The following is a 56,647-nucleotide window of genomic DNA, read 5'->3' on the forward strand; positions in this document are numbered from 1 at the left end:
AGTCTTCACCTGGCAAGTGCTCCGGTTCTCTGGACGATCTCGACTTCGCAATCAAGATCATCCCAGGTGGCGGAGCACTTCCTCGTTTCGGGGGTCAGCCTTCGATGTTCTTGGTGAACGCGCGAGGCTAGCGCTTCGTGACGACCTCCACACCGCCGATATGCCGGATGACACAAATTCAGTCTTGGCCCAATTGCGCTCGCAGCGTCGAACAGCGCATGACCGATGGGACAAGCTTCACGAAGCAAGAAGCTCTGCCCACCGGGACTAGCGCAGGAGGACAGCTACGGGGCCGCTCTGAATGATCGGTTATCCGGCGGGCCCCGAATCCGCGAAGGCGGACCCAGGGTCCTGTGTCACTAGTCCTACTGAGCTTCGGGCTTGCTCCGTTGGATATCAACCCTCTGCGTCCAGTAGGCGACGTTGGATCTAGCCGTCCGGGTGTTGGGATGTTCGGGCCCCGAGACGGACTCTAGTACTGGAATCAACTCGCGAAACATGTCGCGGGCGGTCGCGGCATCGCCTGCTTCCCCGGTCCAATAGGCGAGGTTCGCGCGGGTGTTCAAAGAGTCGGGGTGCTCGGGTCCGGATATATGTTCACGCATCGGAAGCAGCTCCCCCAGCAGGTCACGCGCAGTTGCCGGATCGCCTGCCTCACCAGTCCACCGAGCGAGACTGGAGCGGATGTGCAAAGTCCTGGGGTGTTCGACCCCCAGCACACGCTCGAGCATCGGCGCCAGCTTCGAATAGAGATCACGTGCCGCCACCGCATCGCCGGCCAGCCCGGTGTAGAAGGCAAGTCTGCCCATAGCGGTGAGCGTGTCGGGGTGTTCGGGCCCGGAGACGCGTTCAAGCACGGGCAGCAGGTCTCGTAACTGATCACGCGCCTCCACCACTCCGCCGACCTCCCCGGTCCAAAGGGCGAAGTTGGACCTCATGTGCAGCGTCTTGGGGTGTTCGGCGCCCAAGACGCGCTCCCGTACCGGAAGCACCTGCCGGAAGAGATCGCGTGCGGCCACGGCGTCACCGGCCTTTCCAGTGTAGGCAGCGAGTCTGGCCTGAGCTGTCAAGGTGTCGGGGTGTTCGGGCCCCAAGACGCGGCCAAACAGTGGCACCAGTTCCCGCAGCAGATCACGCGCATCGAGCACACCACCTGCCTCCCCCGTCCAATGGGCGAAGTTGGACCGGGCCGTCAGTGTGTCGGGGTGTTCGATCCCGCGCTGGCTCTCGTGGGCCTTCGCAAGGCTTTGCCACCAAGTGCGGGCGGTCGTGTAGTCGCCGCTCTCTCCCAGGGCAGAGGCCAGGCGCCAGACTGGCGCCCCAAACGGGTCACCGACCAGCTGAGCGTGCGTGAACAGCAGCCGGCACACGCGCCACATCATAGGCGTCGCAATATCCTGCGGAACTGCGGATTCGACCAACGCCGTGGCCACCGCCCGCCACGCCCGTAGATCCTGTGGACGGAGCTGGTCGCGAGTAACGGCCTGCACCAGCCGGTGCACGCTGAACGTCGCCCCCGGCGGCCCGATCAAGCTGTACCGTCGCAGCCCAGCCACCGCGTCGTCCAGCGTCAAAGGCCCACTGCAGAGCGCCCGCACCTGCGTGAGAATCTCATCGAGATCTCCGTCCGGGCCACCAAGACGCAGCTCAAGACCTTCCGGAAGCAACAGCCGGAACGGAATGTCCTCCGGCGCGAGGAAGGCGATAATCCGCAGGAGCGTCAGCGACTCCGAACTGGTGGCCTCCAGCTCCGTCAGGGCCAGCGACCACGTGGCCACCACAGGTGCTGCGTGCGAGGCCGGGGCTGAGCGTGCAAGCACGGCAGCACGGTTCGCGCTCAACAAGCCTAGATATTCGTCCAGGCTGCGCCCCGTGGTCTCGATGAACGCTGCCGCCTGTTCCAAGGCCAGCGGCAGCAGTCCCAACTCGTCCGCGATCGCGCGCGCCGACTCCCGGTCCGTGGACATCGTGCGGTCCAGCAGCAATCCGGCCGCGTCTTCGGCATCGAGTGCGGTGACCTCCACCGCCTGCTCGCTGGGCCAGTGCCCATCCTGAGTCGTCACTAGCACGTGCCCGGCGCCCTTGGCAGGCAGCCAGCGCCGCGCTGCCGCATGGTCTTTCACGTTGTCGAGGACCAGGAGCCAGCGCCCTGGGTGAGCGGCCAGCGCCGCGTGCACTGCTGCCACCGGATCGCCTTCTCCGGCGTCGAGCACCTGCGCCAGCTCATGGAATTGCGCCAACAAACCGGTGGCCTGCTCGGCGTGGAAGAACCACACCACCTGGTAATGCTGCAGCTGCCGGTAGGCGTATTCAAGAGCCGCGGTTGTCTTGCCGACCCCGCCCAGCCCGCACAGGGCCACAGTCCCGACCTCTTGAGCGGCTCCCAGGTGAGCATGTATCTGCGATATCAGCTGCTCGCGCCCGGCCACCCGACCCGGTCGTGGGTCCAACCGCACAGCCTGCCCGGTTGCCACCCGACGCTGAAACACCACCTGCACCGAGCCGGCCGCGCCGATCGCGAACCCCTCCGGGCCCGCTGACACCCGGACGTCGCCCTGCACGGCGACCCCGCCAGCGGCCACAATCGTCACGCCCTGAGCCGTCTGCAACCGGCGCACGAGTTCCTCGACCGCCTCGCCGAAGCTCACATCCGACTCCAAGGCGTCCTCGATTGCCAAAGCCACGCGCGCTCGTGTGCGCGCCGAGGGCTCTATGGCGCCCTGACCGGCCTCCTCGTCCAGCCGCGCCAGCGCAGTGTCGCCGACGAGCTTGCCCGCCACGAGCTCGTGCAGCTTCCCCCCGAGCCGGTCAACCGCGGCGTCCAGGGCCTTATCCACCTGCGCGTCGGCCTGCCGCGCCGCCCGCTTCCCCTTCCCAACCAGCCAGGCGAATAGGTACCCCACTACCAGCTCCGCACCGACCACCACACACACCCCCAGGCAAGCAGGCTGAATCACACCCCTGTGATGCTAACGCGCCGGCCAGCCCACTACACCAAAACGCATCAAAGCGTATCAACACGTTGAAGGCGTTGAGCCATGGAAACCGGGGAAGGGGCGGAAGTCTTCATTTAGTGCGAGCCGCGCCTGCACGCGAATTCGCGGCGGTGGTCAGGCAAGTCGCAGCGCGCTCTACGACGTATGTGCTCTCCGAAAGGCTCTGGCGGTGCCGCGATAGCTCACGTAGCGAGTCAGACCCGTCGCTGAACCCCGAAAGGTGGTTCGGAATGCTCTGGCACACGACAAGCTCACATATCGTGAGTCAGGAACAGCCGTCGCACCCCCTCCCGACACCGCCTCCACAACGGTGAACTACTCCCTCGGCTCCAACCCCCGCAACCCCACCGACAAGATCGCCATCGTCGGCAACATGCACGACAGCACCGATTCGGCAGAGAAGATGCCGCCTCCCGTCCCGCAGCCACGCCTGCCCGATCCGGAAGACGTGAGCATCGCCGACCCGGACGACTTCCGCATCATCGAGGGCGCGATCGAGCACATGCCCGAGAACTAGGCGAAGGCCTTGGAGGAGAACTTCTTCTCCACGGTGGAGTTGGTGTGGACGCTCACGTAATTCGGCTCTGTCAACGGTTACGTGACGATGCCACGGGCCGCAGATACTGTGCCGCTGGTCGATGTGAGGTCGCCGTAGATATGGCGATCGCAATCCCCACGACGTCACGTGATCGTCGCCAGAGCCGAAAAACGTGAACGCCGACACGTCACGACGGTCCCCGGAACGGATTCATGATCAGCCATTGCTGATTGGTGCGGCCGTCCGGACGCCGCATGGTCGGCGAGGTGCGGCTCTCCGCCATCGCAGCGGTCGGCTTGTGCAGCACTTCACGCGTCCGGATGGACTCGATCACCCACGCTGCCCGCTCCTTGACGGGGAGCAGCCGCCAGCGCTGGTGCGCCTCGCCATGGCAAGCCCGCATCTTCGGCCAGCGGCCATCGTCACCTCCCCGCCGGGCGTCCAGTGCCAATCCGTTTTCCTCCGAGACGATCAGGAACTGGCCGGGGTGGGTCGTCCGCCGGAAGCGCCACAGCTGATGCGGCTCGCCGTGGACCGGCCACAGGATCGGATGTTCGTCGTCGTGGCGCCACGCCGTGTCGAGGGCGAGCCCGCTGTCGCGGCCGACTATCACGAACGGGCCCTTGGTCGAGGCCAGGAACCGGGTCATTACCATCAGGCTGCGGAGATCGATGCTGACGTTCGGCGGCATGATCCCGATCCGTATCGGACCCTGTGACGACTCAGGCACCTACATCCCCAATCGGTCGTCGCCGGGTATTCCCGGCGCCTGCCCCGAGATATGTGCGGCATTTCGCAGGCGTCAGCATTCCACATCCCGGCGGGACCTACCTTCGTCAATATCCTGATGGTGCCGGCCAGGGTCGTGGACGGTCCCGCGAGTGAAGTCGGATCCTGGGTGTGCCTGATCCGCAACTTCGGTCGCTTCTTCGACATTCGGCCAGCGCCTGCAGGTTGCAGCCCTGCATGATGCCGCCGGTCCTGGCGGGCATGCTCCGTGAGCAGGGACCGGTGCTGTTGTCCTTGGGAACCGCACCCTTGTTCGGATCGCCTCGGGCCCGATGCAGGACATGCTCGACCGCCTGAAGCGCACGGCGGGCGGCGATCACCTTCCGGGCCCTGTCCGGGGGCAGCGGTGGCCTGCCGGCGCCAGGACTTCTCACCGGTGATTTACGGGCTCTGTCAACGGTTACGTGACGATGCCACGGGCCGCAGATACTGTGCCGCTGGTCGATGTGAGGTCGCCGTAGACATGGCGATCGCAATCCCCACGACGTCACGTGATCGTCGCCAGAGCCGAATTACGTGAGCGCTGACAGTTGGACACGGTCTCCGACTCGCACGCCGCGCAGCTGCGCCCGGCCAACACCGCGCGCGGGTACGCGGGGGACTGGAAGGTGTTTACGGCCGCACATGAAGTTCCGCTCATCAATGCCAGCCGCGGCATCCTGCGCGCGTTCATCGCCTGGCTGTGGAGGGCCGGTGCCGCGCCGTCCATGATCGACCGCCGACTGACCGGGCGTCACCGTCATCCTGCGCCGTGAGCACGGCGTCGACGTAGACCCGAGCACGTCCGCCTGGCCCGGGAGATGCTCAAGGACTACCTCCGCACGGTCGCTGAGTACCGGCAGCCGTCCCGCGACCGCGGCCAGGCCGCCCCGCTGCCGCCGCCGACCTTCGGGCGATGTGCACCACCTGCGGGACGGACCTCGCAGGCCTGCGCGACCGGGCCCTGATCCTCCTGGCCGTCGCCGTCGCCGCCCGCCGCTCCGAACTCGCCAGCCTCGGCGACGCCGACATCGCCGAGGACCCCAACGGCCTAGTGGTCGAGCTGCGGGTGTCCAAGGCCAAGCCACGCACCGTCGCCGTGTCCTACGGCTCCAACCCGCCCACCTGCCCGGTCCGCGCCTGGAAGGCGTGGAAGGCCACGAAGACCGCCGCGCTGCTGGTCGGCCCCGGTGAGAACGCCGGCGTCGTGGACGTCGGCGAGGACCTAGCCGTCACCTTTCAAGGTCGAATCGCACAACCACCCCCCTATGTCGAGCCGTATCAGGGCGCGGCGACCGGGGTCGGCGGCATCGAATACGGCGCGGCGTTCCTGCGCATCGACCGGCACGGCCGCGTCTTCGGGCCGATGTCCGGCCAGGCAGTCAGAGGCGTCATCACCCGCGCCGCCGAACGTGCCGGCGTCGCCACCCGGCTCACCAGCCACTCCGCCCGCGCGAGCCTGGCCACCGAGGCCCGCTGCGCAGGCAATCCACACCGACTGCGACTCCTCGGGACCGACCCGCTGAACGCGGCGTCGGCGTTCTCCGAGGCAACCGATCTCGCTGGTGCGGCCTGACGTAGCAGGGGACTTGCTTACTCCGCAGTTTCCATGTCACAGTTACTCGCAACTTCACTAGACGCAAACAGTAGGGAGAATCTATATGGAGAGTGACGGCAGCACGGAAGGGAGGTGTCAGTTCCCCGATGATCCGTGCACGCAGCCTGCAACTACCCGCGGCTTCTGCCACCGGCACTACAAGCTGCTGCGCCGACACGGCCGGTTGGAGGCGTTGCGTCCTTGGGGGGACCCGGATTCGACATGCATGCACTGCGACAGGCCGGCGCGGTCCGGCGGCATGTGCCAGGAGCACTACGACCGCCAGCGCCGCACCGGGCGCATGGAGCGGCAGCGTTCTCCGGCCGGTGGCCCCTGCCAGGCTCCCAGCTGTCCCGAGGATGCCGCGACGCTAGGCCTATGCCGACGCCACTACGACAACAACCGCCGGCACGGGGAGTTCGAGCCGGAGGGGCAGCGTCGCCAGGCGGACGGGCCCTGCGAATTCGGCGAGTGCTTCGAGCCTCTCTACGCCCGGGGCCTATGCAACGCGCACTATCAGCAGAGCCGACGGGGCATTGAGCTACATCCGATCAACAGCCGTCTCATCCCAGACAACGCAGCGTGTACTGCCGTAGCCGGATGCCCTCGGCCGGTTTGGGCGTTGATGATGTGTCGCACCCACTACTACCAGGTGAAGGAGCAGCGCGCCGTGACCGTTCTGGCTCCGCTGCCCGCTGGCGATGGGATGTGTTCATTCCAGGGTGGATGCCGCAAGGCGGCCGAGGACGAGGGTCTGTGTGCCTCGCACCTGCTGGTGGACCTAGATGGACGCCCGCTGGCTCCGCTGGTCCTGCAAGTGAGTACGGCCAGAGCCGCTGAAATGCGCGCACGTGGTGTGAGCTGGTGCAGCCTGTGCCAGCAGGAACTGCCGCTGGCGAACTTCACGATCGACGGAAGCGGCAAGCGCGAGGGAATGCCACGGTCGCGGTGCCGTCTGTGCTCGGGGATGGTGACCCGTGCCAAGAAGTTCAATCGCACGCTCGGGGACATCGCTCGCCTGTTCGTCTTCCAGGAGTACCGGTGCGCCATCTGCAAAGACGAACACCGAGGCGACGTCGGTCTTCACCTCGACCACGACCACGCCTGCAAGCAGTGCCCCAGCGAAGACGAGATGTGCGGCAAATGCATCCGGGGTTTGCTGTGCTGGTCCTGCAACAGCTTCCTCATCGGCTGGTATGAGACCAAGGGCAACAAGCTCGGGAAATACGAGCCTGCCGAAGAGTACCTGAGGAACTTCCCGGTCCGGCGCATGGGTTTGACCTGAGCTAGAATTCGCGACAGGTCGACGCCCGTAACGGTGGTCCCCGGCGTCGATATGTCGGCCTTCTCCTCGTTTGGCTGACCCGGGCTGTCGCAGGGGCGTGACCCGACCCGTGCGGGCCTTCATCCGCAATGCGCCAGCCCTCTGTGCGAGCCGCTGCTGCGAAGCAGATCGGCCACACTTGCCGATCGTGACGAACCCTGGTGGATCCACGTGAACCCACTGGGTTCCGGCCGAAGAACCTTCGGTAGTCCCTAAGCCCAAGCAGGTCCGAGGGCTTAGATCTCGACGTCGCTCATTTCATGGAAGTACGAGACTGGCGATGTGCGAGAGCAATAGGACGGTCTCGTTGTACGCAAGCGCTGCATCCTGCCGATCCACTGGAAAGTCGCCACCAGTCGCTCCAGTCGTCGGTTCCACGTGGCGCCCCGAGTGAAGGTACGTGCCGAGGCTCAAGGTGAGAGCGTCGATGGCTTCGCGCTTCTTGCCGACTGCCATGTTGTCGAAGATATTCTTCTTGGCTCCCGGCAGCGCGTCGATCGCGGCGCGGCAGTAGCCGAACACTGCCGGTGCATCGCCTGTCGTCAACGCGCGACGAGCACTTTCCAGGTGATCAAGCGCGGCGGTCCAGGCCGGCACCTCGGTGGGGTCCGGCAGGTTAAGGGACGCGATGAGGTAGCCGCCCAGCTTGAGCGGGGCCACAACCAGTTCGTACCAGTCGCTGCGGGCGATGGAGACGGTGAGCTCGTGAACCAAATTGTTGCTGATGGGCCATTGGTGCCAGACGCCTGCCGCCTCAAGACCTTCAGCCCTGGCGCCGGTGAACTCATGCTGATAGCGCAAGAGCCCGGAGAAGCGGAGCTTGAGTTCAACCCGTCCCGGCGGCGGGTCAAGAAACAGAGGCAGAGCGGAGCGTGGGCACGTGAAGGCCGCCTCGACTTGCTGCCCATCGGTGGTCAAGTACGTCACGGGCCCGACCGCACCCTGGCCAACGAGAACGTCACCGAGGTAGGCATCAAAGCTAAGTTGGATGATCTCGGTTTTGAACTGGGCGTCCTTGAGCCGTGCCTCGACGAATAGGGAGATCCGCGGTAGCGGCCCACCCTTCGCGGACGGCAAGTTCGAACCCGGACGAAGTGTGATGGCGTGGCGATTAGCCGGCCCGATGAATTGGACGTCTGTAGGCATCTTGTCACTGTGGCACAATCCGATGGGGTCGAGGGCTGCTTTCTCCACCTGTCTGGGTGCGGTGGACACGTTCCGCCTCACGGTCGTTCCAAGGCCACGCCGCGAGTCCGACAAACCGGTACAGCCGGTCAGATAGATGGGCACGGCCCAGCGCCTGCGACGCAAACTATCAATTGATCACCCGCGTGCTCCGCGCCAGAACGCCCTCACATGGATCCCGGAATGGCCGCAACCCATGCGATTAGCGGAATTATGCGACGAACGAAACAGGATGCCGCACGGGATCTCGACGAGGCTAGTGAAGCGCCTCGGCTGCAGCGTAGAGGAAATAAAAGGGCTTCATCCGAATTTCGTTGCCCACTTTGTTCCGGTCATAGATGGCTTGCATGATGGGGGCAGCTAGGGCGGCTGCGCCACCTACTGCGGCAATAGACGCGTGGTGACTTAGGAGTGCTGGGCCGAAAACCGCAAGCCCCGGTATTGCCTTGTTCGTCGCCCCGACGATCCCGGTAGCGCGCGACAAAAGAGATGAGTTGTCGGTAACCGATGCCTTGATGGCCTCGATGCTCGGGAGAACGGTCTCTACCCACTCATTGTGCACGCCGTCCGCAAAGTCATGTTCCCACGGGGCACTACCGATGGACTTCGAAGCTCTTGCCATGGCACTCCGGAATTGCGTGAGCGATGGAGCAAGCTCGGAGCGGATGTCGATGATCTCATCAACTGTGGCAGTCGGAAAGGTGGGCAATCGACTCATGAGTCCTGACGCGGCCATTGCCTGGGCGCACATTCCAGCGGGGCCCTTGGCAGGCACGAAGACTCCTTCCCGAACGGCGGCCTCAGTCAGTTCTGCAATGGGCTCATCAAATATGAGATATTCCCGACCCGAAGAAAGATATTTCGATAGCTTGTCCACGAACGTCTCGACGATCCTGTCCGTGTGTCCGTCCTCATTGCGAATGCCGGACTGAGCGAGCTTCGCCGAAGCTATGCACGACACGAGCAAGTCCATAACGTCGCCGGGGTCCACATTTTCGATCTGGATAAGTCCTTGCTTCCGAGCGCGGGAAAGCTGGCCGATGCCTGCTTCGTCCGTAATCTTTTGCACAGCCTCCGATAGCGTTCGCCGAATGGGGGCGAATCGCTGAAGGATCTCTGCCTAAAGAATCGCTGGGATCGGAGGGCTGTCTCGACCTGGACAAGTCCTTCCTGAAAGTCTGGAACGTTTTCTGCGGACATAAGGATAGGCGCAAGACGGCGCATGAGCTCGACCTGCTCGCGCGGGGAGAACTTCCGTAGCCCCTCGACCCGCAGGAACATCGTCGTCACAGGGCTAAGAACGGCGACCTTGTCGCCGTATAGCAGCGCTGCCTTCAAAAGTTCCAGCTCTGGTACGACATTGGCTGAGGAGCCAGGATTAGCAGCGACAACCATTCGGAGCGGCTCGACCTTGCCGCCGTTGTAAGTCGTGGCTCCCTGCTTGTGCCGGCCCTTCGTCCTTTTCGCCACCGGTCACCGATCCAGGTCAGAGGACTCGATAGGAAGAGGAACGCGCCCCGTGTCTCTCGGTTGCAACAGGTCAGAGGGGGTTGTTCCAACAAACAACACTCTACTACCGCCGACCAGGGCGGAAGCGTTGAAATTTGCTCGCCGCGCACATGGCCGGACAGCACGCGGAAGGCCTGCCGTAACGCCATCCCGGCCTGGCGGTCGACCGCCAGGCCGTTGCCGGAACTATGCCGCCCACGCCAACACGGTCTTTGCGGTACCCCGGTAGGGACCGATCCGTGGTAGCCACGCCTCTGCTTCGTCGGTGAGCTCGGCAATCCAGCTGGCGTCGTCGGGATGGCCGATCACGAGATCGATACCCTGGTGGTTCCACGTGGCGCTGTGGAAGGCCTTGGCGCCATCCGCAGTCAGCATCAGCTCGGCGAACGGGGCGGTCGCGTAGTCATCCTCAGGCCCGGCCGCCTCGTAGACCATCATCACTGCCACGTTGCCGGTCAGGGGGAACAGCACCCCGCTCTGCGCGGCCACCTCGTCGTAGAGCGGTACGAACCCGCGGTTGTCGATGATGAACCTCGGGGCCATCTCGCTCTTGCGGATCACTGCGAATCGCGCGCTGGCGAGTACGTGGGGAAGCTGCTCGTACGCGGTCTTGCGTGCTTGCTGGACCTGGTCGTTGCTCAGCGAGGCACCGGGCACTGTCAGGTGAGTCACGGCATCGGTATCGAAACCAGGGTTGCGGATCCATGCGGCCCTGATGTGTTTGAGGACCGTCGCCCAGTCATCGGGGCTGAAGCCCGGCTGTTCCAGGGCTTTGGCCGCATCGGGCAGGGCGTCCTCATACAGCTGCCAGATTTGCTCAGCCCAGTCAGCAGGCAGGTCGTCGGTGGGGTTGTCGACATCGTACTGGCCGCGGTCCCAGGCAACGCTGTCCGCCTTGATCTCGGGAGTGAGCTTGTTCTCCGGCGGCCGCGTACGGATGCAGACCTTGGCGCGGCGCCGGCGAGGGCTGTTGTCGTGGGGGCGGCCGAAGCCGCCGATGAGCCCTGCTGGAAGGTAGTGGTCCCGTCTCGGCATGTTGTCATTGTTGCCGCTCCGGCTCGCAAACTGCCGTCGGCAACGCACTGGTGGGCATCGCCAGCTTTGTGTCGTGCGCGTGGCGCGGACTGGCCGCACGCTACGACCGTCTGGCTATCAGAGACGCGGTTGGCGTCCACCACCTCCCGCCCCGCACAAGATCGAAAATGTCAGTGGCGGTCGCTACGGTGCTCACCCGTGAAGATCAACGAGCGCGCCCGGATAGGCCCTGGCCCCGCTTCCGGTCTCCGGCCTCCACAGCGATCAAGTGCCATTGATACGCCAGGACCAGTCCGACCGTGCCACCGACGCCCGCCAATCGGCCCGTCGTGCGTCAGAAGCTTCGCTGTTCGTGCTGCCTGCCGAAGCGGGCATAGTAGCGTCCGTGCTCACCAGACTTGCGGAGATCGACTGGTCGTCCATGTCCCATGCCTACGGCACCGCCGAGGAGGTGCCGGATCTGCTTGTCGCGATGGCGTCGGACGATGAAGAGGTGCGGGACAAGGCATTCAGCCGGTTCTACAGTGTTGTCCACCATCAAGGCGACGTATACGCCCGCACCATAGCCGCGGTGCCGTTCCTGGTCGAGCTCGCTGAGGCGGAGCGCTCTGCTGCCCGGGCTCAGCTCGTCCGGGTACTAGCCAGCATCTCTGAGGCCTGCCTCGACCACAGCGGCGTCTACTACACGGTGGGCGGCGAACTCTTCGATTTCGGCGACGCGGCCGCAACGATGGCCGGCCACGCCCTACTGTTCGAGCGGTTCGCGACCCATCCGGATCCACAGGTGCGGCTGGCGGCGATACCGGCCGTCGCCCACTTCCCGACCAAACCTGCCCGTACCGCAGCGCTCCTGCAGGACTGGCTCGGTGCAGAAGTCGGGGTGCTGCAGCGGCTCGCGGTGGTGAACGCCCCGGTAGCGCTGGCCCTTCGGCGCCCGGACACGGCCGAGATGGTCATGGCTTGGTTGGAGGGGCTGGCCGCGAACACCGGTGTCGACGTCACCATTCGGCTAGCAGCACTTTCCGGGCGGGCGCGCTGCACCCCCGACGACGTCCCGGCAGGACTGGTGGCCTCGGCGGTGGACCTGATCCGCGCTGTGGGTCAAAGCCCGGCACCGACTGAGCAGTGGGCCAACCAGCCGAAGCCCAAGAAGCAGCCCGCACCGGCTGCCGGCGTGCCGCCTTTCGTTACGGCCGCGTTCGAGCAAATCGAGCACAGCAACACGGTGTTCGCACCGACCACCGGGCTGCTCCGCGAACTGCATCAGGCTCTGGGCGATCGGATTACGGACCGGGCCCTGCTGCTGTCCGAACAGTTGCGCAGCCCGGACGCGGGCACGCGACTGGACGGGATCCGGATGGCCGGCGACATGATGACGAAATGGCGTGGGGACCACAGCGCCCTGATCCTGCTGATCGCCGACCGGCTGAGGGGGCCCGCCCAAGTAGCCGCCGAGGCCGCCACGGTACTGGGCACCTGCCACCGGCTCGCCGAGCCGGCCCGCGAAGCGCTGGCCGAACGCGTCGCCCACAAAGACTGCGACGAGCACGACGGCCCGCAACTCTGGGCAGCAGACGAGCCCCGGCTGCGACGCGCCCACCAGGAGGCGGTACTGACCCTGGCCCGGCTCGGCGACGCCCGCGCGCTGCCGAGTCTGCTGGTCGCGCTGGACGAAGATGTCGATGCCTGGCGCGCGATTCCGGCTGCCACACACCTGCCACAGTGCGCACGTCAATTCGCACCCCGTTTGCGGACCCGGCTGGCTGCCCTCGATGTCGCCAAAGCACCCAAGCACCACGACAAGGGAGCCAGGGCACTGTTGTCCGCGCTGACTACCTTCGGCGACCCCGACACCCTCCCGCTTGCCCTAACACTTCTCGACGCCGCAATGAAACATGAGCACTGGGGCATCGCTACTGAGGCGGCCAAGGCTCTCGGAACCTTTGGCACCCCGACTACCCCGGCAGTACCGATGCTGCGACAACTGGTCTCTTGCCCTGACTGGACCGCACGGACCGCCGCTTTGGTCGCGCTGTGGCAGATTGGAGGCAACGAGCAAGAAGCACTCGAGATGGTGGGGGCGCACCTCGTTGGCCCGGCCGTTTTCCACGACGACGGGGTCGGGACGGTTCTGGGCGAACTGGGGCCGGCAGCCGCCGACCTGACGCCCCACCTACGGAAGCTACTCGCCGACAACTACGAATGGAAACGGGTCCACGCCGCAGAGTCGCTCTGGCTGATAGCCGGCGAACCGGAAGCCCAGACCGTAATCGAAGTGCTGCTACAAACCTGGACCCAAAACCAGATGACCGGCAGCTTCGTCGTGACTGTCCTGGACCGCATGGGCCCAGCCGCCGCTCCAGCGCTGCCGCAGCTTCGCGCCGAGATCCGGAAAAGGCGACGCGGCGGCCGGTTCGACACCATCGATACCGACGAGGACCTCGTGGCGATGTGCCAGAAGCTCATTGACTTACTCGAGTAGGCCACGTTTCACGGGCAGGAAGCCGCGCCAGAAACCCGAGGCAAGCACTGGCCCCATCTACCATCCGAATCACAGCAGCTCATCCGCCTGGAATGGCCACACCTCGCAGAGCTTGCGGGAGGGTATCGCAAGCGTGGCTGATACATCAGTCTGCGCGATGGCCGATACTGGCATCGTGCCGAGGGATACCGATACGTGGCGAGCGCTGATCACCGAATACGGACAGCTGACCAAGCTCACTGGCCACAGCCCCCAAAGCCGTGGCCAGCGGTTCAATGGCCTGATCGCCGAGCTTCTCGAATGCTGGGATATCAGCGCACGTGCGAACAAGCGCTCAAAGGGCGAGATCGACGTCGGCTTCACCCTCGAAGGTGTGCGCTATGTGCTGGAAGCCAAGTGGGAGAAGACCAAGGCCGACACCGGCGACCTCGCAAAGCTACACAAACGCGTACAGCAGCGTCTGAGCGGCACCCATGGCGTGTTCCTCGCGATGGCTGGCTACACTCCCGAGGCCGTCGCCGACCTCGGTGACGGCCAGCGTCTTGAGTTACTACTTCTGGACCGAACGCACTGGGAGGCCATGCTCTCAGGGCTAGTCCCTCCCCAAGAGCTACTGTCGTTGGCCCGCGACCATGCAGCGTTTCAAGGGGACGCCTATGCGCCCCTGCACAAACTGCTTGCCAGTCAGGCGAGGCCTTCGAGTGTCGACTTCAATGCCTCGGCTCAAAGGCCCGGGACAGATAACGCAGGTTCGGCACAGTCCAGACCTGTGTTGTCCGTGAGGAATTCAAACCAGCTCGGCCTGTACTGCATAGCGCCTGACAGCCTGCTGCTCACTACCGCCCGCGGGATCGTCCGCGCGGACCTGACATCCCGCACCGTCTCGCCCGCGATCGACGTCGCGCACTGCCATCGCAATCCTCTCGTGCTGGGTGATGGCTCGATCTTGTTTACGCGCTGCTTCGGGGTCGGACGGTTCCACAACGGCCGAATATCCGTCGCCGCCGGCGGAGCAGTCGGAGCCACCAGTTTGACCCCAGGTACGGACGACACCGCCTGGTTTCTGGACAACGGCTCGGAGTCGACACCTGCCTCGATCAGCCGAATCGCTACCGAACTGACCGATCAAGCCCGATACGGCCTCGACTACCCCGCTGCGATGGCAACCAACGCAGCGTGGATCACGCCCGAGCAATTGGTCATCATCGGCGGTGCTGGGATGGCGGTTACCACTCTGTCTGACAGATCGGCATCGCATCGCGCACTCACGCAGGCAAATCCGATGGGGCTCCTCCGCCGTGACGAAAACACCGTCCTCACCACCGGCGACAACCTCACCGTCGCTGTCACCCATCTACACACCGGGCAGCCTCTCGAGGTAGCTGTGGTCCCGGAACTTCGCGGTTCAGTATCGGAACTAGCTCAGTCCGCCAATGGCGACATCTACGTAGCCGCCTATGATATGTCCGCTGACAACTACACCGTGATGCAGCTCAACACCGCCGCACCACAAACGCCACCGCTCCTGAATGTCGCCACACCGACGGCAACCGCTTCCGGCTCGACTCATCCGACGGCCCCCATCAGGGCCCGACCAACACAACGAGACGCGCCCCACACGCTCACCTCTGGCGGACAGACAGCGACCCCTCCCTTCAACGAGGTGGCAGCCGCTCTGGTGATCAGCCGCCGCGAAGAGCGCGAACGCGGCCACAGCGACGGCTTCGCCTTCGCACCAGCGCTTGGATGGCCATGCCTGGAACACCTGGCCGCGCGGGGCTTCAGGCTCGATTTCTGGCTGGAAAGCCTGCGCAACGGCTGGCACGACGTGCTAGTCGGCCGGGCGCCTGACGGGGCGACCACGGCCGCCTGGCTGCCCGAGCTGGCGGACAGGCTCGGCACCTACCTTGACCCGGTCGGACAGGAACGGTGGTCCTTCACCCCAAGCAGCGACTACGTCGAAGGCTTCGCCGACGGCCTCCGAAGTGTCTATGACAGCGTCAGACACGCCAACGGCAAGACGCCTGATGAGGCGCCAGCCTCCGTCTTCCTCGCTGTTAAGGGAATCCTCGGAAGCATCAACTTCGATGGATCGGCCGTGACCATCCGCAAAGAGGGATACGGGCCACGCATGAAGGGCGTGAAAAGACTACCTGTCAACGAAATCCAGCAGGTAATCGTCAAGCCCGCGACTGCCATGTTCCACGGATACATCCAGTTCGTCGTTCAAGATCAGCCACCGGCGCCAGACGTACGCCTGAGCCTCGCTGCCGGCCGACCCCACCGAGAAGACCCATACTCCATATCCTTCAGCCGGCGCGCCAACAGCGACATCGAACGGCTCAAACAGCACGTCAACTCGGCGATTACCTCATATCATTGATTAGCATCGGACCACCCCCTCGCCGCCGGTCAGTCCAGTCACACGGCTGTAACCAGTCGACTCCTTTTGAGCCTCTCTTTATCCGCGGTTCGGGGTTCAAGTCCTTGGCGCAAACGCACTCGACCAGGACGTTCTCCCTTTGTGGAGGGTGCCCAGAATCGTTTTCAGGCCCGAGTGCTAACCATCCGCTAAAGACAGCGAGCTTAGTTCCGGGGCATTCTGAGAAGGCGAAGCAACTGCCACTACTGCCGGGCCCGCTGGTTCGTCAGCCGGTCCGCGAGTTCGTACAGGTTGCGGTCAGGCTCGTCGTCGAGCACGGCGAGTCGTACTTCCAGAAGCCGAAGCGTCTTCCACATCTCGGCGTGCCGACCGAGGTGTGCCTGGACCCTCATGATCTTGGCGTAGAGCTCCTGGTTGCAGTCGGCGTCGGCGACCGCGCGTTCCAGCACGTGTAGGGCGAATTCGGGGCGGGAGTCGGCGGTAAGGTAGGCCAGGCGGGCGCAGGCGTCGCCGAAGCGGCGGGATTCGGCTTCGCGGTCGACGATGAGCCAGTCGGCGTGGATGCCGCTGGCAAGGTGTCCGCGGTAGGTGTCGACGGCGGCCTCGAGTGCTGTGATGCGTTCGGTTTCGCCGCGGGTGCGGTTCGCAGTGTCGAGCTGCTTGGTGAAGCGGGCAAGGTCCGTGGTGATGTCGGCGGGGTCGAGTAAGTAGCGCGTGCCACGGTTGGTGATGTACATCGTCTTCGACTCGCCGGTGACGGCACGGATGCGGGTTCTGGCGTGGTAGACGGTGGAGCGGAAGGTCTCGGCGCTGCCGTTGTTGGTGCCGTCGGGGTTGGTCCACAGGGCGGCGATGATTTCGTCGCGGGCGATGCCTGCGGGGTGTAGCGCCAGGAACGTCAGGATCGACGTCTCCTTGTTGTTCAGTGTGACTTCGTGGCCGTCGACGGTGACGGCCACCGGGCCCAGGACGTTGACGTGGACTCGCGGGACTGGCGGAGGAGTCGTGGCCGCCGTGGTCTGCGCCGGGATGGCAGCTTCTTGGAACGCCGGAGTCTCAGCTGGCCGGTCGGTGGCCGTGTCCTGGCCGAGGTCCAAAGCGGGATCCAGCTGTGCCAGCAGAGCCTGCGCTTCGGAAGCCGACAGCGAGTAGGCATGCATGTCGTCGAGGTGTTGGTCCGCACTGTGGGAGCGTTGATCATCGCCGATCTCAGCTGTCGTCCCCGAGTCCCAGGGCCCGAGAAGGACCGCGTGCAGATCGACGGTCCGGCCGACTTCCAGCAGGGCGGCCAGGCGCGGGGTGATGGCCGGCTCGGGTGTTGCGATCAGGACAAGCGGCTCCAGAGTCTGCTCCGGGTAGAAGCGACGCACGTCCACTGCGGTGCGAACACCGAGATCCGCCACGGTGCGGCGCCGGTCTTGGTATTCGGCCTCCAGCATGTCTACGGCGTCGTCCAGGTCGGTTGTGATTTCCAAGCGCGGGACGTGTGAGTGCTCGTCGGCCAGCAGGGTCGCGAGATCGGTCGAGGGAATGAGGACTCGCATGTGATCCAGGCTCGCCAGCGGTCCGCCGTTCGCGAGGATTCCGACCAGTAGCGCTCGGGCGGTGCTCAATGTGCCTGGGCCGTTCAGGCCGAGGCCGGCATGGTCTCGCAGAGTCAGCCCGATCTCGTGGTCGCCGTCGGTGCCGAACGACAGCGAGCCCGGCGCTGTGAACTCGGCGTACGACGCGGGGATGCTCGGCCCGGTCAGCCCTGCGCGAGACCGGACCTCCGGGGTGGTGACGGCCTGCTTCGGCAGTAGGACGTCAGGGCGGTCACGTTCGGGGCCGTCGAGCCCGGACAGGTAGGGGTCGTCGTCATCGGGATCGAGGTCGCCGTCCTGGAAGTAGCCGAGGGACGGCGGAGCCAGCGTCGCCAGATGGGCTCGCTCGATCTCGGCGGCCGACTCCGGAACTGCGGGTTGCGGGGTGTCCAGCGGGATCGGCCACCGTGCTGTGCTGCGGATCCGGCGACGCTTGCGGGCCAAGGCGATCGCTGCGGCAAGGGCGCCGGCAAGACCGATGCCGACGACTCCGCCGTCGGGGAGGTTCACGAACGATCGGTCGCGGTGCGCCTTCGGTTGGGCGATGACCTCGCCTACGTGGGCATTCGTGGCTGCTGCACTGGTGATGGGCGTGGTCGGTGTTGGGGAATCCGGCGAGGGCTGCGCCGCGAAGTCGCCAGGGGGGTCGGTGGGCTGAGGAAACGCGATAGAAGGCAGAGTGGAGTCCGTCGGCCGTGGAGCTGTAGAGGCCGGAGGCGCGGCGGGGGCTTCGGTAGTTGCGTTCGACGCGCGTAGTTCCAGAATCCAGCCGGGCAAGACCAGGTTGGGGTCCGACAGCCGTTGCCCATCGGCCTGGACGCGGGCGTCGTTCGCCTTGTAGATCTCGCGCCAGCGCTCCGCGTCGCCGAGGTAGTGCGCGGCGATGCCCCACAGGGTGTCGCCGTCGACGACCGTGTACGTCGATGCGGCGGTCGTCGCAGTCGCTTCGGCGGGGATGGCTGGCGCGGTGGAGCTGGCGGCGGCCTTGGTGAGTGTCGCGAAACCGGTCTTGGCCGCCACCGGGGTCCGGGACGTGAGCACGGATACGGCCAGAGCAGTCAACAGCACCGCTACCAGCGAGGCCGCCGGCCCCGCCTGCCGATCGCGAATTTCGGGCGCAGTCTGGCGTGCGATCGCGACGGCATCGGCCAGCGCGCTCGGAACCTGGACGACAAGCTGCCGGATAAATGCTGCCCAGTAGCACCACCCGACGATCCCGAGCAGGTCCAGGACGAAGCGCGCCCTGTCGATCCGCCATACGGCCAGCCACGGCGCCACCTGGTTGAGGGACGTTGGCAGTGGTCGGGGGAAGGGGACGCCGAGCGATTCGGCGAGGAACCACGGGATCCCGCAAACAACTGCGACCAGGAGCGCCAGCGCGAGCAGCCCACGAACGGCGCGGGTCAGGGTTCTCATGGTGTGCTCGCATCCGAGGTGACTGGGTGTGCGGTCGCCTGGCCGGCGACGTGGATCACGTCCAGGCCGCCGACGGTCAGCAGCTGAGTTCGGTAGGCAGCCTCCACGGTGACGGTCACGGCATCAGCGGAGACCATCACCGTGTAGTGGTCACCTGTCGCCGCAAGGTACTTTTCAGCGGCGGCCCGGGCGCGTACTGGATCCAGAGCTGCCCGTCCGGTCTGGCGGTAGGCGATTACGTCCAAGGCGTCCGCGCCTGTTCGGGCTGCTTCGGCCGCCTCGCCCTGAGCCCGGTCCTTGGTGGACAGCGCCGCGCCGCCGTCGAGCACCAAGCCGGAAGCGAGGATCAGAGCCGGAACTAAGAGAACTGCCAGCACAATCACGGCGTGCTCCGGAACGGGTCCACCGGGCTGACCGAGGAGGCCGTCAACGTCTGAGTGCCCGGTAGCAACCCGGTGAGGTCCTCCAGCGAGATGTGGCAGGAGATCGTGACCCGGACCACCCCGCCGGGTTTGAATGTGGCGGTGTCGACCTTCACGTCTCTCCGATTGCAGGCTGCGCTAGCCGGAATGGTCGCGGCTGTTTGCCGGCCCGCGGATCGGGCCCGAGCAGGATCTGCTGCGAGAGAGGCAGCACGGGAGGCGGCGTGCGCGGCGGTATTGACGTCGATATCGGCCATCGCCAGCCGTCCGAGGAGTACTACGAACACCATCACCAACACCAGGAACGGCGCGATGAGCACCAATTCGACGACACTGGATCCGGTGTCCGATCGCAGAGATCTCCACCTACTGCTCACGTTCGGTCCCCGATCGTCTCGGTCGGCGCGGTGATCGTGACGTGCACGGGCAGGTTCAGGAACGGCACGATCTGCTCGGCGTATCCGCTCACCTCGACACGGACCTCCCGGGCGCCGCGCTGTACCTGAACCCGACCGTCGTGCAGCGTGCTCTTGTCGAACTCGGCCAGGTAACGCTCGGTTGCGGTCTGGCCCGCCACCTCCGTGCCACCTTGAACTCGAGCTGCCTCTAGGCCTTGAGACGCGGCTAGGTGCGCGATCTGCTCGGCATGGAAGTAGAGAACGAACGCGAACGTGCTGAAGATGATCAGCCCGATCACAGGCATGGCGAACACCATCTGGATCGTGGCCGAACCGGCGTCACCACGCGGGCGGTGTAGCGCGAGGCGCATCAGAAGTGGATGCTCGCAGCCTTGCCCATGATCTTCGAAGTGAACAGAGCACCGACACCGACCGCGATCACAACGACGATCGCGACGATGATGACGGTCTCCGTGGACACGCTGCCGCGATCATCGGTCCGCAGGTCGCGGGCAAGCTGTCGGAGGCTTCGCGGACGCTGGCTGCACGTCAGCAGGCTCCAGGCGCGGATGGTCAGATCGGTCATTTTCGACATCACAGGTGTGCTTCCTTTGCTGAGTGGGGGGAGGGAGAAGGCGGGGTCAGTTGAGCCCGGCGAGCACTTTCATCACCGAGGGGAAACCAATAGCGATCATGAAGGCGAGGAACATCAGCCCGATCGGTACGCCGGTGCGCTCAGTCGCGGCCTCCGCGGCGGCCTGCACGTCGGCGAGCTGACTGGCACGCAACACCTGCGCCTTGGCCGTTAGCGCGTCCTTGATGCGTGCCCCTTCGGAACCGGTCAGTGCCAGCGACGCAGCCAGCTGCGCCAGGTCCGGCGAGTCCAGGTCGTGGGCGAGCCGGGCGAACACCGCAGGGATAGGGGTGCGGGCGAGCTGGGCTTCGGCCAGGGCGGCACGCAGCTTCGTGAACGTGGGCCCGTCCCCGATGGCGGCAGCGTCATGAAGCGACTGCTCGACACCGCCCCCAGCCGCGAAGGAAGTCCCGGCCATTTCTAGGAACATCGTCAAGGCGGCCCGAGTCTCGAGGCGCGCGGCCTTGGCGGCAACAGCCGTGTTCAGCACTGGCAGCCAGAACATCAGCGCCACGGATGCCGCGGTTCCAACCATCAGGAAGGCGCCGGGCATATGCAGTCCGAGCACGCTGAACCACAGGTCCGACACCGGCGCGAGGATCAGTCCGGCCGCCCCACTCGCGGCCTGCTGCGCCAACAGATCATCGGCGCTGCGACTGAGAACCACCAGGTCACGGCGGGTCTTGGCAGGTGGAAGACCCAACCTGGCCAGCAGCGGAACGAAACGGCGGCCGGCCCGTGCCGCCCAACCGCTGGCAGACTCCTGCGATGAGACAGCGGGGCGGAGGACGGGCGTCGACGCGGATAGGCGCGCCAGCACTGAGGCCGCTGACGGGGTTGGCGGACGGAGCCCTGCGAGCAGGAGCCAGAGTCCCGCGCCGATCCCGACCCCGAGCACGATGGCTACCACGCAGCCACCGCCTGTCTGGAGTTCGCGACGATCGCCAGGTGCGTGAGAACTCGTGGTTCCGGGTCCGGATGCAGGATCTTGTCCAACCAGCGCAGCGCCACACCGAACACCCCAGAGGCAACAAGAAGCACGATCTGCCCGCGAACGCTGTCGTAAGGAGCCATGAACGGCGGATCGCCGAACATGAGCACCCCGAACAGCGCCAGCACCACGCAGATGGTGACCCGGACCGACGTGCGCGGCTTGGCCTGGGAAGCGACGGCACGCCGCCGGATCGACGCCTGCTCGCGGGCAGAGGCGGCGACGTTGTTCAGTACCGCCGCGGTGTTCCCGGACTGCCTGCGGGAGGCGATGATCAGGCAGCCGGCGACGACGTCGGCGTGCCGGTCGGCGACCTGGTCAGCCCACGCCGCGATGGCTTCCGCCAACGGTGTCCCCGTGTCGATCTGTTCGGCCAACCGTGTGCAGGGTGCTGTGATTGGCTCTGGTGCCAGGGGCGCGGCAGCCATCACTGCCTGCTGTAGTCCGGCGGCGGCCGACAACGTGTCGCGGAGCATCTCGGCGAAGGTGGCGATGGCGTCCGACAGCTCGATCGCGTGCCTCGAAACTTTGTCCGGGCCGAGGACACGCGGTAGGTACCACAGCGCCAGGAATCCGATCACGGTCATCGCTGGCCAACCGGTCCAAGCCACCAGTCCCGCCGCGCCAGCTGCGCACGCCGCGACACGCGGTTTCTGGCCGGTCAATCGGCGCGGGCTCAGGCTCGTGGCGAGCGACGCCCATCGCGACGGAATCGCGGAAGACCCTTCCAAGCCCGGTCGCAGGCCTTTGACGATCGTGAGCAAACCAATAGCGATACCGGCGCCGAAGAGCCCACCGAGTAGCTGCGTGCCGTTCACCAGCTCTGCCTCTCGTACGTGCGCGCGGCGAACGGGTCATACTCGACCGTGGCCAGACGCTCAGTGAGCGCAGTAGACGGCGGGGTCGCGCGCACAGCCGCACCGTCCAACCCCGGTTCGTACAGCCTGTTCGTGACCACCCGGTCGGCGTCGGACCCGGTGACTTCGGCGACTTCCCGCACCACGCGGCGACCGTCAGCCAGCTCGGCGACGTGGAGCACCAGGTCGATGCCGTGCGCCGCGAGCCGCGCGACAGCCTCGGCTGGTGCGCGTTCCGGCGCGAGGAGTGCGTACGTGATCAGGCGATCGAATGCCGCGTCTGCGGATTCCGCATGCACCGTGGACAAGGATCCGTCGTTGCCCTGGCTCATCGCCAGGAGCATGGGCAGGGTCTCGTCACCGCGGACTTCGCCGACGATCACGCGGCCGGCTGACAGCCGAAGCCCGGCGCGGACGAGGTCGGCGGCGCTTATCCGGCCAGCTCCCTCGGCGTTGGCCTCGCGGGCCTGGAGTGCGTCCACGACCAGATGCCGGTCGGTATCGGCGTCCAAGCCGAGCTCGAACGCGTCCTCGATCGTGACCAGCTTTTCGCAGGGGTCGATTTCAGTCGCGAGAGCCCGCAGCAGCGTGGTCTTGCCCGCACCCATGCCGCCAGCGATCAGGACGTTGCACCGGGCCTGGACGGCGGCGGCCAGGAAGTCCCGCAGCCCTTCGTCGATCGTCCTGAGCCTCACCATCTCTTCGAGGTCGATGTCTCGGTGAAGATGCCTGCGGATCGTCACGCTGGGGCGTCTGTTGACCGCCATGACCGCCGTCATCCGCGATCCGTCGGGCAACCCGATCGACAGAATCGGGGAGCCTCGATCGAACCGACGCTCCTCAATCCCGCTCCTTGCGGCGATCGTCCGCACGAGATCGACCAACTCGGCGTCGCTTGCGGCGACCGGCCAGGGGCCTCGTTCCCGGCGCTTGCCGGCGTACTTTACGAACACGACGTCGTGGCCCAGGATGTCGATGTCCTCGACCCCGGGCAGCTCCAGATACGGCTGCAGGCCGCCGAGTCCGAGCAGACGGTCAGCGACCGACCTGATCACCAGATCGGTGATCTCCCGTCGGGGCGACGGCAGGCCGGCGGCCAGAGCCGAGGCCACCTCGGCCTGCAACTCCTGCGCACAAAGCCGATCCACTGCGGCGCGGCGATTCGCCGAGTTCCACGAGTCCTGTTCTGATTCGGCGACCAGGCGGGCGGCGACACGGTCTCCGACTCGCGCTGCCATGGCCGTGTCCAACATCGCCGTCACGCCACTGCCTCCGGCTCCGGCTCCACGACAGCTGCTGCTGACTGCCGGACTCGGTCGGTGATACTCAGGGCGATCTGCTGCACCGAACGCGCATAGGCGTTCCGGCGGCTCCTGGCGAGCAGTCCCGCCTCCGGCGCTTCCGGAAGGCGACCCGCCACCTCGACGCCGAGCGTGCGGCTCATCTCGCCAGCCGTGTAGCCGCCCCCGCGCAAGACCAGGCGAACACGGCTTTCAGCCTTCTGCAAAGACTTGATCGCCACGCCCAACAGCCCGATTTCCTCCGGCACCGGACGCACCACCAGCAGGAATTCATTGGCGACGGTCACGACCGGAGACAAGCGCCGCACGTCAAGGCGACCGCAATCGAGGACCACGACCGTTTCCGAATCGGCGGCGACCTGTTCCAGCAGGCCGCCAGTCGCCGCGAGATCCAGCACCGTCGCCTGCACACCGGCAGCATCGGCCGGCGCGACCACCACTGGCAGCCCTGACGGGAGCTGCTGTGTGTGCTCGCCGATCCGTACGTCCTGGGCTGCGGGGAACATCGCCGCTGCGAGGGTCGTCAAGGACGGCGAGGCTGCCAGGCCGAATCGGCCTGCGATCGTTCCACCAACAGCATCCGTCTCGACGAGCGTCGCCGACGCGCCGTGCGGCCACAGCGCCGTCAAAGTCATCGCCAACCGCGTCACCCCGGGCGCGCCCTTCACCGATGCGACAGCGACCAGCATCAGGAACCACCTGCGCTGCCGGGAGCCAGCACGATCACCGAGACGGGGTTGCTTCCGGCCTGCCCGATCCTGGCTGCCGAGGCCTCATCGGTCAGCAAGGACACGTCGACCGAGCCGGTCTCTTGTGCGTCCTTCACCGACACCACGGTCGCCGTCATCGCGCTCTTCAGCGGATCGGTGAGCGCTTGAGAGACCGGACCGGTTCCCTGGTCCGGAGCATTGATCTGTACGGCCACCTGATCGCCGGCCTTCAGCTCCGCCGGGAACGACCCTGCCTTCAGTTCGGCTGGCGCGACCGCCTGACCGACTGGCGGGAAGACTGCCGAAGCCCCGACCTTGTTCCCGGTCATCAGGTCCCCGACTACAAGCGGAACCGCCGCGACACGCCCGACGATCTGATCCTCCTGCGACTCCGGGATCAGCCCGACGCCGGAATCCGCAGCGACCTCCGCCGTCCGCAAGTCTTCGGCGACCACCTTCTGCCCGGCCGGAACCGGCGTGGCGACCTGTAGCACGGGAACCCGTCCGTCAACCGAAGACAGCAGCACGCCGCCGCCCACGCCGCACAGCGCGACCAGGCCAGCCCCGGCCTTCACGTAGGCCGGGCGAACTCGGCGCGTCGAAGCCAACCGACGCACAGACCTGGCCTTCGGGCGCGATTTCTCTTCAGGCTGCACCCCTTCGGGCAGAGCCTGGCCAGGAATGACGGAACGCACGATGAACTCGCCTAACGCCAGAGGATGGATATCAGAACTCAGCGATCTTGATCGGAAACGATCTTCAATGGCTGTTGGTTACGAGCGCTGCCGCCTCAATAACCCGCACGGGGAATCCCGTCGACGACTCCACATCGGGAAACGTCCCGCCAGGCCCGGACCCGGTCCAGTCCACGCGCCACACGATCGTCGTCGTGGCGTGGAAGGCTCCGCCGGGCTCGGTTGCGGATGTGCGGCGGTAAGTATGTCCACAGGTCGGTGACGGTGCCGTCCCATCGCCGTTCGGATGCTCCGGGAATGGGGTACCGGGACCAGCGCAAGTCTCGGTCGTCCCATCCCCCATGGACCACGCGACCTGCCATGGCGTCGCCACTGCCGTCACTGTCACGCCACCGGCCGTCAGCGTCACCGACTTCGAACTCCACGAACCGGGCTTCAGCCACAGCCACACTGGCAAGCCCGCCAGTTGCGGCACATCAGCTCTCGGGCTCATCCCTACGTCGGGTTGGGGCATCACCAACGCCTGATACGCGTGCTGCGCGAGTTGTTGAGCACTGACCGTCGGGACAGCAGGATCCGTTGGGGCGAAGACGAGGGAGGAGTCGACCATGCGCCCGTTTACGGTGCACTCCTGCTGCGTCATCTTTTCAGGTGCGGATGGGTCGCCGACCGTAACGAGGCGCTGCACCAGCGGGATGAAGACGGGCACCTCCCGGCAGACACGCACGTCCGATGCGTTCGCCGGTACGGCCTTCGAGGTGCTCGCCGGCTTGGTTGAGGATCTGCCATCGATACTGAAATGGCACTCTGGTGCGTCGGGGTTCGTCGAGCAATCCGCGCCCACGACCCAATCACCGGCTGCTGGCGCATGGGCTGCGGGCGGAGCCGGAGACGGTGAACCGGAGGGTGCTGCCACTGCGGCGAGTAGGCCGACGACGGGAATCGGCAGCCCTCTCACGAGCACGATCCGATCGCAAAAATCGCTAGATCAGTAACCCGCCACACCAGATCGGCCTCTGCCACCCTCGCCCGGATCAGGCGTCGGCCGCCAGCTGCCGCTCCGGCCGGAGGGCGGCCGGTCCTCGGATCGATCTCAGGAGCCGTCGAGGTGTCCGCACAGTCCTCGATCATGGCCGCCGTGGGCGCGGCACCTGGAGAAACTTGAGCTACCTGAGGATGCGTCACCGGGGCACCGCCGGAGACCAGCCCTTGGGCCTGCTCCCGATACAGAATCCTTACAAGCTCGGCCAGCGCCTGGTCAGTGGCATGGTGAGTGAGAACCGAGTCCTTCCAATCCGCCGTCCGACCCGCAACCGCCGCGTCAGCCCACATGCCGGCGTAGGCGCTCAGGGCGGCATTGCGTGCCTGGTCGGTCGGGGTGGACACAGCTGAAGCCTGCGAACTGCCAGGTCCTGCGGTCGCCCTCACCGCGGGCTTCGACCCGGATTCCGAGCACCCGGCAGTCATCAAAGCGATTGCGATTGCGCAGGACGCAACGAGTCTCGACGAGACCAAGCCGGGACGCTCCTTCACCTCCTGTATCCGCGATCAACGGATACGCTCTCACCTCGCGGAGATCTAGACTTTCTATAGCGATCCATGAAGTAAAGGATGGACGCGACAGAAAGGTCAAGATCACTCGATCGAGTGATGAGGAGATTTTGATTGCGGCGACTACGCCGTCAGCCGCGCGACGTGACCAGGCTACGGATTGCCGCTCCGCTGCCTGTGCAAGGAGAGCGCTGGTATAGCTGCGATTTGATCGTCGCGAAGGTCCCGCCACACGAGGCCCGTAGGTCGGCGCGGCTCTTCGCAGCGAATCACTTCATCAGGCGTCACGATCAAGTCCACACGAAAGTCATGCGAGGTCTCGGGGATCGGCTCGTCGATGACCTGGAGAGCGTGAACGGGCGCCACAATCACCGTCTCGGCTGTCACCAGTCCGGCCTCGGTAAGCAGGGCCACTTCAAGATCTGAGTAGCCGGCTCCCTTGCCGATCCGGGCTCCGGACCGGTTCACAGCCACGCTGCCGCAGATCACCACGTCGATGTGCTGCATGGCGTTCGTACCGATGTGGGGGGCGAGCTGCGCGGTCTGTCGCTTCTCGGCCGCTTCTCGCGCCGAGACGCTCAATGTCTGAGGATCGAGGAGATAGAAGGGCTCAGCGGTCGCCATCTTCGGCACTGCCATGTAGAGCAACTTGCCATCTTCGAGCGCGCGCGTTCGAACGGCGATTTGAGCCCGGTCAGGGTTGGCTTTGACCACCTGCGCTGCTTGCCACTCTGGCGTCTCCGCAAGACGCTCAGCTGTACATTCGCTGCCGTAAAAGCCCGGGATCTTGCCGTAAGAGTCGGCAGGCACAGCCGACGCGTCGATGAGCATGCGCCAGACTCGCTCGCGAACGGCTTGCTTGGCTCCAAGAATGTCGGTCATCGTCCACCACTACCTAGATGGCAGCCATCAACGCAAGCAGCCGATCGTTAATCTCCTGTACCCAGGGTTCGCTGCGCCAGGGACGCAGCTCGCGGCCAGCCTGGAAGACGATGTTCAGGCCACCACCGCCGCGGGTCAGCTCGACGGCATCGATCGTGTGGTGCATCGCGGCTTGAGCCTCGTCCCGTTTCCCCTGTCGGATGAGGCTCAGCGTCAGGTTGCCGAAGGCGATCGACTGGCTTTTCTTCTTCGTCACGAGCGCCGATACCGTCCTGCGGAGCAGTGGTTCAGCGAGATTGGGCAGGCCTAGGGACAGGAAGCACGACCCGGCGAGCCGGTTGAACTCATTGGGGCCGAAGTTGTCGGCGGCTGCATCGTCCGGCGTGACACGATCAAACTGGGCTTCAGCCTTCCCAAGGACAGCCTCGGTCTCCTTACGGTCGCCGGCCATCGCGCAGCCTTCCGCGACGTGCAGCAGGCTGAGCCCGGTGAGCGCGGGACTGCACAGGCTCGCCACCTCGGCGGCTTCGTCGGCGAGCGCCAGTCCTTTGGCGGGGTCCTTCTCTCCGTAGAGCGCTACGAAGCTCTTCCGCAGTACCGCGTACGACTCGGTCAACGGGTCGCGGACTTGGCGCGCGGCGTTCACTGCCTGGTCAAAGTATTTGATCGGCCCATCGTGATCACGTCGCTGGCTGACGTCCCACACCAGCTGGCCCATGAAGGTCGCGGATTCGGCCTCGACCTCCCCGAGTGCCCTCCGGACTCGGCCGCCCGTGGCACCCTGGCGGAGATATGTGATCTGTCCGTGAACGTGGCCGGCTACTCCGACGAGCGCGGTCGACGTCGCGGTGTCGTACGACTCATCGAGTTGGCGGATCCGCTCGTGAAGGTGCGCCACGGCTACCAGATCGACGCTCGATGGGTGCTGCAGCACGTAGGCCAGTCGCTCGCCGGGTTCACTCTGGATGACCGCGATGTCGTCCAAGAGGGCTTGCAACTCATCAGCGGACACCCGCAGCGCGCGAGCGAGTTTGGGGCGGAGCCAAGCCTGCGGTTCGTTCTCAGCCGACTCCCATCGGACGACGGTCGAACGCTCGACGCCCAGGTACAGCGCCAGCTGCTCTTGGGTGAATCCGGCGGCCTTCCGCCGCTTCGCGAACTTGACCCGCTTGCCGGCCACCTCATCACCTCACTCATCCGGACCCTTCCGTAGCGTAGTCACCCCGTTGCGTAATCGCTGGTCAAACCGAAGGTTGCCTCAAAAACGCCTCAGGAGTGCCACATGGCTGCTGTGGGACACCGCTGATCAGGGGGCTTTGCTGAGTATCAGCCGGGTCGACGGCTCACCAAATCCCGCGGGGAACGTCGAGCCGGCCGCCACCAATCACCGTCGGCGATGACAAGGGGCAGCCATGGCCTTACCCATCTACGGCTACATGCGGATCGCAGCGGACACCGATTGTCCCGCCGAGACCGCACGCGTCACAGCAGAGCTGGAGACGTTCGCGCGGCAGGAGGGGTCCTCGCTGGAGGACGTGTTCATAGAACACCTCGGAACGAAGAACCCGGCGTTCGATGGTCTGGTCGAACGGCTCAAGAGGTCTGAGACCAGGAACGTACTCGTTCCGTCCCTATGGCATTTCGCCCGGCTTCCCGGGCCCCAAGAGGCCATGCGGCAGCACATCCAGAGTGAGACCGGCGCCCAGGTCTGGGTCATCCAGGGAAGGCCGCGGTGACGTCATGAACGAGCAGATCGAAGGTGCGTCGATGGCGTTCCGGGGCTCGGAGCGGCAGATCCTTGAACGTCTGGACGTATTCCGCCTCCGCGGCGTCCATCCAGAAACGATCAACGCGGCTGTGCGACAGGTCAAAGCCGGTCACAGCCACATCGAGTGCGCAGGCGAACGCTTCGACGTCGCTGCGCCGGACTGGTCGATCGTCCAGGACGTCTACGGCTGCGACAAAGGGCGGGACTGCCTGGACGTCTCCAAGGGACAGCACGAGGGCTTCGAAGCCATAATTCGCGCTCGAACGAACGCAGCGCGGTGAGCCGTGTCCCACTACTCCATCACGCTCCCAGGCAGCACAGAGTGCATTCACGAGGCGCGCACGTGGGTCCATGACACGCTTGGCGAGAATCAGGGCGTCGATGACGCGGTGCTGGTCGCGTCCGAACTCGCCACTAACGCCATCCGGCACTCTGCCAGCGGTCGACCCGGCGGCACCTTCACGCTGCATGTCGCGGCCTTCAGCGATCGGTGGCACGTGCGCGTGGACGACGCCGGCGGACTCAACGTGCCCCGGATCCAAGCGGTCGACGACGACCAGGACGAAGCCGGCCGAGGGCTGGCCATGGTCGCCAGCCTGTCGTTGAGGTGGGGCGTCTTCGGCGACTACCACGCACGCGGCGTATGGGCCGACGTCCCGACTCCTAACAGCGTCAGCTCCGACGATGAGAGCGAGGCGTACTTCCCGCTGCTGAACAACCTCGAAAGCGGAGCCATCAGGCACTGCTGATCACCAACGGAGCGAACGCCGCTCAGGGCACATCGTTTGCCACTCTGCCCACGGCCAGCAGGTGGCTTGCCGCAGCCAGCAATTCGGGATGGCCGTCGGCGAGCCGAGCGGCGGCCAGCACCGAGGCGAACAGCGGATCATCGACCTCGCCGATGGCCACGCCCCGGGCCTCGGCGGCCCGCAGCATCCCCCAGGCCGGACCTTCCACGCCGAACACCTGCACGTCGGCGATGCCTGCGGCGGCCATCTCGTCGGCCAGCAGCGCCGGGGGGTGGAAGAACGCGGTGGTGAAACGGCCCGGCGGCGGCTTGATCAGCTCGCCGGAGGCCATGATGCCGGCGACCGAGGCGTGCACGCCGGGCCGGGCGAGGATCCCGAGGCCGGCATTCTCGAACAGGGACGCGAAGCGTCCGATCGCGGCGGCGGCGACCACGGCACCGGGGCGGGCGACCCGAACCGCCTCAGACAGCACCAGAGCCCGATCCTTGGGATCGGGAAGGTGATACAGCGGCCCCATCAGCAGCACCGCGTCGAAGGACGCCGATTCAACCGGCAGGTCGCGCGCGTCGCCGAGCTCAGCGGGCAGGCCAGCGTCCCGGGCCGCGGCCACGTGCTTGGGCATCGGGTCGATAAGCAGGCAGCGGTGACCGTCGTCGGTCAGCCAGGACGAGTGGACGCCGGTCCCTCCGCCGACGTCCAGGACGTCGAAGCCCCCCTCTGGCAGGAAGCGACGCAGGATCTCCTGGGTGCGCAGCAGTTCCAGCCGCCCATCCGCCGCGTCTAGCAGGCGCCTGGCCTCGTCCTTGCCGCCGTAGTAGTCCGCGATCTCGGGAGCTAGTGAGAGTCCGTCCATGGGATGGATTCTGCCCGCTAAAGTGGGGGTGGACCAGTCCACCATGTCAGGAGATTCGATGGCGCCGACCCTGCACGAGCAGATCACGGGACAGCTGCGCGAGCAGATGGAGGACGGGACGCTGCCGCCAGGCGCGCCAGTTCCCTCCAGCCGGGCCTTGGCTGACCAGTGGGGCTGCTCGCGGGTGACCGCCTCGGACGCACTGCGGGCGCTGGCCCGCGACGGGTTGATCCTCGATCGCAAGGGGCTGGGGTTCTTCGTCACTGACACCCCGGTTGCACGTCCAGCCGGGCGACGCACGGCTGGCACAGCCCGCGTCGACGGGGCGCTGCCGTTCAAGATCCTTGGCCGACCCGGCTACCGGGTCCCGCCGCCGCATGTCGCCGCCACCCTGGGTATCGCCGAGGGCGAAGAAGCCCTGGCCCGCACCAGGCTGCTGCACCTGCCCGGCGGCGAGCCGGTGTCGGTGGTCACGGCCTGGTTCGCCCGGAGCGTCGCCGAGCATTGCGAACTGCTGCATCGCACCGCGCCGATTCCGGGTGGCACGACCAGACACATCGTCGCTCGCACCGGCCTGCGCCCGGTACTCGGCCGCGACGTGACGACTCCGGCCGTCGCCGCGGACTTGGACGCCGACGTCCGCACGGCGCTGGGCCTGGCCGCCGAGGCGGCGGTGCTGGTAGTGCTGCACATCGCCCAAACCGCCGACGACACTGCGGTGGTGGTCGAGGAGGGCTTCACCGGCGGTGGATTCGCCGAGCGCGTCGACGAGTACCCGATGGACGTCTGACAGCGCCTGGATCACCCTCGATGGCGGCGAAGCCACATAAGGCCTTGACTGGACTGGTGGACTGGTCCACCTTAGTTAGTGCTCGGACATACGCGACCCCCTGAGAGCGCGAGGCGACCATGAGCACTGACACAGCGCGCACCGACGCGCCCATCACACGCCCTGAAGCAACAGACCTGTTGGCGATCCCCGACCTGCCAACAGTGACCTGCGAGGCCTTCCCCCCACCGCGCGACCTGGAGCAGTTTCGAGCCGCCTCGGCCGCCGCAGAAGGCGACCCGGTCGAGGAGATCGACGCCTGCCTGGTCCGGAGCGACATGACCATCTGGTTTCCCGACCCGGCACCGGGCCGTTGGCGGCCGGTGAGGAAAGGCAACGTCGCCGGCCCCAAGACGGTGATCGAGTTCGCCGTCCCGCCTCCGTATTCGTCCTCTTGGACACTCGCCTCCGACCGGCCTGTCTGCCGACGGATCACCTCCCAGGAGACCCGTCTATCATCGCCCGACGCCGAGTCCAGCCACGTCTGAGCTGGGAGGAGAACGCGTCATGAGCATCGCCCCCACGGCCGAACTCGCTACTGCCGCCGTCTTCGCTCGCTGGATCGCTCCGCGACCGTCGTTGGTGGTCATGCAGCCGGACACCTTCTGCAACATAGACTGCGCCGCCTACTGCTACCTGCCGCTGCGCAAGAGGCGGAACCGGATGCCGGTCGCGGTCGCGCGAGCGGTCGCGACGTCCCTGGCCGACCTCGGCCCGGACGAACTTGGCCGACGGCAGGTCGTCGAGGTCTGCTGGCACGGCGGGGAGCCCCTGGCAGTCGGGGTCGAGGCGATGGCCGAGTTGCTGGCCCCGTTCGAGCAGCTGCGGACCGCCGGGCTGATCCACCACTCCGTCCAGACCAACGCCACGCTGATCACCGACGGCTGGTGCGACCTGTTCCAGGGCTATGGCTTCAGCGTCGGGGTCAGCATCGACGGCCCGGCCGACCTGAACGCCCGCCGGACCGACCGGGCCGGACGGCCCGCGCATGACCGGATCATGGGCGGGATCGGCAGGCTGCGCCAGCGCGGCATCGAGTTCTCGGTGATCGCCGTGGTCGGCACCGACGGCATCAGCCGGGCTGAGGACCTGCTGGACTTTCTCGCAGGCCTGGGCGCGACCCAGATCGGCTTCAACATCGAGGAGTTCGAGGGCAGCAACACCAGCGGCCAGCCCAAGCCAGCCGAGGCCCGCGGATTCTGGACCGCCGCAATCGCCTGGTCCACTACTCACCCAGGCGTCAAAATCCGGGACCTGGACCGGCTGGGCGGCTATCTGAGCACGATCCGGGCCGGGGAGCGCGCGGCCTGGGAGGCTCACCGCTTCGACCCACTGCCCACCATCGCCTTCAACGGCGACGTCATCCTGCTCTCCCCAGAACTGGCCGGGATCCGTGACGAGCACTACGGCGACTTCGTCGCCGGCAACGTCCTGGAGCAGGACCTCGGGTCGATCGTGGCCCGCGCCTGGCAGCTGCCCTACGTCACCGAGTTCATCGACGGCTTGGCGGCCTGCCGTGCCACCTGCGGCTTCTTCGACTTCTGTCGCGGCGCGACAGCCGGGAACCGCTACTTCGAGAACGGCACCTTCGCCTCCACCGAAACCAACTACTGCCGGGTCTCCCGACAAGAGCTCGTCAACGCCCTCATCGACACAACCCGCAAGGAGGAACCGTGAACCCACTGGCAACACTCATCGAATCCGAACACCCCGCCGTCCTGGCCCTGGCCGACGCCACGGCCCCGACAGCAGGCAAGTGGGACAACCGCGCCAGCTGGGACAACAACACTCCCGCCTTCGACAACCGCCCCACCTGGGATAACTGGGACAAGAAGAAGTAACCCATGATCTGCGCGGCTCGGTCCGGCAGGCCGGGCCGCACGTTACGCGGGACGGTCAGTACCGACACCTAGGGTGAGGAACATGCAGCAGCTTGAGATCCGGGCCACCCGCGCGGCCCTGCCGAACCTGGACGACACCGACCTGGAGGACGTCGACACCCTGGTCAACCAGCTCGGCGCTTTGACCGAGTTTCGCCTGGCCGACGCCGAGCTGCGGCCTCTGGAAGTCTCCGACCAGCGCTTAACCACCGGCCGCGTCAAGGGTCTGCGGGTCGAACGGGCCAAGCTGCACGAGGTTCGCATGGACTCAGTCGAGTTCACCGGCTGCGACCTGTCGGGAGCCGCCTTCACCGGCGGACGATGGTCACGCGTCCGCTTCGCCAACTGCAAGATCCTCTCCGGGCAGTTCGACGGCCTCGCCTTCGAAGACGTCATCTTCGACCGCTGCAAACTGGACTACGCGGTCTTCGGCAACGTCACCGCAAAAGGCCCGGTCATCTTCCGGGACTGCTCGCTGGAGGAGGCCGAGTTCTCCGGCTGCGACCTGTCAAAGGCTGCGTTCGACGACTGCCGCATGGACCTGACCACCTTCGAACGCACCACAGCCCGGGGCCTGGACCTGCGCGGCAACGACCTGTCCGGCATCCGCGGCATCGCCTCACTCAAGCACGCCGTCATCGAACCGGCCCAGACCATGCAACTGGGCCGCGCCCTGGTCGGCGACCTGGAGCTGAGCCTGCCCGACGACGACTGACACCCCACGAGGGGGAAGATCACTTTGAGTGTCCGCATCGCTTTCACCGACCCGCACGCTCTGATCGAACGCTGCGACACCACCGAAGTCCGCATCGCGGCCGGGCTGGACGATGTCGAGGACAGCGCCGTCATCCCCACCGACGACTGGCGTCCGCTCACTCCGGTACAGGCCCAACACCTCCGCGCCACCGCTAGCGACAACCCGAGCACCGTGACCGAGATCGTCAGCGTCCTGGCCGACTGGTCGGTCGCCGCCCCCAGCCGGCCACTGCTTGAGCACGTCGCTGGCTTCGACCCCTTCGCCGGCCGCTACGGCGCCGACTTCCTGGCTGCGGTCGACGAGCAGCCCGGCCAGCCCACGACCACCATCGACCCAGGTGTCGGCCTGCGCCTCGGCATCCACCTGGACAACCACGACAAGCTGCCGCTGGCCGAGCGCACCAGCAGCAGGCGCCGCGTCGGCCTCAACCTCGGCCCCGGACACCGCTACCTACTGCTCGGCACCACCGATGTCCTCGACATCTGCGCCGCCAACGGCGCCGACCGGCGGTACTACCCACACACCAACGACATCCGTCGGCACGTCGCCGCCGGACGGCCACTGCGCCTGTTGCGGATCCGCCTGGACCCCGGCGATGCCTACATCACACCCACCGAGCTCGTTCCACACGACGGCTCCACCCTGGCCGCGAAGGACCCCTCTCGCATCGCCTTCTGGCTCGGGCACTGGCCGACAGGGACATTAGAGTCCCTGATCTGATCGCCAGAGACTGCAACTGCAACTGCGACACCCAGGCGCTCTCCTTGGCACTGCGGCTTCCTCAGCTGACCAGAGCCGCCGTGCCCGCCATGAACATGCGCTCCACCGGACGAACTTGCGGCCCTCGCGCGCCGCCTTGTCCACCGCCCACCAGGCGATCAGCGATCCCAGCTTGGCATGCGGCCACGTCGGATCTGTGCAGGTCGTGAAGGGGTACAGGCAGTCCTGCGCCGCCTCGTCACGCCTGCACGCCATCCAAGAACAGCCCGAGCGCACATTCGAACACAGCTGTCGCCAAACGACGCGCGGCCGACCTGTCGGGAGGCGTCCGCGATCGACCGGAGTGCGGCCGTCTGCCGCGAGCGCTGTCGGCGCCGACCCGTGTCCAGCGCCCGGACCGCCCGGCGCCGAAGCCCGGCAGCCTTCAGATGCTCTGCCGGCGCATCGCACTAGCGAGCACAACGAACACCTGGAAGTTCGGGATCGCCGCTGCTGGCTGGTCGAACAGGGAGAAGAACTTCCCCTGCTTCTTAATCACCACAGACCCGTTCTGCACTTGCAGCTCGCTGAGGTCCTGCCACGGCACCACTCCTTTCCCGGTATCGACGCCGGCCATCGAGATCGAGGCCTTGCCGAAGGACAGGGTTCCGCCCGCCTCAAGCGCACGCATCGCCGCGGGCAGCTGCACCTGGGCGACCCGCTCACACGCGATCTGTCCGGCATCCGCGTACTGCTGCTCGTCATGGGAGTTGAACAAGTTGCCCGACTTTTCCTTATTGAACTTCGTCGGGTCGTAGAAGACTCCTTCTCCCACGCGAAGTTCGACTCCGCCCGGCTTGATGAACCGGTACTGGTACCTAGTCCCGTCGTACCTGTAGTGCCGCTCAGGCCTCTGCCTGTGGTATCTGATCTCCCGCAACTGGTAGGTCGTCTCGATCTCGTCCCACCGGAAGACCTCCGGCGCCGTCCCGTCTGCGGCGCTGTGCCGGATCAGCCCGTTCCGGAACAGGCAGAGCCGATTCCCGACATCTTTCGCCCCGCCGCCCTTGAGAAGGGTGGACAGTTTGATCTTGATTGGTATCTCAGCGAAGGCCTGCTCAAGCTCGCCTAATCCGTGGCGCTGGGCGGCCTCACGGGCCTCGGCGGAGATGTCTGTCACTGAGACGATCTTCATGGGTCCCGAGTCTAGAATTATCGCTCCAGGACCGGTCCTCACCCCGCCCACGCGAACTGTGGGAGCGCTGAAACGGCAAGAAGGGCCTAGGCTGCGTCAGCACGCGTGATCGATGCAGCCTCTGCATGCACAACGCCGGGTAGGCGCTCTATCCAGGGCCGCTTGGCCTGCTCCTGTCCTGGGCGGACGACAAAGCCGAGCGATGCGTAGTACTCGGCGGCCAGCCGTCGGTTGGCGGCGTTCAGCAGCAACGTGGTCCCGGTCGCGTCCGCTGCGGCCAGGACCGCGGTGATGACATCGAGCCCGCGTCCACGGCCGGTCGGCCAGGCCCAGAAGCTCGTGATCTTCCAGGCGGGCTCATCGCCGGCCGTCACGATGCGGAGGTCGAGCCCTGCGTGCCGATCGGCGTGAAGGACCGCGGCGACCTTGGAAGAGCGTTCTTCCCACAGCAGCGCTCCGTAGCCGCCCAGCAGGCACGACACGAAGAGGAACACTCTCCAGCCAACCCCGCCCTGTTCCGGGAAACGGATCGGCGTCACGAGCATGTTCACCCACCGACGCAGTCGGACCCGGAGGCCACATGACCCGAGGCAAAGCCCATCCGTGGCGGCAAGCTCCTGCAAGAACCCGTCGCCAGGATCGACACGGTATTTCGCGTTCATCACCTTTGAAAGGCTAGAGCGCGGGGAGCCGCAGATCGGGCTACCGCGCCGTATGCGACTACGTGCGGGGCGGCTCGCGAGCTGTACGCCGAGTCTCCATGGGCAACTCTCCACCGTCGCACCTATAGAGCTCTGAGATCAACAGCTTGTCACTCTCCAGCCGGTGGTTATCCACAGATCACTCGTGGAGCTGCGATCGGGCTCACCCCGATGTGCGCGGATGAGAGCACCTATCCGAACGACGAAAGGTGCGCTCTGTGCCCAGCATTCGCAAGACCAAAGCGGTTCGGCAGCTCTCTGCCAGTGAGCGTGCGCTGTTGGTCGCGCTCGTCCAACGTCCCAGGGTCAGCGCGGCCGGCCTGGCCGGAGCAGCGCAGCTGTCGCTGGCCACGACGCGACAGGCGCTGCGCCGACTCGAATCGCTTGGCGCGGCCGTCTGTGTCAGTGGGACCAGCCTCGATGGACATTCTGTTCGTTCTCTCTGGTCTGCCTCAGCGACCGTTCTTGATCTGCTGGCACGCTCTGGTGCGCTGCCTATGGCCCGGGCGCTCCTCGCGCCCTGTGCACGCGACAAGGTTCTGACTGCTCTCGCGCTCCGACCAACGCTCTCGACCGGAGATATTGCGTGGGCTACCGCTCTATCCCGCACGAGTGTCACGCAGATGCTGGCTGCTCTGGAGAAGCAAGGGTTGGCACATCGAGTGGAGAGGAGAGGCCCGGGCGGGGACAGGGTCGCCGATGGCTGGATGCTGACGCTGGACGCCGTCGCCATCCCGCTCTTCAAGCTCTGACGCAACGATGCTCCCCCAAGGCGAACAGCGAATCCCGCCAATTCCGATCGCTGGCCGCTACGTCCCACCGACACGCATTCGCGTACCGGTGGGCTCGCAGGTGGTCAAAGGCGCGGCCCCACAGCGGCACCGTCAGCGCGGCCGGCACTGCCGCGAATCGACGTGGTCACGGCTGATCACTGCGGTTCTGGGGATTCGTCGCTGGTCGCTGCCTGCTCATCGGGCGGGTGGCGGGACTCGACGAGGGCCCGGATCCGCTTGGCAGTGGACAGTGAGACTCCGTTGCCGAGGATCAGCGCGGGGTCCGGCTGGTCGTCCAGGCCCGCGTCATGGTCGGTCTGGACGGTCAGTCTTTGAGCCAGGGCTTGGTGGAAGGCCTTCTCCTTCGGGCGTCGGCCGTGCAGTTCCAGCAGTTCCTGGTAGACCGGAGCGCCGATCTTGAGCCATGCCTCTTCACGCGCGGTCAGGACGTCCTGCTCACCGGCCGCGTCGTCCGTAGAAGCGTCCAGTTCCTGGACAGGTTCGGCTGCATCAGTCGGCGTCCGGCGTTGCCGGTGGGCAGTAACGGCGACCAACAGGTGAAGTTCGCGGTCCGCGACCAGCTGCGGCAGCGAAGCGACGGCCACCAGGACCAGGTCACGAATGATCACGGGAAGCAGGAAGCCGGCCAGCGCCAGGACGTGGTCCAGGACGTTGCAGCAGACGGTCAGCGCGAGGGCGGAGCGCGCGGTGCGTTTCGCCTGGTCGCGTGCGGGGTGGCCGCCCGGGAGTCGATACGCGGCGTAGAGGGTCGAGGCCGCGAACGCGTCCACGGCGATCGGGAAGAGCTCAGCCAGCTGGTGCAGGCCGGCTTTGCGGCCGAGATCGGTCAGGACGTCGAAGCTGATCACGGCGATCGCGATCAACGACACGGTCCCACCGAGCCGCAGGGCGATCACGACCGAGCGCGGTGTCTCGGCCGGCTCCGATTCGGTCGGTGACGATGCCGGTACTGCTGTAAGGCGTGTAAGGAGAGCGAGAGGGTTCACGGGTTCCTCCGACCATTGGTCGTTCTGGACGGTCAAGCGGTTGGGGTCGGTGGGCCCGACCGGTCTGGTCAGGCCCACTGAGGGTGCCGCTATGCCTTCATCCGTTCGGCCAGTGCGGTGAGGAAGTCCCCGATGACGCTGCCCGCGAATAGCGCGTCCTGCCACGACAGCGCCGTCGGCACATTCATGAGGACGGTTCCACCTCCTGGCAGCGTGAAGTTCAGACAGCTCTCCGGAGCGATGCGGACAGGTGGCCCGGCGGCCGTGAGGAGCGCCTGCGGAACGGTGCCGGGACCCGGAACCTTGTCGGCGGCTGGCTGCTGGCGGACCTCTTCGCGGGTCGGCATCGTGTGTACCGCGCCGAACGCCGTCCGCTTCGCCGCTCTCTGCTCAGCGTTCATCGTGACCCTCCTCCGCGTGAGCTGCACTGCTCACTTCGCACATGCGGTGGTTCAAGAACAGGAACGCACACGCGATCTCCGCGCGATCGTCCTTCGGAACTCCCGCCTCAGCCAGCGCCGCCAATAGGCGCGTATTTGCGGTGGTGAGCGCGTCCTGTGTTGCGCGGAAGCGTGCGGCAGCGCCACACAGCGCGGCCGCAGCTTGCACCACGTCGGGCTCGCCGTCGAGGTACTTCAGCAGGGCGAGATCAGTCGAGTCCGGGCCCATCAGGCGACGTCCTTTCCGTTGTCCCACTGGCCGCTGGCGACGGCTTCGGCCAAGCTGACGACGACCGCGACGGGGGTGGTCGGCGCGATCGAGACCCGCGCATCGGGGCCGGTGAGTACGGCCGACCGGGCGCGGTACCCGGACTGAACTGACACGGTGAGCCGGTAGGTCCCGTCTGGGGTCGTCCACTGCGTAGTCGTTCCGAAGAGCACACGAAGACAGCTAGTAACGCGCTTCCAACCGACATCGCGCAGGCGTCGGTGCAGGCGTCGCCGCGACCAGGCCACAGGTTCGTCGTCAGAAGCAGTCTCGGCGACCCGCGCCATCGCCAGGATCATTTCGGCCGACGCGAAACGTGCGCGGACCTGCCAGTTCGGCACGATACGGCCGGAGTAGGGCGCTGTGCTGGACGCTAGGTGCGCGCCTGTGCCGAACAGGTCGTTGATCATCACGAGACGGCCCCGCATCTGAGGGCCGACAAGGATCCACTTCGAGCTGGGGTGGCCTGGGCGGGCCATTTCACGGGCCTGCCAGCGATCGGCCATCAAGGATTCGCTGATGCGCCGCTGTACATCCGGGTTGAGTTCCATTTCAGGGTGGCTCCCATACGTTCACGGGCCGCCGGGCGCTCCCGCGCCCGGCGGCAGGAGGTCAGCTGGTGAGAAGGTGCTCCGCGAACTCGCGGATGACGGGTCCGGGTGTGTGGCCGGTGGCGTCCGCGTAGCAGACCGGGCCGTAGATCAGCCAGGCGCCGCACTCCCCGGGGACGTCCGGATAGACGTAGGAAGCAGCCACCTGTCCGGTGGGGTGGACGAAAGTCGTCGAGGCCAGATGACCGCTGGCGGTGTGGGTGGAGCAGGCCTCCCACCCCTCGTGGGTGGCGGTGTTGAAAGTCGGCCCGTGCTCAGCGGTGATCGCGACACGCGAGGCCGCGAGGATCGCCGAGGCGGGAGCGTCGAAGATGCTCATGCGCCAGAAGGGGTGTGCGCTGCTGCTCCCTTTGCCGGTGCCGCGCATCGGCTCGTAGATGAATTCCGCGAGTCTGGCGCCGCCGTTCGGCTCGGTGACGATCGCGAGCTTTACCGGGACAGCCCCGCTCGGAGGCGTGAGAAGCGCTGCCTGCGACACGTCGGCGTCGTCGCGGACTGGATGCTGATTCACGGTCCAGCCGCGTGTGATGAACTCCTCGACGAGCATGACGGACTGCGCCACGGCCGTCTTTGCAGTGCGTGCTGAGGTCATGAGTGTTCGCCCCTTCCCTCAGTACCGCTTGGTCCGGCGCGGGACGCTCACGGTCAGCGCGGCGATGGTGGCAGCGCCGATCACAGAGACCGGCGTACGCGGTTCGAACGGGACCGCGAAGAACCTGGCATGGGCACGCTCTACGGGAGGCGCAGTGGCCACCCGCAGATCGGTCAGCTCGGGGTAGACGGCGAGTTCCGTCACCTTGACGTCTCCCGCCGGGCGCTGGACGACGTACTCCAGAAGCACCACGAGGTGATCCGGGGCTTGGTAGAACATGCGCATCGGCGCTTGCGTACGCGCACCGGTTCGCGCAGGGACCTGGTGTTGCTGGAAACCAGCCGCGCGCAGCAGAGGCCACACGTCCGGCTGCTGCTCAGGGGTGAAAACAGGCATGACGAAGCTCCGTTCCGGGGGCGCGCCGGCCGTTTTCGGGCATGGCTGCGCCGCCGCACGTGAAGTGGTGGGGAGGGCGGCCGCCGGGCTCTAGGGGGAAGGGGTCGGCCCGGCGGCCGGTCTGAAGGGCGCGGCGTCAGGCCGCGCGGGGATCAGCGCTTGGTGCGCTGTGCCGGGATCAGCGGAGTGGCCCAGTCGGTCGGGTAGATGCCGCCGTGGGAAAGCGATTCGTCGAGCTCCAGGAACCGCGCGGCCATCGTCTCGGCGCGGTACCTGTGCCCGCAGTCAGGGGGCTGACAGCTGCCGGAGGACGGCTCGGCTTTCTTCAGCATGGCGTGCGCGGAAAGCTCGCGCAGCTGCGAGAGAATGTGATCAGGGTTCATGGCTGCTCCTTGCTGGGCGTTTGACGGCGTACTGGTGGAGCGGTCAGGGAGCCCGTCGCTCGGTGAGCGCGTTCCCGCGCGCTTGCCGAGCCCTTTCGGGATTCGACGTTCTCCCGTTCCCCTCACTTCTTGATATACCCATCATTCACCATTGAAATCCCCCGCGCAAGCGCAAATCACCCCATTCTTCACCCATTCGGAGCACGAGTTTTTGACTTCCTGGCGGGGAATTGAGAAACTCCGCACCCCGCTCGAAGAAGAAGCGAATTACAATTCGGAGAGATCGGGAGTAATGTCGGATGCGAGCAGCGGGAGGGGCGTCGCGACGGCAGGCCGGAGGGCGGCAGGGCCTGGCCGGCGAGCCGAGGCTGAAGAGACTCCCATCGGGAAGCCACGATCGGTCCGCTTTACGCGGACGGCGTCAAATGGGCTGCCCACCTGGTGTTTCATGGGGGCGATAGGCGGTCCGATCTAAGCGGACACCTAAGACCAGGGCATCGGACCAGCCACCGGACCGCGTGAATCGGCCATCACGACTCTCGCCGTGCGCCGGCGTAGTCGGCACCTGCGACCGGGTCGAACCGGACCACGGCGCCGGGATGAGGCGCATCGATAATTATCCCGCGGCCCAAATAGATGGCGACATGGTGAAGAAAACCGTTTGGGTCGCCGTAAAATACCAAATCTCCCGCTCGCAGGTCCGGCGCGTCAACCGCTCGACCTGTATGGAATTGTTCCGTAGCAGTGCGGGGAATGGCAATACCTGCCGCTTGGTATGCGCTTTGGGTCAGGCCGGAACAGTCGAAGCCGTTTCCGTCGCTGCGGTCGGGTCCGTTACCTCCCCAGACGTAGGGCCGGCCAAGTTGAGCACCCGCATACTCGACCGCGAGCCGTGCGGCCGAGCTGGGCGCTGAGCGCGCCGCGGATCCAAGGAATGAGCCAGCTGCGGGCGCATGAGAGTAGACGTCTGCGAGTTCGACGATCCGTACAGCAGCGACGGGATCAGCCACCGTCCGGCTCACGGCAGATTTGACGTCGAGCACCGGACCCGAGCCGCAGATCGCTCTCGCGGTGGCGAACGTCGCGTCGACGGGATCGAGCGGGAAGGCTGGCACAGCGCCACTGGCCGGGACAGGCTCGGCGTAGCGATCGAACTGCTCGCGGGAGATGGCCATGACACCGCGATCGGTGATCTGTCGGCCGTGATCGGACGCCGCCCTTCCGAAGCCGGCGAGCACTGTCCAAGGCAGGCCGGGACAGCCGGCCGCCGCCGCGTGGTAGAGCCCGTACATGCGCAGTGGGATCTCGCCGTCGGCCTCGGGCAGCCGCTGGCCTCCCGAGTCGGAGAACAGGTCAAGTGAGTCCCACGGCGCTGCCAGCGATTCCACGACGGCGGCAGCCGCTGCGGACAGCAGCAGCACCACGAACAGCAGCGCCGTCGAGGCCGCAGCTGCAATGCGTCCTGCCGTCATGCCCACTCCCCCGCCAGATCGATGAGGGATACGCGAGCATCGGAATTGGCGCCGACGCGACGCCAGATGGCGCTCGAAGGGTCGGCATTTGCTGAGTCGCCGACTGCCGTGGCGATGGGGATGGTGTGGTGGCTGCGTGTTAGGCGCTGGTGCAGGGCCTGTTCTCGACGCGGCGAGTGGAGCCAGAACAGGACCGGGGTGACGATGCCGGTGGTGGCGGCCACGGCTTCGTAGCCCGGCAGTTTGGCGAGGATCTGCGGGCTGTGCTCGACACCAGTGTCGTACTCAAGGAAGAAGTCGACGGTGCGCGATCCTTCGTGCCAACGACCGAACCCGTCGGGGCGGATGTAGGAGCCCCAGGCCTTTGTGCACGCGCGCTCGGACCACCACATCTCCAGCGAGGCGTCGGCCATCGTCCGTGCCGCGCCGTGGAGCGCGCAGAACACGTCGTTCACACCAACGAGGTGCCTGAGGTCAGCCCGGAGAACGATCCGATCCAGGTCCCCTGCGCGAGGCGCTGGCTGCTCGCCGGCGTCATCGAGCCCGAAGATGGAATGCAAGCCGAGGGGTGTCAGGACACAATGCTTCGGACTGGTACCGATCAACAACGGCGGTCGGAAGCAGTCGACCAGTCCGACGTCGGCCAGGATCTGCACTCGGCGACGAGCGACCCTCGGGTTGTCGAAGAAGGCTCGGGTGATCTGGTGGGTGGTCAGCACTTGGTGATGACCGAGGAGGCGGAGGATTCGCCGATCGCGCTCGGTGAGCCGGTTCGCTGCGACTAGCAGTGCGTGTCGGTTCGGTGTCACGCTTCACCGCCTTCGTTGCGCAGCAACTGGGGATCGAGTTCGAGTTCGAGGGTGTCGGCCAACCCCGGTGCCGGTGAGCGGTGGGCACGGGGATCAGCGGCCAAGCGCTGCATAGGTACTTCCGATACGGCGGGCCAGCGCTCGGCAGCCGCATCTAGGACCGCATCCGCGCGGCCGGATACCGCCGCCGGCATGGGCTGAGTCTTCAGCGTGAACGCCCGAGTCTCCTGTCCTCCGCACACAAGCCGCGCGGCGACCTGGTAGCCGCCAAGGTGCGCGAGGTCGTAAGCGCTGAGAGTCGGCACGGTGTGCCGTTCCATGAGGCGAGAGTCCTCGGGCGAGGCGTTGAAGTAGATCTTTGAGCGGGCGTTGGCTGAGAGAGCTTCGCGAAGCTCCGTCGAGAGCTGGCCGAGGTTCTGGTGGGCAAACGCGATGGACAGTCGATAGGCGCGGGCCTCAGCGAACATGTCCTCCAACGGATGCGCCAACGTAAGGAAGTTCTGGCCCTCGTCGAGGTAGAGCGAGCTGTCGCGGCGTTGGTCCTCGGCCTGCCTGGCACGAGCCTGGGCCGCGCGCCAGACTCCGGCCACGATCAGCGAGCCAAGAAGCCGAGTGGTCTCCTCGCCGAGGATGCCCTTGGGCAGGCGGGCGAGCAGGACGCCTCCGTTGAGGACATCGGCCATGTCGAAGTTCGATGTCGAAGCAGCGACGGTCTGTCTGACGAAGTCACGCAGCAGAAACGCTCGCAGTTTGTTCATGAGCGGCCCGACTACCTGCGCACGTGCGCCATCAGAGAGCTGCGCGTACCAGTCCCAGAAACTCGTCAGCATGGGATCGCGCAGTCCGGCAGTGATTGATAGCCGCGCGACGTCACCAGACAACAGCGCGCCGGGGATGTCCGCGAGTGTCGGGGACCCGTTGTCGCTGCGGTTCTTCAAGAGGGTCAGCGTGACCGATCGGAGGATGTCGTCAGTACGAGGGCCCCAGTAGGCGCCGTAGATCTTGTGGAAGATGCTGACGAGGTTGTCCACGACCAGCGGGATCTCCTGATCATTCCCGATGCCCATGACGTTCATCGCCGGCCGGATCGCGTCGCGTTCCGGGTCGATGAGCACGGTGCGGCCGACGGCCCGGTCCGGGAGCCGGTCGAGAAGCGCCGACACCAGGTCGCCCTTCGGGTCGATGACGACGGCACCACGACCGGCCTCGATGTCGGACAGGATCAGGTTCGCGAGCAGCGACGACTTGCCGGAGCCTGTCTTGCCGACGATGTGGAGGTGGTGGCGTGCGTCAGCGACAGCCAGACCGACCGGACGTGAACCACCGACATCGGACCGGCCCAGCGGCTTCGCCGAGCGAGATGGATGGACCACCGAGGGCGGGGCCGCCGCTGATTTGGCGCCGGCCCGGCTCACGCCCGGGGCGTCCGTGTCGTACGGCAGGTGGGCGATAGCAGCCAGCTCGGTCAGGTTGAGCAGTTCACCACGGAGGAAGCGTCGCTCAGCGACCGCCCGCAGCAGGTGCGGCATGCGCTTGCGAGCCCACCAATTGCGCTCGGCGTGGACGGCGAAAGCCGACGCGAGAGCATGGGCCAGGCCCCGAAGGCGACCGGCTTCCGAGCGTCGTTCTGCCGTGTGCGACGGGACCGGCGCAGTGGTGACGACCGCGTAGTGGATAGCTGTTTCCCAGAGTGGCCCTACGCTCTTCGTCATCGCAGCACGCAGTTCCGCGGAGTGTTCCAGGTCTGCGCGCACTGCGGTGGTGCGGCCACGCGGTCCGCGCGTCGTCAAGTCGAACAACGTCGTTTTCGCTGCGGTCCTAGATGTCGGGGCCTTGTGAAAGCCTCGCAGGGTCCTGCGGAAACGCCGCAGCCGGCGACCGGCAGCAGGACGTGCCAGCACCTGGACGCATGCGTACTCGGCGGCTCCGAGGTCGGTGCAGGCGCCAAGCAGTGCGCGCAGCGGGTCGGTCGAGAATCGGTCCTGCAACGGATGAATCTCGGGCCGTGCCAGGCGGAGGCGTCCGCCAACGGCGCGGACTGGACGCAGTTCCGAGACTCCGCCAGCCTCCTTCGACGCCGCGAGCGCGCGGGTAGGGACGGGGGCACCAGCCGACAGAACCGTCTCGGTCTGAGCGCCCGGCCAGGCAGCCTCGATTGCGCGCTCGACCATGCCGGGAGGGATTCGGCCAGGTACCCACAGACCGATCTGTGTTCCCTCGGAACTGAAGGAGAACTCGAACGAGAGGTGTGGCTGGCCGGGCCACGTGCGTTGCCGCGGCGACCTGACCAAGCCGTGGAGGTTCGCCCAGAACGCAGGGCCGGCGTGGGGATCGGCTGTCGGTGGCATCAGGATTCGGATGAGCCGCGCTTCCCGCAGCTGGGCATGCACGCGAAGCCTTCGCAGCGCGCGGCGAGCCGCGACCGTCGCTGAAGCCGTCGTGCCCGCCGCCGTTGTGGCCAGTGGCCACCATGCCGACGCAGAGGCCGCGAGCTGGTTAAGGTCCGCCAGCAGTAGGTGAGTGAGGTCCGTTCCCGGGATCACGCAAGCTCCTCGACGTTCGCTGACCTGGAAAGCGCTGCGATCTCGGCGGGATCTGTCGTGACGAGGTCGTGTTCAGTTGCCGAGGCGACTGATGCGAACGCGGCACGCGTGGACCCCGATAGAACGAGCCCCTGCCCACGCGCGGCGGACAGGGCAAACGCGCGCTCCCCCGCTGACAGTCGGAAGGCATTCGCGACGTGATCAATCGCTTGCGAAGACTGGCGGAGGAGGATCTGGGTGGCCGAGTTCGCCACGACGGCGAGCCCGAAGTCAGTCCCGAGGAAGTCTGCGGCGTCCTGGGAAACCACGGCGAGACCGGCCCAGTACTTCCGTGCCGACTTCGCCATCCGACACAGGAATCGGGCGCCGTCCGGCAAGGACATGAGCTGCCAGGCCTCATCGACGACGACCAGGCGCTTGCGGCGTTCCTGCGGACCGGAGATCTCGCGCCAGATCACGTCGAGGGTCAGCAGGATGCCCACGGCGCGGAGTTCGTCGGGCAGGTGACGCAGCGCGAAGACCGTTAGGTGGCCATCTGTTTCAACTGTGGTCGGGCCGTTAAAGAGGCCGGCGAACGAGCCCTGCGTGTGTGGCGTCAGTCGTTCGGCGATGGACCGACTTGCCGATGGCTCAGCGTCTCGGAGCTCGTTGACCACGTCGTCGAGCGTCGGCACGGGCAAATGCTGGGTCGCCGGGTCCTCGGTGATGCCCTTGGCGTGGTAGGCCGCGAGCACCGCGGCATCCAGTGCCGCGCGTTCGTCGGCGGTCAGCGTCGAGCCGAGGAGCACTGCGACGACGGTTTGCGCGAACATTGCTCGTCGCCTGAGCGCATCGCCAGCGCCGATCGACTGTCTGGGTAGGTCGAAGGGGTTGATGCGGACGCCTTCGAGACCGAGCGCGATCCGGGTACCACCGACGGCCGCCGCCACTCGGTCGTACTCGTCTTCCGGGTCGACGACCAGGACGCGGACTCCCCGGTAGAGCGAACGCAGCATTTCAAGCTTGGTGACGTACGACTTGCCGGCGCCGGAGCTGGCCAGGGTCACCGAGTTGAAGTTCGGCAGGGCCCAGCGGTCCCAAAGCATGGCCCCGCCACCCGTTGCGTTGGTGCCGAGGAGGACTGCGGAGTCGGCTTCGCGCGGCAATGGGAGGTCGGTGGAGGCGAAGGGGAAGCAGGTCGCCAGTGCTTCTGTGTCGAAGGTCCGGCGCATGAGCACCGTGTCGATGCCGAGCGGGAGCGTCGCGCACCAGCCTGCGACGGCGCGGTACGTGAGCGGCACGAGCTTGAGCAGCATGCTGTCGGCGATCGCACGGACTCGGGCCGCCTCAATCGCCAGCTCTGCCTCGCTCGCGGCATGGACGGTCAGGTAGATCCCGACGCGGAACAGCTTTCCCGCACCGGACGAGACGCGATAGGCCAACTCCCGCGCATCAGCCGCCGCTGCTTCAAGATCAGGATCGTCCAGAGCCGCGCGGTCGAAGCCACGGCGACGGCTGGACTCCAGGCGGGCACGTTGGCGCCGCAGACGATCGGCCGCCTCGTTCGACGGGACGGGCTCGACATGCAGTGCCAGGTCGAGTCGCCCGGCATACGAGGTGAGCGGATCCAACCAACCCGGCATGACCTCTGCCGGATAGTCGACCGCTGCAAAGCTCGTCGCGAAGTCGTCGCCGATGCTGAGCGTTCGGGTACCGATCCCGAGGCTCGCCGGTCCGATCCAGGACGCTGTTCGCTGATGACGGCGCGGAAGGAGGTTCGTCAGCATCGTCAGGCCTCCAAGGTCGTGGCAAGGGGCGCGACGGGGTTGAACGCTTCGTTGAGGAGCGAGAGCGTTGCGGCCTCCGATAGGCAGGTGACGGACACACCGGCGGAGCCGAGCAGTGCGTCTGCGTCCTCGATACGGCGGTGAAGGCGCGATGCGGCGTTCTTGGAGCGTTCATGGACGGCGAGGGCGACCTCACGGTTCAAGAGGTGCCCGTCGGTCGCCAGGTCGGCGAGGAACGCGACGTGTTCGCGGGCAGCACAGCGAACGCTCTCGTTCGGGTGGCCGGCAGCCTGGTCACGAATCGAGTCGCTGAAGGCTGACAGATCTGTCGGCCGGGTTCGGACGGTGATCGCGACGCTGCCGGTCAGGCTGTTCAGCCAGCGCGCGAATCCGGCCAGGATGACGGCTTGCTCGCGCTGGGACCTAAGGGCCAGGTTCACGGTCGTGCACTCGGCGAGTGCGGTGACTCCGTCAGGACCCAGATCCAGCACTCCAGCGTCAGTGACCTCATGCACTGGCGAGGCGTACTCCGAAACGCGCGGCCCTCGCTCGCGGAAGAGCTTCGCGGGCACCTGGGGAAGGCCTTCCGGCGCCAACACCTGTCGCTTCGGCGTTCTCGTGAAGCGAAGCCATGCGGCCAGCAGCCGGTCCAGCGGGACACCGTCGCGCGACATTGTCACCACGCCGGCTGTCGCAAGCAATGCCAAGACGGCGAAGGCCAGGTAGACAGTCGGCGGAACTGCGCGCTGGCAGGCTTGGTACCCGAGCCAGAGCGCCACGGTGACGGTACCGAGCACCGCGGCCTGGCGAGCAGTGAGTCCTGCGACGACCTTGTCAGGCTGGTCGACATCAGCTGGGATGCGCACAATCGGGATCGCGTCGTCATCGATGCTGTCTGCCACGTTCTCGGACTCCTTGCGTCGTTGGTGGCTTCGGGACTCGTCGCGGAGGCTCGGGAACCGAGAAGAGTGGGGCTTGCTCGCCACGAGCGGGCGGGTTCGCGACCGTGGCGCGGTGCCGCTGGTCAAGGCGGGTGCTGCGTCCCGGCGGCAGAGCCAGTGGCCGGCGCATCGGCCCGGGCGGCGGCAGCGGCGCCGGGGCTGGCGGGCGCGGATTTGGGGGTGCGCCGCTTGGCGGCATGTCGGGCGGTGGTTCCTGGGTGACGGTCATGGTGGGTGGCTTGGGGCGCCAACCTCCCGAACCGCTTCCGCCTCCGCCGGGGCGTGGGCCAATGAACGGCCCGACGGCGCCTCCGGTAGGAGGAGGCGCCGATCGGGATGACCCCGTTCCGCCACGCCCCGGCGGCCGGAAGCCGTGACGCATCAAGCCCCAGGTCTTGTAGTAGAGGAACGCGCGGGCCATGCGGCCAACCGGGCTGGTGTGGAACGGCGAGCGTCCCAGCACGACGCGCTGCACCCATCCTGGGATCTTCAGCAGGACGATGAAGAGGCACAAGCAAATCAGCAAATCGAGGAGGCCACCGCCAGTGGGCAGCCCGAAGACGTTGGTCGTCTGCGGATCGAAGAAGATCTGGATGCTCGTGATCAGCACCAGCGCCTGCAACACCTGGATCGCGATGCACCCGAAGATCGCTCGCCACCACAGCTTGGCGACGCCCTCAGTCCACGGCAGGGCGTGACAGGCGAACGCCAGCGGCGAGCCGGCGGTCAGCACAATGAGCACAGCCGAGCGGGTCAGGTATGTGATCAGCAGCGCGACGCCGAGAACAGCGATCGCCAGGCCGATGAGCATCAAGAACAGGTTGCCTGCGCCGGGTAGCAGTACCTGGTCCGTCAGCGTCGATGTCAGCGCGTTGCCCACGCCCTGGGCAGAGACCGGACCGGTCAGCAGCGCCGCCGACAACGCATTTCCGATGCCGATGAGTTGGTTGATCAGCCAAAGCGAGGCGTTGGACGCGATCATGCCGATGACCAGCCGCGGGATGATCTCTTTGACCGCGTATCGGGACTGGACGGTTTCGTGGCCCATCACGGTCAGCCCACCCACCAGGATGAAGAGCACGTAGACGGTGTTTGCCGTGATGAGGACGCCGTCCCAGATCTGGCTGATGCGGCCGTCGGTAAGGTTCGGCGAGGCCAGAAGCGTGGTCCCGAGCAACTTCAGCACGGGCTCGAGGGCCTGCTTGACCAGGTGACCGAACCAGGTGTCGATCGCCTTCTCGATCTGGCCCGGGATGTCGAAGAGACCGGGGTCCTGCTTGTCGGGCTCGTCCTGGCCCGGGATCGGCCCACCTGGAGCAGGAACCGATGAGCCCGGGCCGAACCCGGGCCCGTAGATCCCCGGCAGCGGCGACGGCATCACTGGCGAAGGTGCTGGCGGTCCCGGCGCCGGATCCGCAGCAGCGGACCCGACACCGGACAGCAGAAGCGCGACAAGCACCGCAACGACCAAGACAACTGGTCGGCCCATTGCTGCCGTACGCCGCGTGATCGGAGACATGCCGGTCAACGGGCCCCAACGAGCCCTTGAAGCACGGTCACCAGCGTCGGCGCCAGCATCGCGAGCCCGTAGCCGAACATCGCAGACTTCAGCGCCCGCTTAGCCTTCTCGACCTCGCTGGGGTCACCGCCGGCCATCACGTAGCGAAGCCCGCCGATCGTGACGAACATGGTCGCCACCGCCGCCAGGATCCCGACGACCCACCCAGTGATGTTGCCGACAACCTGGGGAAGCGTTGCCGCGGCTTCGTACGAGACAGTCGCCGCCGGAGCCCGCGTACACGCGAAGATCATCAGTACCGCCGAGACGACCAGCAGCAGCGCGGCGCGGCGTCGGTGATGGACTGCGCTCGGACGGCGGTAGCCGTGGCGTGGACGGGTCTGGGGAGTCAGGGTCATGGAGATCGTCCTTCGTCAGATCCGCGCTAGGCGGCGAGGTCCCCGGGCGGTTCCTCGACGAAAGAAGTCCGGCTCGAAGACTCAGAACTGTCCGACGTGCTTCCGGCTTCACTCTTTCGGCCCCGCTTGAAGGCCCTGCGGGAGCTGCCCGTGGTCCCCGTGAGGTGCGCCGCGACGCGCATCTCGGCCTTTCGCAGCCGCAGCAGGACAGCATTCGGACTGATCTCCAACAGCTCGGCGACGTCCCCGAGCGGGCGCCGGTCCAGACGTACCGCAGAGATCAGACCCGCTTCCGCCGCGGTGATGACGTTCTCCGAGACGAGCCTGACCAGAACAAGGTCCGGATGGCCGGACTCGGACTCGGACTCGGCGTGAGCATTCATGGTCGCGGCCGCGACAGCCTTTGCCACAAGAACTTCGGCGTAGGCCGACCGCCGGACGGCACGATACGTCGACCAATACATCCGCGTCAGGATCGCCGGCCGGTCGACGTCGACCGTACGCAGTGCCTCCAAGAACGCAGTCACGACCTCGGCGCACAAGTCTTCGTAGCTCGTGTCGGCGTAGTCGCGGGCGAACTGCTTTGCCAGGTTTGCCAGGCCCGGCAATGCCATGCCGAGGGCGACCGTCTTCCAGATGTCGCCGCGTGAACGTGTGCTCTTGACGATCTCGCACCAGATCAGATCGCGGGTCGCAGGGGAGGTCGCGCGAGCGAGAAGCAGACCCTTGACCTCATCCATGCGGTAATCCCGATCTTCACCGAATACACGCCCACCCATGAGAACAGGAAGAGCCACGAGCAAATCGAACTCGCGCGAGGCTTCCGCGAGAACTGTGATACCCGTCATTTCGTTGACCTCCGTGGTCGCCGGAAAGGTGATTGCCTTTCCAGCTACGACCACCGCGATCAAATATCTGTCGCGAGAAAGTGACGGACGCGAGCGCCTACCGTCAATTTCCTACGCGCTGACGACCAGCGTTGACGAGCAAAGTCCGACCACCAAGAGCTCGGCCGATCGCGTAGACCTGGCCATTTCACGCTGGTGGCCCGCTGCCAGGAACACGGCCCAGCGTCAACTTAAGACGTCTGGGATTCACTCGTCCGCCCGATCGTGACCTAGCCATCCACACCACCGCGCCAGATCGATGATCACACTTCGAGAGCGTTTTTCACGCCCATTTCACGCAGCCGTGAGCGGCCAGTGGAGTGAAACAGGACGAGCCCAGACAGTTTCATGCCGTGAAACCGGACTTCGGAAGCGATCGGAACACCATCCGCCTCGCCCGAAGGACAACTGCATATGCGACCGCACGCCAGCCGTCAAAGGTCCGTCGCCACCCTCGCTCGACAGGCCATCACGACCTACACCGACCAGGACAGCCTGCTTCTCGATCCGATCTGCGGCTCCGGCGACATCCTGGTCGAGGCCGTACGCGCCGGCCGCATGGCCATCGGCGTCGAACACGAGCCGTACTGGGTGGACATGGCGCGAACCCGCATCGAACGGGCCACGGATTCAGGTCGCGGAGGATTCGCCGCAGTGGTGAACGGCAGCGTCGACACACTCGTCAGGATGCTGGCTGGCGAAGACCGCTCCGACCGGGCCTCGATGGTACTGACGGCGCCTCAAACCGGAACGACGCTGCGCGCCGACGACGAGGGCACCGCTTCGAACATCGCCGAGTTCATCGCGGGCTCGGTCTCGTCCGTGTCTCGCTGCACTCAGGTGACAGCCGCGCAGAGTCTTCATGGCGTCATCTGCTGGCCGGTCCCAAGCATCGACATCCCCTGGGCGATCGAAGAAGTCCTCACCGCTGTCGGATTCACGCTGGTTGACCGCCAGACCGTCGGTAGCACATCTGTCAGCCTGTTGCTATTGAATCGGCCGGATATGGGGCCGACGATGCCGGAGAGGGTCGATCAAGTCGATTTCAGTGGCCTGGACCGATGAACACAACCTACGGTCAGGATCCAGGGTGAAAGCAAAGTCTTTTGATCTTGATGCGGCTTGCTGAGCTGCAAAGCGGCGATGAGTAGCAGGGCACGAAGAGGCGGCCCTTCGGTGGGATGATGTGAGTTCCTACGCTTACATGATCCGTCCCGAAAGGCCGCTCGTGCCAGTCTCGCATGACCTGTTTTCCCTGGCCAGTGCGGATCCGATCGAGGTGGGCCGCGCCGAGGTCGCGGACTTGATGGCCTTGTTCTCCCAGCTGACGGATCCGCGCAGGGCACGCGGGGCGCGTCACGGGCTGGCCTCGATACTCACGGTGCTGCTCTTCGCGGCACTGGCCGGGACCAAGACGTCCACCGCCTACGAATACCTGCACAGAAGCCGAGACTGTGGATCGCCGTCTCTGACATATGCCAGCGCGACAACTTCAACGCCGAAACCGGCTCACCCTAAAACTGCCATAAAGCATCCGCCCTTCACTCTCGGTAATCCTAGAAATTCCCAGTGCCCCGTAGCCGCCACTTCGCCGGTCCAGCCGAGTTCACTGGATCTTGGACCAACTTTCCTTCCTTAAGCATCGTCTTCACGAAGCTCCGCCAGCGCTCGATACCATACTCGCGCGTCCATTTCATGCGCCCGTCGCCGTCCGGGGGGAGATAACGCTCATTCACAATGAGAGGCACGCGGGCATTTGTGATCTTATCTATAAAGAACGCTTCCACCGAGTCTTCATCAACTACTTCCTCCGGAAGACCGAGCATCTGACGCATTCGACGCCGACTGCTTATCAGCTCATTCTGAGTGAGTAGTTCGGAAACCTGCTCGTACGAGTCGTTCAGAAGTGCTTCGGGTGAAGCCTCCACCAGGTCAACGCGATCGACACGGGAAGAAGTCAGCCGTACGGTGACATCGTCGCAGATGACCAAATGCCGGATCTCGGATTGGTCGAGCACGACTCGACCCGATCCACGCAGGACGAGCCGGTCAACGACAATCCGGCGTGCAGAGCGCGCGACCTCGGCCGTTCCGTACACCCTCGCCCACAATTCGCCTAGGCTGGCCATCGCCGGACGCATATAGTCGGGAGACTCCTCCACAGCCACTTGTGCCTGGAGCGCTTCGATGAGCTGCTCAATCGTCTCCCGTCGATCCTGGGGCCACATGGAACGTATCAGCTGCGCACACAACGCCGAGATGGCGACGTTGGTTAGCACAGAAAGCATTTGCTGAAGCGGCACCTGCGTGATTTGCCGCGCCAAGAAATGTTCGGCGATCGCGAGGTGAGTGAAATTGAAGGAAAGCTCCTCGTCAGACCATTCTGCGCTCATGCCGCACAGAGCGATCAGCCGGCGCTTCCGATCTGGGGTGAGATCGCGCCCTAAAGCTTGCTCGGCAGCGAGTATCAGCTCGTCTTCCGAGACCTCGGACGTCAACTTGCGTCCGCTCATCTCGGCGACCTCGCAGAAGACATCAGCGAGTTCGTCATGGGTGAAGATCGGGTTTCCCTGCTGGTCGGCAAGTTTGTAAAGCTCTCGCTGAAGGTACGTGTCGACCACGAACCGCAGGAAACCGGCCGACTGGCCCGCCTGCTTCCAGGCGGCGTAAGCCAGGCAGAAAAACGGAGTGGTCAGCAGCTCAGCGGCTTCTGGGTCGTCCTGCGCGGCGGCCACATCGATCGCCAGGCTCTTGGCCAGCTCGAGCAACTGCTCTTGCCGCCACGGCTGCAGCTTCATGGCCGTGAGCCGGTGGCGTGATTCCTTAGCTGGGTGTTCCGTCAAACTGGTCACGAGGCGCGCCTCGGAATAGCTCGAACGCGCAGATAGAATGACCGCGCCCCTGTTGCGCAGGCTATCGAGGATGGGCTGCAGACCCGACAACGGATTGTCATACGTGCGGAAACCCAGCATCTCGTCGAAGCCGTCGATTACCAGGATCGCAAGGCCGGCTCGACATAGGGCGAGCACAGAATCCCGCTCCAGGATCCTCGTTCCCGCGACGTAGTCGTTGATCAGCCGTTCAAGGCTCGTCGCGCCGGATCTACTGGACGAAACGTATATCACGATGGGTTCGAGGTCGCCGCTCCCGACTAGCGAGTCCCGCGCGAACTGCAGCAAGCTGTGGGTTTTTCCGGAGCCGGCCTCGCCGGTCAGGGTTATGAGGTTGGTGCTGCCGCGGTAGGCATCGACACCGCTGGCGACTCTCCTGCAGGCGTCAGCAATGGTCTCACCGTCCCGTCTGCTTCCCTCGTACTCGTCGTCAATCTCCACCAACGTCTGCACGTGGGGGACCGTCTGCCGTAGGTTCGGGAACAGCTCCTGGCTGATGACCTTCTCGGCGGCGATCCGCTCATCAAGCTCCTCCAACAGCCGCTTCTTCAACAACTGCCAGTTGCAGACGTCCGCCAGGAACGCCTTGTACGGCTGCGGCTCCGAGCCACTCAGCCAAACCCTGGCGTTATTGGACGTAACTCCGAACCGATCTTCCCTTGGGACCGGACCGTCGGAGCTGCGCCGGTCCCAACGCACCACGATCGAGTCGGATGGCGAAGTGAGTATGTAGATCGAGTCCCGTTCGGCAAAGCCCTTCAGATCCCGTCTCAGATCCTCAGCGAATTCGTCGAAGATCCGATCGCCGCGCTGGAGCTCCAGCTTGTTCAGCGCCTCCACGGTTTCGTAGTCGGCCACGTCGACAGCCTCGCCGCGCCTGGGCCAATACGTCGCGGCCGTTCCCGAGAACGAGTGCAACGCCGCGAGACCACCGTCAAACATCCGAAACAGCGGCATGAGTTCGGCCACGTGGCCATGCTCATGGATCCGCACGATGCGCTCGGCGTTCTGAGACACCACATCATGCAGGGCAGCTTGATCGATGTTTTCCGGCAGCGGCCCACCGTGACAGACCTGGTTGCGCACCCTCCTGATCGACAACTCAGGCTCCGCGACCACCAGGACATCAATACTTGCAGCAACCGCCAGCGCGTCCTCCCTGCACGCGGGGCAATCTAACTTCATGCACTGCAGCCTGCTGTACTCGGCCCATTTCTCAAGCGACCCCGGCGTGATGAACTTCGCCGGCTTAGCATCTGCGGCGGCGCACAGCAGGCCCAAAACCCGCAGTTGGTACTCCACATGGACCAGCGTCCTGAAGGGATCTTCCTGCGGGTCGGGAGCCGCGACAAGTTCCACGATAGTCAGCGTGAACACCCCTTCACCCCACAGTACTGATGCACGATGAAATTGGCGCATCTGAATCCTCATTCTAAGCCAACACGGCGCGAGCCGCCGGTCGATGGCCTAGCGGCGGGCGAGTCCATTTGCCTCCTGAGACGCCAGCATGAGCGGCGCTGGCGGCGTGGTACGTCCCGCCGGGCGTTGAGATGATCCGGCTGGCGGTTCTCGGCGATATTGGCGACGTTTCGCGGCCGGCTACAAGGTGACGGAGTCCGCCCCGACGGCGATGTATCGTCGCTCACCTGCGCGCCAGTGGCGCAAATCACGTGTGGACTCGAGGACCCTGCGACATCGTGTGACTCATGGCCGTCGATGTAGGCACCTACGAGTTGGTGTGCCCACAGGGCTCTTCGTGTGCCTGCCGCAGCTGCAGCCAGCCCGCTGATACCAACTCGGCCAACCCCGCAGCGTTCAGCCCGATCTGCATGGTCGACAGCCCCCGCACTACTCGCCTTTTTTCAGACCAGTACCCAAGCCAGGGGCAGCATCGGCAGACATCGGTCGTTAGAGGTGTCCACAGGTCAAGATCCTGACGGATCAGCGGCCACCGGATTCAGCCCAGGGCCGTCGACTTCACGCCATCGGTGACGCCGACGGCAGCGAGCTGCTGAGCCTGGCGTCTCTCGACCCGCAGCACCTCCCGCACCTTCTGCAGCCTGAGACCAGTGGCACTCAACAGATTGGGCCCAAAATGGGCCGCTGAAGTTGAAAAGTGACATTTCCGCAGGTCAGGGCGGATTCTAGGAGTCGTTGCAACACCTGAGCCTGAAGGTGTTGTTGACTATGGATCAGTTCTCTGCGGGCCGAAAGCGTGGTCGTCCCGCCGGTGGCCGGTTGGCCGACGAGCGGGAGGGGTTCT

The 56,647-nt window shown here is 65.8% G+C and carries 55 protein-coding genes and 1 pseudogene; 17 read left to right on the forward strand and 39 right to left on the reverse strand.

All coding sequences use genetic code 11. The annotated features are described in order from the left end of the window. Window positions 1-365: 365 nt before the first annotated feature. Window positions 366-2,924: an FxSxx-COOH system tetratricopeptide repeat protein gene (gene fxsT / locus IZR01_RS14465; protein WP_194924122.1), complete on the reverse strand. Its 2,559-nt coding sequence runs from the start codon at window positions 2,922-2,924 to the stop codon at window positions 366-368. Between the two features lie 382 nt (window positions 2,925-3,306). Between fxsT and IZR01_RS14470 the strand changes: the two genes are divergently transcribed. After that, window positions 3,307-3,513, forward strand: coding sequence for a hypothetical protein (locus IZR01_RS14470; RefSeq protein WP_194924123.1), 207 nt, complete (start codon window positions 3,307-3,309; stop codon window positions 3,511-3,513). Window positions 3,514-3,721: 208 nt separating this feature from the next. Here IZR01_RS14470 and IZR01_RS14475 read toward each other — a convergent pair whose 3' ends face one another. Next, complete coding sequence (locus IZR01_RS14475; protein ID WP_194924124.1) at window positions 3,722-4,225, reverse strand: RICIN domain-containing protein; 504 nt, start codon at window positions 4,223-4,225, stop codon at window positions 3,722-3,724. Between the two features lie 628 nt (window positions 4,226-4,853). On the opposite strand from IZR01_RS14475, the gene IZR01_RS14480 reads away from it, so the two are divergent. The 3 genes from IZR01_RS14480 to IZR01_RS14490 all read left to right on the forward strand — a co-directional run bounded on the left by IZR01_RS14480 (window position 4,854) and on the right by IZR01_RS14490 (window position 7,184). Beyond that, window positions 4,854-5,078, forward strand: a complete 225-nt coding sequence (locus IZR01_RS14480) for a hypothetical protein (RefSeq protein ID WP_194924125.1) — start codon at window positions 4,854-4,856, stop codon at window positions 5,076-5,078. A gap of 140 nt (window positions 5,079-5,218) precedes the next feature. Then, complete coding sequence (locus tag IZR01_RS14485; RefSeq protein ID WP_194924126.1) at window positions 5,219-5,878, forward strand: site-specific integrase; 660 nt, start codon at window positions 5,219-5,221, stop codon at window positions 5,876-5,878. A gap of 691 nt (window positions 5,879-6,569) precedes the next feature. Further along, on the forward strand, window positions 6,570-7,184 hold the full coding sequence (locus IZR01_RS14490) for an endonuclease domain-containing protein (RefSeq protein WP_194924127.1): 615 nt from the start codon (window positions 6,570-6,572) through the stop codon (window positions 7,182-7,184). Window positions 7,185-7,481: 297 nt separating this feature from the next. On the opposite strand, the gene IZR01_RS14495 is transcribed toward IZR01_RS14490, so the two are convergent. The 3 genes from IZR01_RS14495 to IZR01_RS14505 all read right to left on the reverse strand — a co-directional run bounded on the left by IZR01_RS14495 (window position 7,482) and on the right by IZR01_RS14505 (window position 11,051). Then, window positions 7,482-8,369 carry a hypothetical protein gene (locus tag IZR01_RS14495; RefSeq protein ID WP_194924128.1) on the reverse strand — a complete coding sequence of 296 codons (888 nt, stop codon included), beginning with the start codon at window positions 8,367-8,369 and terminating at the stop codon, window positions 7,482-7,484. Window positions 8,370-8,664: 295 nt separating this feature from the next. Next, window positions 8,665-9,477: a hypothetical protein gene (locus IZR01_RS14500; RefSeq protein WP_194924129.1), complete on the reverse strand. Its 813-nt coding sequence runs from the start codon at window positions 9,475-9,477 to the stop codon at window positions 8,665-8,667. Between the two features lie 626 nt (window positions 9,478-10,103). After that, window positions 10,104-11,051, reverse strand: a complete 948-nt coding sequence (locus IZR01_RS14505; RefSeq protein ID WP_194924130.1) for a hypothetical protein — start codon at window positions 11,049-11,051, stop codon at window positions 10,104-10,106. Window positions 11,052-11,337: 286 nt separating this feature from the next. Between IZR01_RS14505 and IZR01_RS53225 the strand changes: the two genes are divergently transcribed. After that, window positions 11,338-13,434: a HEAT repeat domain-containing protein gene (locus IZR01_RS53225; protein ID WP_194924131.1), complete on the forward strand. Its 2,097-nt coding sequence runs from the start codon at window positions 11,338-11,340 to the stop codon at window positions 13,432-13,434. A 133-nt stretch (window positions 13,435-13,567) separates the two neighbouring features. Further along, window positions 13,568-15,817, forward strand: a complete 2,250-nt coding sequence (locus IZR01_RS14515; RefSeq protein ID WP_194924132.1) for a DUF4429 domain-containing protein — start codon at window positions 13,568-13,570, stop codon at window positions 15,815-15,817. A 242-nt stretch (window positions 15,818-16,059) separates the two neighbouring features. Here IZR01_RS14515 and IZR01_RS14520 read toward each other — a convergent pair whose 3' ends face one another. The 15 genes and pseudogenes from IZR01_RS14520 to IZR01_RS14585 all read right to left on the reverse strand — a co-directional run bounded on the left by IZR01_RS14520 (window position 16,060) and on the right by IZR01_RS14585 (window position 28,437). After that, window positions 16,060-18,816 (reverse strand): BTAD domain-containing putative transcriptional regulator, encoded by a 2,757-nt coding sequence (locus IZR01_RS14520; protein ID WP_194924133.1) that lies wholly within the window; start codon window positions 18,814-18,816, stop codon window positions 16,060-16,062. Continuing rightward, on the reverse strand, window positions 18,813-19,199 hold the full coding sequence (locus tag IZR01_RS14525; RefSeq protein ID WP_194924134.1) for a pilus assembly protein TadG-related protein: 387 nt from the start codon (window positions 19,197-19,199) through the stop codon (window positions 18,813-18,815). Before IZR01_RS14525 ends, IZR01_RS14520 begins: the two co-directional genes overlap by 4 nt. After that, window positions 19,196-19,354 carry a hypothetical protein gene (locus IZR01_RS50505; RefSeq protein ID WP_228559457.1) on the reverse strand — a complete coding sequence of 53 codons (159 nt, stop codon included), beginning with the start codon at window positions 19,352-19,354 and terminating at the stop codon, window positions 19,196-19,198. The genes IZR01_RS14525 and IZR01_RS50505 overlap by 4 nt, the downstream gene beginning before the upstream one ends. Before the next feature lie 108 nt (window positions 19,355-19,462). Next, window positions 19,463-19,615 (reverse strand): annotated as a pseudogene (locus IZR01_RS54210) (TadE/TadG family type IV pilus assembly protein); the annotation flags it as partial. Then, the gene (locus IZR01_RS14535; RefSeq protein WP_228559459.1) at window positions 19,612-20,007 is read right to left on the reverse strand and encodes a TadE family protein; all 396 of its coding nucleotides are present in this window, start codon (window positions 20,005-20,007) and stop codon (window positions 19,612-19,614) included. The gene IZR01_RS14535 and the pseudogene IZR01_RS54210, both read right to left, overlap by 4 nt. Then, window positions 20,007-20,222, reverse strand: a complete 216-nt coding sequence (locus IZR01_RS14540) for a hypothetical protein (RefSeq protein WP_194924137.1) — start codon at window positions 20,220-20,222, stop codon at window positions 20,007-20,009. Before IZR01_RS14540 ends, IZR01_RS14535 begins: the two co-directional genes overlap by 1 nt. Window positions 20,223-20,277: 55 nt before the next feature. Next, on the reverse strand, window positions 20,278-20,937 hold the full coding sequence (locus IZR01_RS53230) for a type II secretion system F family protein (RefSeq protein WP_194924138.1): 660 nt from the start codon (window positions 20,935-20,937) through the stop codon (window positions 20,278-20,280). A 236-nt stretch (window positions 20,938-21,173) separates the two neighbouring features. Beyond that, on the reverse strand, window positions 21,174-22,079 hold the full coding sequence (locus IZR01_RS53235) for a type II secretion system F family protein (RefSeq protein WP_194924139.1): 906 nt from the start codon (window positions 22,077-22,079) through the stop codon (window positions 21,174-21,176). Further along, the gene (locus IZR01_RS14555; protein WP_194924140.1) at window positions 22,076-23,356 is read right to left on the reverse strand and encodes a TadA family conjugal transfer-associated ATPase; all 1,281 of its coding nucleotides are present in this window, start codon (window positions 23,354-23,356) and stop codon (window positions 22,076-22,078) included. Before IZR01_RS14555 ends, IZR01_RS53235 begins: the two co-directional genes overlap by 4 nt. Window positions 23,357-23,376: 20 nt before the next feature. After that, window positions 23,377-24,108 carry a CpaE/TadZ family protein gene (locus tag IZR01_RS14560; RefSeq protein ID WP_194924141.1) on the reverse strand — a complete coding sequence of 244 codons (732 nt, stop codon included), beginning with the start codon at window positions 24,106-24,108 and terminating at the stop codon, window positions 23,377-23,379. Then, window positions 24,108-24,704: an SAF domain-containing protein gene (locus tag IZR01_RS14565; RefSeq protein WP_194924142.1), complete on the reverse strand. Its 597-nt coding sequence runs from the start codon at window positions 24,702-24,704 to the stop codon at window positions 24,108-24,110. The genes IZR01_RS14560 and IZR01_RS14565 overlap by 1 nt, the downstream gene beginning before the upstream one ends. Before the next feature lie 184 nt (window positions 24,705-24,888). Next, a complete protein-coding gene (locus IZR01_RS14570; protein ID WP_194924143.1) occupies window positions 24,889-25,668 on the reverse strand; it encodes a hypothetical protein in 780 nt (259 codons plus the stop codon). Window positions 25,669-25,778: 110 nt separating this feature from the next. Then, on the reverse strand, window positions 25,779-26,210 hold the full coding sequence (locus IZR01_RS14575; RefSeq protein ID WP_194924144.1) for a hypothetical protein: 432 nt from the start codon (window positions 26,208-26,210) through the stop codon (window positions 25,779-25,781). Between the two features lie 318 nt (window positions 26,211-26,528). Then, window positions 26,529-27,257, reverse strand: coding sequence for a 5-formyltetrahydrofolate cyclo-ligase (locus IZR01_RS14580; RefSeq protein WP_194924145.1), 729 nt, complete (start codon window positions 27,255-27,257; stop codon window positions 26,529-26,531). Window positions 27,258-27,270: 13 nt separating this feature from the next. Beyond that, the gene (locus tag IZR01_RS14585) at window positions 27,271-28,437 is read right to left on the reverse strand and encodes a helix-turn-helix transcriptional regulator (RefSeq protein WP_194924146.1); all 1,167 of its coding nucleotides are present in this window, start codon (window positions 28,435-28,437) and stop codon (window positions 27,271-27,273) included. Between the two features lie 232 nt (window positions 28,438-28,669). Here IZR01_RS14585 and IZR01_RS14590 point away from each other — a divergent pair, with 232 nt between their 5' ends. Genes IZR01_RS14590 through IZR01_RS14600 form a run of 3 tightly spaced genes read left to right on the forward strand, consistent with a single transcriptional unit; the run spans window position 28,670 to window position 29,774 of the window. Then, the gene (locus IZR01_RS14590; protein ID WP_194924147.1) at window positions 28,670-28,993 is read left to right on the forward strand and encodes a recombinase family protein; all 324 of its coding nucleotides are present in this window, start codon (window positions 28,670-28,672) and stop codon (window positions 28,991-28,993) included. 4 nt (window positions 28,994-28,997) lie between these two features. After that, complete coding sequence (locus IZR01_RS14595) at window positions 28,998-29,306, forward strand: hypothetical protein (RefSeq protein WP_194924148.1); 309 nt, start codon at window positions 28,998-29,000, stop codon at window positions 29,304-29,306. A 3-nt stretch (window positions 29,307-29,309) separates the two neighbouring features. Further along, window positions 29,310-29,774, forward strand: a complete 465-nt coding sequence (locus IZR01_RS14600; protein WP_194924149.1) for an ATP-binding protein — start codon at window positions 29,310-29,312, stop codon at window positions 29,772-29,774. A gap of 22 nt (window positions 29,775-29,796) precedes the next feature. On the opposite strand, the gene IZR01_RS14605 is transcribed toward IZR01_RS14600, so the two are convergent. After that, on the reverse strand, window positions 29,797-30,627 hold the full coding sequence (locus tag IZR01_RS14605) for a class I SAM-dependent methyltransferase (protein WP_194924150.1): 831 nt from the start codon (window positions 30,625-30,627) through the stop codon (window positions 29,797-29,799). Between the two features lie 58 nt (window positions 30,628-30,685). Here IZR01_RS14605 and IZR01_RS14610 point away from each other — a divergent pair, with 58 nt between their 5' ends. From IZR01_RS14610 to IZR01_RS14635, 6 genes are all read left to right on the forward strand, one after another. Then, window positions 30,686-31,417, forward strand: coding sequence for a GntR family transcriptional regulator (locus IZR01_RS14610; protein WP_194924151.1), 732 nt, complete (start codon window positions 30,686-30,688; stop codon window positions 31,415-31,417). A 119-nt stretch (window positions 31,418-31,536) separates the two neighbouring features. Next, window positions 31,537-31,944, forward strand: coding sequence for a hypothetical protein (locus tag IZR01_RS14615; RefSeq protein WP_194924152.1), 408 nt, complete (start codon window positions 31,537-31,539; stop codon window positions 31,942-31,944). Between the two features lie 19 nt (window positions 31,945-31,963). Further along, entirely contained in the window at window positions 31,964-33,133 is a 1,170-nt protein-coding gene (amcB, locus tag IZR01_RS14620) for a cyclophane-forming radical SAM peptide maturase AmcB (protein ID WP_228559463.1), read from the forward strand. After that, window positions 33,130-33,297 carry a multiple cyclophane-containing RiPP AmcA gene (amcA, locus tag IZR01_RS14625; RefSeq protein ID WP_194924153.1) on the forward strand — a complete coding sequence of 56 codons (168 nt, stop codon included), beginning with the start codon at window positions 33,130-33,132 and terminating at the stop codon, window positions 33,295-33,297. The genes amcB and amcA overlap by 4 nt, the downstream gene beginning before the upstream one ends. 82 nt (window positions 33,298-33,379) lie before the next feature. Further along, a complete protein-coding gene (locus IZR01_RS14630; protein ID WP_194924154.1) occupies window positions 33,380-34,051 on the forward strand; it encodes a pentapeptide repeat-containing protein in 672 nt (223 codons plus the stop codon). A gap of 24 nt (window positions 34,052-34,075) precedes the next feature. Next, window positions 34,076-34,813, forward strand: coding sequence for a hypothetical protein (locus IZR01_RS14635; RefSeq protein ID WP_194924155.1), 738 nt, complete (start codon window positions 34,076-34,078; stop codon window positions 34,811-34,813). Window positions 34,814-35,237: 424 nt separating this feature from the next. On the opposite strand, the gene IZR01_RS14640 is transcribed toward IZR01_RS14635, so the two are convergent. Beyond that, window positions 35,238-35,987: a DUF6585 family protein gene (locus tag IZR01_RS14640; RefSeq protein ID WP_194924156.1), complete on the reverse strand. Its 750-nt coding sequence runs from the start codon at window positions 35,985-35,987 to the stop codon at window positions 35,238-35,240. Between the two features lie 86 nt (window positions 35,988-36,073). Then, on the reverse strand, window positions 36,074-36,538 hold the full coding sequence (locus tag IZR01_RS14645) for a PHP domain-containing protein (protein ID WP_194924157.1): 465 nt from the start codon (window positions 36,536-36,538) through the stop codon (window positions 36,074-36,076). A 368-nt stretch (window positions 36,539-36,906) separates the two neighbouring features. On the opposite strand from IZR01_RS14645, the gene IZR01_RS14650 reads away from it, so the two are divergent. Beyond that, window positions 36,907-37,440 carry a helix-turn-helix domain-containing protein gene (locus tag IZR01_RS14650; protein ID WP_194924158.1) on the forward strand — a complete coding sequence of 178 codons (534 nt, stop codon included), beginning with the start codon at window positions 36,907-36,909 and terminating at the stop codon, window positions 37,438-37,440. Window positions 37,441-37,616: 176 nt separating this feature from the next. Here IZR01_RS14650 and IZR01_RS14655 read toward each other — a convergent pair whose 3' ends face one another. The 15 genes from IZR01_RS14655 to IZR01_RS14725 form a co-directional block, all read right to left on the reverse strand. Beyond that, window positions 37,617-38,351, reverse strand: a complete 735-nt coding sequence (locus IZR01_RS14655; protein ID WP_194924159.1) for a hypothetical protein — start codon at window positions 38,349-38,351, stop codon at window positions 37,617-37,619. Window positions 38,352-38,557: 206 nt separating this feature from the next. Continuing rightward, window positions 38,558-38,869, reverse strand: coding sequence for a hypothetical protein (locus IZR01_RS14660; RefSeq protein ID WP_194924160.1), 312 nt, complete (start codon window positions 38,867-38,869; stop codon window positions 38,558-38,560). Further along, a complete protein-coding gene (locus tag IZR01_RS14665; protein WP_194924161.1) occupies window positions 38,859-39,137 on the reverse strand; it encodes a hypothetical protein in 279 nt (92 codons plus the stop codon). The genes IZR01_RS14660 and IZR01_RS14665 overlap by 11 nt, the downstream gene beginning before the upstream one ends. Further along, entirely contained in the window at window positions 39,137-39,727 is a 591-nt protein-coding gene (locus tag IZR01_RS14670; RefSeq protein ID WP_194924162.1) for a hypothetical protein, read from the reverse strand. The genes IZR01_RS14665 and IZR01_RS14670 overlap by 1 nt, the downstream gene beginning before the upstream one ends. Before the next feature lie 61 nt (window positions 39,728-39,788). Then, the gene (locus IZR01_RS14675) at window positions 39,789-40,379 is read right to left on the reverse strand and encodes a hypothetical protein (RefSeq protein WP_194924163.1); all 591 of its coding nucleotides are present in this window, start codon (window positions 40,377-40,379) and stop codon (window positions 39,789-39,791) included. A gap of 18 nt (window positions 40,380-40,397) precedes the next feature. Next, on the reverse strand, window positions 40,398-40,775 hold the full coding sequence (locus tag IZR01_RS14680; protein ID WP_194924164.1) for a hypothetical protein: 378 nt from the start codon (window positions 40,773-40,775) through the stop codon (window positions 40,398-40,400). Window positions 40,776-40,927: 152 nt separating this feature from the next. Next, a complete protein-coding gene (locus IZR01_RS14685; protein WP_194924165.1) occupies window positions 40,928-41,158 on the reverse strand; it encodes a hypothetical protein in 231 nt (76 codons plus the stop codon). 530 nt (window positions 41,159-41,688) lie between these two features. Next, a complete protein-coding gene (locus IZR01_RS14690; RefSeq protein WP_194924166.1) occupies window positions 41,689-42,630 on the reverse strand; it encodes a C40 family peptidase in 942 nt (313 codons plus the stop codon). Beyond that, entirely contained in the window at window positions 42,627-43,439 is an 813-nt protein-coding gene (locus IZR01_RS14695) for a replication-relaxation family protein (protein WP_323747006.1), read from the reverse strand. The genes IZR01_RS14690 and IZR01_RS14695 overlap by 4 nt, the downstream gene beginning before the upstream one ends. Further along, window positions 43,436-45,610 carry a type IV secretory system conjugative DNA transfer family protein gene (locus tag IZR01_RS14700; RefSeq protein WP_194924168.1) on the reverse strand — a complete coding sequence of 725 codons (2,175 nt, stop codon included), beginning with the start codon at window positions 45,608-45,610 and terminating at the stop codon, window positions 43,436-43,438. The genes IZR01_RS14695 and IZR01_RS14700 overlap by 4 nt, the downstream gene beginning before the upstream one ends. A gap of 368 nt (window positions 45,611-45,978) precedes the next feature. Beyond that, on the reverse strand, window positions 45,979-47,748 hold the full coding sequence (locus tag IZR01_RS14705) for a VirB4 family type IV secretion system protein (protein WP_194924169.1): 1,770 nt from the start codon (window positions 47,746-47,748) through the stop codon (window positions 45,979-45,981). Window positions 47,749-47,750: 2 nt separating this feature from the next. Continuing rightward, window positions 47,751-48,650, reverse strand: coding sequence for a PrgI family protein (locus tag IZR01_RS14710; RefSeq protein WP_194924170.1), 900 nt, complete (start codon window positions 48,648-48,650; stop codon window positions 47,751-47,753). Then, entirely contained in the window at window positions 48,631-50,067 is a 1,437-nt protein-coding gene (locus tag IZR01_RS14715; RefSeq protein WP_194924171.1) for a TrbL/VirB6 family protein, read from the reverse strand. Before IZR01_RS14715 ends, IZR01_RS14710 begins: the two co-directional genes overlap by 20 nt. 146 nt (window positions 50,068-50,213) lie before the next feature. Beyond that, window positions 50,214-50,606, reverse strand: coding sequence for a pilin (locus tag IZR01_RS14720; RefSeq protein WP_228559465.1), 393 nt, complete (start codon window positions 50,604-50,606; stop codon window positions 50,214-50,216). Window positions 50,607-50,632: 26 nt separating this feature from the next. Continuing rightward, the gene (locus tag IZR01_RS14725; RefSeq protein WP_194924172.1) at window positions 50,633-51,454 is read right to left on the reverse strand and encodes a sigma-70 RNA polymerase sigma factor region 4 domain-containing protein; all 822 of its coding nucleotides are present in this window, start codon (window positions 51,452-51,454) and stop codon (window positions 50,633-50,635) included. Window positions 51,455-51,907: 453 nt separating this feature from the next. Here IZR01_RS14725 and IZR01_RS14730 point away from each other — a divergent pair, with 453 nt between their 5' ends. Beyond that, window positions 51,908-52,558, forward strand: a complete 651-nt coding sequence (locus IZR01_RS14730; protein WP_194924173.1) for a DNA methyltransferase — start codon at window positions 51,908-51,910, stop codon at window positions 52,556-52,558. A 491-nt stretch (window positions 52,559-53,049) separates the two neighbouring features. On the opposite strand, the gene IZR01_RS14740 is transcribed toward IZR01_RS14730, so the two are convergent. Then, window positions 53,050-55,803 (reverse strand): NACHT domain-containing protein, encoded by a 2,754-nt coding sequence (locus IZR01_RS14740; RefSeq protein WP_194924175.1) that lies wholly within the window; start codon window positions 55,801-55,803, stop codon window positions 53,050-53,052. Window positions 55,804-56,647 lie beyond the last annotated feature (844 nt).

This window comes from Catenulispora pinisilvae, from assembly GCF_015356865.1.
In the GTDB taxonomy this organism is placed as follows: Bacteria; Actinomycetota; Actinomycetes; order Streptomycetales; family Catenulisporaceae; genus Catenulispora; species Catenulispora pinisilvae.

Bases quoted from the DNA above. Each gene is read 5' to 3' on its own strand.
- IZR01_RS14475 (WP_194924124.1), bottom strand. From the start codon at position 4,225: ATGCCGCCGAACGTCAGCATCGATCTCCGCAGCCTGATGGTAATGACC.
- IZR01_RS14485 (WP_194924126.1), top strand. From the start codon at position 5,219: ATGTGCACCACCTGCGGGACGGACCTCGCAGGCCTGCGCGACCGGGCC.
- IZR01_RS14495 (WP_194924128.1), bottom strand. From the start codon at position 8,369: ATGCCTACAGACGTCCAATTCATCGGGCCGGCTAATCGCCACGCCATC.
- IZR01_RS14520 (WP_194924133.1), bottom strand. From the start codon at position 18,816: ATGAGAACCCTGACCCGCGCCGTTCGTGGGCTGCTCGCGCTGGCGCTC.
- IZR01_RS14535 (WP_228559459.1), bottom strand. From the start codon at position 20,007: ATGCGCCTCGCGCTACACCGCCCGCGTGGTGACGCCGGTTCGGCCACG.
- IZR01_RS14540 (WP_194924137.1), bottom strand. From the start codon at position 20,222: ATGACCGATCTGACCATCCGCGCCTGGAGCCTGCTGACGTGCAGCCAG.
- IZR01_RS14555 (WP_194924140.1), bottom strand. From the start codon at position 23,356: ATGGCAGCGCGAGTCGGAGACCGTGTCGCCGCCCGCCTGGTCGCCGAA.
- IZR01_RS14560 (WP_194924141.1), bottom strand. From the start codon at position 24,108: ATGCTGGTCGCTGTCGCATCGGTGAAGGGCGCGCCCGGGGTGACGCGG.
- IZR01_RS14580 (WP_194924145.1), bottom strand. From the start codon at position 27,257: ATGACCGACATTCTTGGAGCCAAGCAAGCCGTTCGCGAGCGAGTCTGG.
- IZR01_RS14590 (WP_194924147.1), top strand. From the start codon at position 28,670: ATGGCCTTACCCATCTACGGCTACATGCGGATCGCAGCGGACACCGAT.
- IZR01_RS14595 (WP_194924148.1), top strand. From the start codon at position 28,998: ATGAACGAGCAGATCGAAGGTGCGTCGATGGCGTTCCGGGGCTCGGAG.
- IZR01_RS14605 (WP_194924150.1), bottom strand. From the start codon at position 30,627: ATGGACGGACTCTCACTAGCTCCCGAGATCGCGGACTACTACGGCGGC.
- IZR01_RS14610 (WP_194924151.1), top strand. From the start codon at position 30,686: ATGGCGCCGACCCTGCACGAGCAGATCACGGGACAGCTGCGCGAGCAG.
- IZR01_RS14615 (WP_194924152.1), top strand. From the start codon at position 31,537: ATGAGCACTGACACAGCGCGCACCGACGCGCCCATCACACGCCCTGAA.
- amcB (WP_228559463.1), top strand. From the start codon at position 31,964: ATGAGCATCGCCCCCACGGCCGAACTCGCTACTGCCGCCGTCTTCGCT.
- IZR01_RS14630 (WP_194924154.1), top strand. From the start codon at position 33,380: ATGCAGCAGCTTGAGATCCGGGCCACCCGCGCGGCCCTGCCGAACCTG.
- IZR01_RS14640 (WP_194924156.1), bottom strand. From the start codon at position 35,987: ATGAAGATCGTCTCAGTGACAGACATCTCCGCCGAGGCCCGTGAGGCC.
- IZR01_RS14660 (WP_194924160.1), bottom strand. From the start codon at position 38,869: ATGAACGCTGAGCAGAGAGCGGCGAAGCGGACGGCGTTCGGCGCGGTA.
- IZR01_RS14665 (WP_194924161.1), bottom strand. From the start codon at position 39,137: ATGGGCCCGGACTCGACTGATCTCGCCCTGCTGAAGTACCTCGACGGC.
- IZR01_RS14670 (WP_194924162.1), bottom strand. From the start codon at position 39,727: ATGGAACTCAACCCGGATGTACAGCGGCGCATCAGCGAATCCTTGATG.
- IZR01_RS14675 (WP_194924163.1), bottom strand. From the start codon at position 40,379: ATGACCTCAGCACGCACTGCAAAGACGGCCGTGGCGCAGTCCGTCATG.
- IZR01_RS14680 (WP_194924164.1), bottom strand. From the start codon at position 40,775: ATGCCTGTTTTCACCCCTGAGCAGCAGCCGGACGTGTGGCCTCTGCTG.
- IZR01_RS14685 (WP_194924165.1), bottom strand. From the start codon at position 41,158: ATGAACCCTGATCACATTCTCTCGCAGCTGCGCGAGCTTTCCGCGCAC.
- IZR01_RS14690 (WP_194924166.1), bottom strand. From the start codon at position 42,630: ATGACGGCAGGACGCATTGCAGCTGCGGCCTCGACGGCGCTGCTGTTC.
- IZR01_RS14700 (WP_194924168.1), bottom strand. From the start codon at position 45,610: ATGGTCGAGCGCGCAATCGAGGCTGCCTGGCCGGGCGCTCAGACCGAG.
- IZR01_RS14705 (WP_194924169.1), bottom strand. From the start codon at position 47,748: ATGCTGACGAACCTCCTTCCGCGCCGTCATCAGCGAACAGCGTCCTGG.
- IZR01_RS14715 (WP_194924171.1), bottom strand. From the start codon at position 50,067: ATGCCGTCGCCGCTGCCGGGGATCTACGGGCCCGGGTTCGGCCCGGGC.
- IZR01_RS14720 (WP_228559465.1), bottom strand. From the start codon at position 50,606: ATGACCCTGACTCCCCAGACCCGTCCACGCCACGGCTACCGCCGTCCG.
- IZR01_RS14725 (WP_194924172.1), bottom strand. From the start codon at position 51,454: ATGACGGGTATCACAGTTCTCGCGGAAGCCTCGCGCGAGTTCGATTTG.
- IZR01_RS14730 (WP_194924173.1), top strand. From the start codon at position 51,908: ATGCGACCGCACGCCAGCCGTCAAAGGTCCGTCGCCACCCTCGCTCGA.
- IZR01_RS14740 (WP_194924175.1), bottom strand. From the start codon at position 55,803: ATGCGCCAATTTCATCGTGCATCAGTACTGTGGGGTGAAGGGGTGTTC.